This is a genomic window from Bacillus cereus group sp. BfR-BA-01347 (assembly GCF_022663835.1).
In the GTDB taxonomy this organism is placed as follows: domain Bacteria; phylum Bacillota; class Bacilli; order Bacillales; family Bacillaceae_G; genus Bacillus_A; species Bacillus_A thuringiensis_K.
This window is the reverse complement of record NZ_JAKUGG010000001.1, coordinates 519,044-576,714: the sequence shown is the minus strand read 5'-3', so window position 1 is coordinate 576,714 and position 57,671 is coordinate 519,044. Positions and strand designations below refer to the sequence as shown.

The window sequence follows — 57,671 nt, the reverse complement described above, 5'->3', positions numbered from 1 at the left end:
AACTCACTTAACAAGATTAAACGTGCTTCATCCATTAAATAGGCGTCATTACTTACAACATCATTTAACCAATTTGATATTACTGGTGCACTCACAACAGAGTATGGTTTCAGCGTACGAAGTGTTGAAGTGTTGAGTAAATTCATCGATAATTTAACGTACGGTTTCTTTGGACTAGTAATATTTCTTAACGTTCTCATTGACTGTTGCGCGCAATAATCGTCCTCTGATGTTCCTAAATAAATAATAAATTTACCCTGTATATGATCCGCATAATTTGAAATGATGAAATTCTCCCACTGCCATGGGTGAACAGGTATAAACACGTACTGTTTTGGATTACATCCCTTATTACGAATTCGTTCCATAAACTCTTCTAATTTACGATCGCCAATCTCCTCTTTTAAAAGGTTGTTATACATCACTTCATTCTCATAACCTACAGCCGCATAATTCTTATGCGCTGCAATCCATATGAGTTTTATTGGCTGCATAAATTCATAACCATATTGAAAATTGTCACGATATTGAAATCCAACACGTGCTTTATAACTAGGGTGATATGGATGGCCGTCTATTAATTGACTTTCAAACTCATCGTAAGATTTTTGAGTGTATTCTCTCTTATTATTTCTTTCATATTGTGCAATCGTGTCTTTAAATATTGTTTGTTCTAATTCGTGCATAAAAGAATCTAATTTAGCTTGTTCTACACTAGTAACCCGAAAAACTTCTTCTAGAAATTGCGAGACAGATTGTATTTCTTGCTGTTCATCTTGGACTCTTACTATTAATGAGTCTAACGAAATACGTCCAAATGTCATCCGTTCCCTGCCATAGCATTTGTACGTGACACTTTTGTCTTCTTCATCATGTCCTTGTATTATAAAAAGAATTTGTTCTTCTTTTTCTATGCGAACCGGTGTAATAATCCCCTCATAAATTAACGATTCTACTAATTGACGTAGCACTCTTCTTCGTACTGAAATGTAATCTTCTGATTCGAGCGCCTTCAATACTTTCGTATGATACATGTCCACTCTCATAAAACCCTCCACCTTATGACAAAATACCATTATTTGTATTACGTGAAATTTTAACTCTATTTATGAACGAACAGCCACTTCTCTAACGAGTGGATTATGTACTTGCACATAAATTGCTTGCTCTAATGGATTACTTAACTCATCGACATCGAAAAATCTCGTTAGTAAATTTGCTTTACATGCTAACTTATCTTCGTCCAATAATTCTCTTAAAAATGTAGAAGGTTCCCGGTTATATGGAAGGAATGATTCAAGTACAGACCTTAATTCCGAGAGAAGAATTTCCTCCTTAATTAATCCTGCTGTGCCAAAACCATTAATGAGGCCAAACATATGATTGAAAATTAAGTAGTAACGAAATCTCTCATCCACAATATAGTCGTCATATAAATTTCCAGTACGTTCTCCAATACCAGCTAATTCATTATTAAGCATCTCTTTCATTGAATTACAGAAATAAAATCCTTGATTATCACGGAAATAATATTTGACCGGATAACCATCTTTTAGCTGAACAACACTATTTTGCTGATGAGCTTCTAATGCAACACCATACTGTAAATACATCCATACCATTGGCTTTAAAGAAATATTCATATATCGTCTAAACCACTCTAAGCTTACTTCTTCACAGCTTTTACTTTCTAAATCTGCTAGACGATGAATAATATTCGATAACCGCGTACGCTCTCCAGGTATAGCGTCTTGAACTAGTCCAGCAATTAATGTTGCGTCATTTGCATGTTCACTATAAAAAGGGTTCTCGCGAATAATCACTTCAAATCCAGATTCTTGTGTTCCATAATTTAATGTAATAAAGGCTGGATCACAAATAAAATCAAATCCTGGAAATCTTTCTCGTACTTCACCAATAGCCGTATTTAACATTTCCTTCCCTTCAAGACCACTCTCAAGTTCTTTCAGTTTATTAATACGCATTGAATTCGTTACTTTCACCGGAAATGAAAACTTAAGCATATACTTCGAATCGGGATGATATAGCGTCCTTAGTGAGGATGTTGCCATATAATACTTACCTACAGGACCAATATACTCAAGCAATTCTTGAACTATCCAATCTTGTACGTAAGCTTGATGCAAGAGCCATTCTGCCTGAAGCGGATGAATTGGAATTAATGCATATTGATCTTCCTTACAGTACTTCGCTATAAATTCCTTACTAACCATCTCATCATTACTTAATTCTTTTTTTATAATCATTGTTGTAGAATCTGATAATAATGATTTTTCATTTACTATACTTTTATGTGCCCGAAAATAATGAAGCTGACATTCCCCTTTTAATTCTGGAGAATACATTGCACTTTTCCAATCCAATATCCCCTGTCTACTCTTTGGTGTAGGATGAGTTAAATGCCCAAATAATAAAGACTGCTCCGCTTCTATAAAAGTTGTATGGAAACCGTATAATGCGGATGTATCTTCTATTCTCTCTTTTGTAAATTCCTCAATATTTTGACAACTACGGATAACTCGAAGCATAAGTTCCGCAGGATTCGTTCCTTCTCCGTAGTTGATAGACATCTCTTTTATTAAAAACGTAATAACTGTAACGTAATCTGCTGTAATAACAGAATTACTATCTCCAATTTGATAATAAAATTGTTCTCCAAACAAATGGCGATCTGTTGATGATTTATATATAACTTCTCCATACAAAGTAACGTTCTGTGCCGATAGCCGACAACATAAATATGTGGGGACTGTATCTCTATTCAACGTATTACTGAAGATACTTTTCATTCTTTCATCCTCTGTAATCCATTCTCCACTCCCTGTTTCTCTTAAATAACAGTTTAAAAAGCTTTGTAATGTTGCATGTTCTGCGATTTGTTTCGCATGCTGCATGTTGGTCCTCCTCTTTATATTAACGCTATGAGAATTTCATATTACAATTGATAATTGAACATCGTTATCAATTATGATTCTAATTGATAATAATATTCAATTCAAGAGTATATTTCAGAATTTTTTTATGAAATTAAATTTTTCTTTTTTTCTTTCTTTTCTTTAATCTAGTTAAAAGTACACTAGAAAAATTCTTGCTTTCAAACTAATTACCTACTATTTTTTATTAATCCATTTTTTGATGGATTAATAAAAAGGTACACCAAATGAGGTATACCTTTCCCTACGATATATTTACATAATATTATTATATGTATCAATCTATATAGCTGTTTGTTTTTGTAACAAATTCAAATCTCTCCAACAATACGCTGTTTCTTCTCTCCTTACTCTCTCTAAAAATTTCGTATCAATTTTTTCAGGGTTAAATTTTTCATAAAACTTTTTAGAAGGATTATTCGTAACAATCCAAACTAAAAGTGATTGCATATTATTGTTTATACAATCCGATAATAAAGCTTGAAATAACTTTTGTCCTATTTTCATTCCTTGATACTCTTGTAAAAGGTAGATTGCATATAATTCTCCATCACAATTATATGTGCCAGTTCTTTCTACTCCCCCATCGATGAATCCAACTATTTCTCCACTTAAATTCTCTGCTACAAATCTAAATTGATGATTACCTTCTTTTTGAAAAATATCTTCCCATTGTTTTTCTCGTTTCTCATATGCTATATTATCTAGAATTTCGTCAGCAAATATACCTTTATAAGTTGTTTTCCAACTATCAACATGCACCTTTGCTATACCTGGTATATCATCCTTTATTGCTCTTCTAATATGTATTCCCATCATTTCTCCCCCTTGTTACTCATCATTATATCAATTTCATTCCTTAAAAATCCAAATAAAAAAGAGTGAATTCACTTCACTCTTTTTTATCACAATTATCTACTTTCCACTTCAACTGAAACTACTCGATCAATCTCTTTCAGGGAACTATATAACTCTGTTGTATATAAATCTTCTGGAGCTAAAATAACCATCTCTAGTTGCTGAAATGCTCCACTATCTATATCTTTAATTTTCACGCGTTTCACATGCATGCCTAAATTTTTAATTTGCTTAAATATACCATCTAACTCATGATGCTCTTTAACAGTAATTTTTATAGATAAATCCTTTTGTCTTAATGAATACGGTCCTGCAATTTTCACAAGTTGCGGAAGTACATTAATCGCTAAAATAATTAAAACCATAGCAACTGTCGCTTGTAAATAAAATCCCGCACCAATTGCGATTCCTAAAGCTGAAGCAGCCCACACCATAGAAGCTGTTGTTAATCCAGAAATAACGTCATTGCTTCTTCGTAAAATGACACCTGCGCCAAGAAAACCAATTCCACTAACAATTTGAGCAGCCAGTCGCATCGGATCCATATTTGTATGTCCTGGAACAGAATATACATGCACAGATTCAATTGAAACCATCGTAATTAAACAACTTGCTACAGAAATAACCATACTTGTTTTCACACCAAGTGGTTTATTCTTTAGCTGCCTATCTATCCCGATGAATAATCCTAAAAAGAGTGCTAAACCTAATTTGAGTAAAAATTCATATGACATATTTCCATTCTCCTTACTTTACAATGTTTCCCTTAGAATAACTCACTATAACTCTTTTATGATATCAATTCCAGTCTTTTCTATTCATTTAACGTAAAAAACCGAAAAAACATTTATAACGATGTTTCTCCGGCTTTTTATTACACTTTAGATTCTTCTTTATTTCTGATCTTTAATCTTAATTTCTGCACCTTTGTAGAATGCTAATTTACTGTCATTATACTCTTTTGTAAATTTGTTAAACTGCTCTTTCGACTTTTGTGTTTCCACATTTAATTCATTAACAGTTTTAACTCTTTCACCGATTTCTTTTAATTTCGTTTCTTTTACTTTTAATTTTTCATACAGTTCTTTTTCAGTCGCTAACACTTTCGTGTAATTTTCATTCATTTTTTGGAATGCATCATAACGATTCTTATACGACTCTTCTACTGCTTTTGCTTGTTTTTGTAACTTCTTATCTTCAATCTTCTCTATATTACTTTGAACAGATTTCGTTTCCTTCTGTGCTTTTTCTAGCATTTCTTTCTCACTTTTTAATACTTTTTCACGATCATCTACATTTGCAGTAGCTTGCTCTATTTTCTTCACAACTGCTTCATTATGATCTTTACCTTCTTGCAAAATTTGAGCATATAATTCTTGTCCTTGTTTCTCTAACTGCTCTAATTTTTTTGCTTCATCCACTAAAGATTTTTCTTGTGTTGCTGCTGTTTCAAAAGCTGTATATAGATTTTCTTCTGGCTTTTCACCGAAACAACCTGTTAAAAGTCCTACTGATAATGCTCCAACTACTGCTACTTTTCCATACTTCAACGTTCATTCCTCCATTACATACGGTTATCATGCCAAAAGTTCACTGGGAAGTGACTCTCTTCATGATAAGCTTCAAACTCATAACCTTTTTCTTTTAGTCCCTTTAAAATTGCTGGCACAGCAGCAACTGATTGCGGGTGAATATCATGCATTAAAATAACTTCTTGTGGTTTTGTTGCATTTGTTAATACGTTTTGAGCAATTTGTGCTGCAGCTGCATCAACTGACATTTTATTGTATTTCCAATCTAATGAATCAATTGTCCAATCCCATACTTTAAATCCGCCTTCTACCACTTTATTTCGAAGACCTTCATTCAATCCAGGCATCGAACCATACGGAGGACGTGTTAATTTAGGTGATTTCCCAATAATATTAGCGATTAAACCTTGATCTTCTTTCATCTCATTTACATACTCGCCATTTTTATATAACTTTGCGAAATTATGTGTCATACTATGCATGCCTACATAATGACCCTCAGCATTTTCACGTTTCACTAAATCAGGAAATTCTTTTACATTTGCTCCAATTAAAAAGAACGTTGCCTTCGCATCATGTTGTTTTAGCGTATTTAATAATTCGGCCGTATATTTCCCTGGCCCATCGTCAAATGTAAGATAAGCAACTTTTCTTTCTTTTCCATTAAAACGACTTGGTGCCGTTTTATTCATTTCAACTTTCGGCTGTTCACTTGCAAGCTGCACTACATTTTCTTGTTTCGCAACAGCTTTTGCTGGTGAAGTAATTGATTGAAACATGTAATACCCAATAGCTACTGCGGCAATCGCTATTAAAACGACTACTATTTGTTTAATTTTTAAAGCTTTTTCCATTCTATCGAATTCCTCTCCCTATTAATCTTATATATAAATCGCCCAATATAATTATACATCTATTTATTTTTATTTCACTATATAAATAGATTTTATTTGTATTATAATGGGAGTTTTATCAAAATTGTTGTTCCTATTCCTTCTTTGCTTGTAACACTAAACGCACCGCCATGAAGCTCTACCATTTTTTTAACGATAGCTAAACCAATACCTGCACCTGCAGCATGATTATTAATTTGGTAAAATGATTGCTCAATATATGGTAAATGTTCTTTAGCAATTCCAATCCCTTCGTCTCTTACCTTAATCACTGCTTGTCCTTCTATTTTAGTCGCTTCAATGTGTATTGTACTTTTTTTATGTGAATACTTAATTGCATTTTGAACAATATTCAAGAAAACTTGCTTTAGCCTATTTCGATCTCCCATCAATTCAATTCGGTCTATAGTAGTAATAAATTGAATTTCCTTCTCTTCCGATTTAGGAGTTAATTGCCAAATCGTCTCCTCTAGTATATCGTACAATTGAACCTTTTGTTTATATAAATTAAAATGATTTGATTGTAATCTTGAAAAATCTAGCAATTCTTCTACTAAATGAATCAATCTATCTGTCTCACCTGAAATAATGCCCATACCTTGCTTTATTTCTTCTTCTGTTAAATGATCTACTGTTTTTAACGTCTCACTCCAACCTTTAATTCCTGTTAAAGGCGTTCGTATTTCGTGCGAAATAGAAGCAATGAATTCATTTTTCATCTGCTCAGCCTTATCTATTTTATAGGCCATATAATTTAAACTATGTGCCAAGTCACCTAATTCTCCAGGATAATCTTCTTTAATTTTTTGCTTTAATGTGCCTTCTGCAATTTGTGAAGAGGCCTGAATAATAGATTCAATTGGCTCAACAAATGAATTTGCCAAACGTCTACTAATTAAGAAGACGACTCCCGAAATAACAATACCTACAGAAATAGTAAACGTAATAATTTCAATAATCTTTTTATTTACATTTGTTAAAACAGTCGTATATTTTAAAACACCAATAGTTTGTCCTTGATGTATAAGTGGACTTAGCACCTCTAGTTGTTTTTTATTACCTTTCATAGTAACTTGGTTATACATTTCACCTTCTAATAATGATTGCGGAATATTCACTTTACCTTCTACCTTTTCACCACTTGAAGATTGTATAACCGAGCCATGACGATCAATTAACTGTAATTCTGTTCCTTCTAATTGAAAGCTACTAATTATGTCACCACTATATTCTTGTAATCGAATAAAGTATAGTGAATTGTATTCTGAAAAAAAACGTGTACTCGTTTTTGCATGAGACTCTATATATTGCACAATACCATTATAATAGTATCGATAAATTGAGACTGAAAATACAACTTCAAATAATACAAGCATAAGTGTAATGACCGTCATAAAATATAAAGTCACTTTCCGTTTCATCTTATGCTTTCCTTCCACACATATCCTTTTCCCCACACCGTAAGAATAAATTCAGGTTCTGATGGATTACATTCTATCTTTTGACGTAACCGTCTCATATTTACATCTACTACTTTCGTCTCACCTACGTAATTGGTTCCCCAAATCATATTTAAAATTTCATCACGCGAAACTGGCTTTGAAGCCTGATTCATTAAATACTGTAATATCATATACTCTGTAGGTGTTAAATCGACTAATTGTCCATCTTTATACAATCTTTCTTCTATAATATTTAACGAAAATGGACCTGACGTAACAATATTCGTTTTTTCTTCATGTACTTCTATTCTTCTTAATAAAGACTGTATACGTGCAGTTAATACTACTGGACTAAACGGTTTTGCAATATAATCATCTGCACCTATTCCTAGTCCTTGCACCTTATCTTCATCTTGTACACGTGCGGTTAACATAATAATACCCATTTTTTTATTTTCTTTCCTGATAGCCTTACAAACTTCTAAACCATCAATCCCCGGTAACATTACATCCAGCAGTGCTATATCAACAGTTTGTTCACTCAAAATCTGTAACGCTTCTTCTCCAGTAGTAGCTTCTATTACATAAAATCCAGCACGTTTTAAATTTAAAACAATAAAGCTACGGATCGTTAATTCATCTTCTAAAACTAAAATTTTTGACATAATTCCCACCTCCTACTCTTGTTGATAATCCGCTAGCGGTTTTATATATGCTTTCACTTTTTCAAATTCCGATTGCTTCGGTACTGCATATACGTGAGAAGCCGTTTTAATTGCTGCGCTGTAGCCTTTTATATTGAACCATTCTTTCCGCTTAAAAATATGAACTTCAAGCCATATTTTATTTGTTCTTGTATCCAAAAACTTTTGAGAATTTGATTCTTTTTGCTGATCTGGTATTGTAATTTTCCCTATTAACTCTTTAGGAATTTTCACATAATACCCTTTTTCTATATCTATATATCGTTCTTCAATTGGTTTAATTCCAGATTCACTCCACTGTATGTAACGTTCAAAAAGCGGACTATCACCATGTGATTTATCCTCCCAACCTTTTGGACGTACAGTACGAACAAATTCAATAATGCCGTCTTCATTAACATCTTTACTTTCTACAACATATTCATTAAATAAATCTTCTTTCCCACCTATAGGTAATACTTCATAATGATCCTGATCAAATTTTGCTACATAAGTTATACCTGAATGAGCCCCTGTTCCCGCATCGATTACAACTGCCTTTAATGATTTAGAAATACGGCCCATTTGTATTCTTTGAATACTATTTATATACGGATCAAATGTAACCTCTGACAATACCTTAAACTTTTCAATGAACTGAACCTTCAACTGTTCATCTTTCATATACGAAACAAGGCTTATGTCTTTAAAACCATTTTTGTTTAAATCATCTATAAATAACTTTGTATACTTCTGTCTATAAAATTCCTTTATATCGTCACTCTCATTGGAAAAAACATACATTGTGTTTTCTAATAAATCACGATTGGTAGTTATTCCTATCAATAGTTCTCTTTTTCCACTCCCTGTGAAATCTCCTACCTCAACAATATCTACTTCTTCCCCATCAAATGTATAGGTTGACTTCATATTCCATCCATTATTTTTCTTCTCATATACGGCTAAATATATATGATAATCTTCATTAGGTATTTTATATACGATGACAGCTTCTTTTTTATTATCTCGTTCGAAATTCATTGACCATGTCGTCTGTTTATCTCTATTAGACATTGGAGTAAGTAAGCGATAATTAACAGGTAAATCTTTATCAATTTGTTCCTTTAATTCATTAATCCATTTTTCATTTGTAGGAGCTTCCATTAGACTTGTTGGAGCTTCAGACATTTTACATCCAGTCAATATAAAGATAATTCCCATCATGCTTAACCATTTCTGCATATGATATCTTTCCTTACCACAAATTTTGAATATGTCCTTTTACTTTTTTACCTATCCATTATACTCATACATATAAGTATAATTTTTCTAAACTAAAAAATCGTTACAGAAAAGTTACAAATACATTCCAAAAAAAAAGATTGGCAAAAGCCAATCTTTTTTTATTATTCGTTTCGGACTGATTTTGGCGTTACACCTAAATGATCATTTAATTTTTTTGAAATATCTTTTACATTTTTTTCATTTGGAATGTAATAATAAATACCACCGATACGTTTATCTGTACCTTCTATTTGCAATTTTTCCATTTCCAAATTAGATCCTGCCATATTTTTTGTAATGGCAAGCATATCGTCAAATGTTAAGTTCGTTTTCATATTTTTATCAACCGCATCTAGTAAAGAGCCCATTTTGCTAATTGATTGAACAGACATCGCTTTTTTGGCAATTGCTTCTATTACAAGTTGCTGTCTCTGTCCACGCATTGCGTCACTATCAATTTTACGCGTTCTTGCAAGTGCAAGAGCTTGTTCTCCATTTAAATGTTGGTAACCTTTTTCTAAATGGATCATACCAGCTTGGTCTTTACTATCTTGTTCAGTGAAAGTAACTGGTACATCAATATCAATACCACCAATTGAATCGACAATTTGTACGAATGATTCAAAGTTAAACTTCACATAATAATCAACAGGTACATTCAAAAATCTTTCCACCGTATCGCGTGTGCTTTCTACGCCACCAAATACGTGAGCATGAGTAATTTTATCTAATTTTTTTCTAGTTGGAATGTAAACACGTGAATCACGTGGAATACTTACTAGCTTAACAGACTTATCATCTTTATTAATTGTTGCTAATAAAAGTGCATCTGTTCGAACTGCTTCGCCATATTGGCTTTTTCTCATTTCACTTCCATCTACACCCATGATTAATATTGAAATATTATCCTTTAAAGGTTCGACTTCTTTATCACGCTTTGATGACTTATCAATTTTTGCATACGCATCATTTACAACAGCTTTTGCTTTATTATATATAAACGAACCATATCCTACTCCTCCAAAAATAAGTAGGAAAAATGGAATTAATATGAACCATTTTATTGACTTTCTTTTAGAACGCTTTTTATTACTTCTCGTATTTTGTTCTAATTCAGAGCTCATACCCATTCGCCTCTCTTTCTCTTTACCAAGTATAATGTAAGTCTATTTATCTTCATATTGAATTTCCTTTCACTAACCTTACAATTTTGTAAGGTTACTACTTAAACCCAATACGTATTCCATTTCACATTATACTCTCGTACTTATTTTTGGCAAGTCACTATTTACCAATTTCAAAAATTTAGCACTTCGCAACATATGAATTTACAAATTTATTAACTCTTTCATTTTAAATTAGGATGTCTTTTTCTTAACAAACGATATGAATAAAGAATCCAGCTAATTATAAAATCTCTATGAATACAGTATATTTGACGTTATTATTTCTCAAACGGCGTATACACGCTTTTCTTCCCCTGATTATCAATGTAAGCCGACTTTGCTTTTATTTTCGTTTTTTCTACTTCCATGTCTTCATTTGAGAAGTTCACAATGATTTTAATATCTTTTCCATAAGAAACAGATTGTACTAGCTTATCTTCTGACAAATACGCAAAATTCGTCATCTCTTCTTTTACTGCTTTTTCATGAACTTCATTCCAAACTTTTAGATGCTCTGTAATTTCTTTTTTATGCTTATTCCACTCTACTTCATCTAAATGGTACAACGGAGGAACATTATACAATAATTCAGACAGCATTCGATTTCCAACTTCATCTTTTACCTTTAAACTTCCCCATTCCCAATGATGCGTTGTAATAACGGAATCATTGTATACTAATTTATATAATGGTACCGAATATACTGGGTTTAAATATACTTGTTTATATTCTTCTTTCAATGGTACTTGTTTTGCATATTTTTCAGGCACATTTTGATTTGGTGACCAATATCCACCGACATAATACGGACTTGTTTTATTTTTCCGCATATCTTCATCGTCCCATTTAATAACAGGTGTTTCAATTCCATGTGCAAATGCAATCGTACTACTAGCAAAATCATTTCCGCCTTCAGAACCAACGACCATACCCTTTTCTTGCGCAATGTAGTCCATTCGTTTTAAACGTGCTTTTAAATCTTGCTCTTGCGTCGTTATATGTTTCGCTGAATAGTCATCGTAAATTTCACCTGTCGCATCACAATCAATAAACCATGAATTATATTTAGGACCATTTTGTAATATATCATTCATGCGTTCCTTTACACTAGGCAGCGATAAAGTCGGATTTAACTTGCGACCTCTTCCTAAAAAGCCTTGCACCTTTTCTCCGTTTTTCTTCGTTACAGTAGCCTCTTCATATAATGACGGGTCATTAAAGGATGCTGTGTTCCAATTTTTATCACTTTTTTCGTGAATGGAATGATACGAATCATACGGACCAACTAAATACCCCATTTCCTTAGCTTTTGTCACGAAATTAGGTTGCATAAATCCTTGTTCCCAGTTCGGCAGACCAATCCACGCTTTTTCTATTCCTGCCTCTTTCATTTCCTTTAATATATCCGTTCCATCTGCATTACCCCATTTACTTACCTCTTCAACCGCATCACCAAGTAGCGACTTTAATAAATGCTTATTTAAGCTATACAATTCTGTATTCGTTAAGTGACCTACACCTTTCTTTAATAGCACACTAGCTTCCTGATTAACGTTTTGAAAAATATCCTCTTTATAAAATTCCTTCATCGATAATACTTCGTTTATATAACGTAAAATAACATTTTTTTGATACTTATCAATGAAATCTTGTTTACTTACTTGATCCAATACATTCAGTTCCCCAGGCTCGGAACTATTCTTTTGAATAAGTTCTTTTATATGACTAAACAGCGGGCTATTTATTTGCTCCCTTAGTTTTGGCCAATTTATATTATTTTCTAATAAACCATTTTGATTCCAAAAATAAAAATGCGCCGCTCCATATAACTTTTCGATTTCTTTATTTTTTCTAGCCTTTTCTTGTAATGTTTTAAATTCACCTTTTCGAACAATATCATCCTTATACAGTTTAGCAATGCTTACCGCATCATTATTTGTCACATATAATTGAAATCCATATGTTTTATTTTTATTTATGCTCGGAAATTCATGTGTAAAATCAAATCCTATTTTCGGATCCGAATGAAATTTCAATTCATTATTAAACATATTCGTTGCAATATATACAATTGAATATTTCGAACCATTTAATGCGAAAAACTTCATAGAAAATGATTCAGCAAATGAATATGCATCATCCTTTAAAAACTTCTTCCAATTCTCATCATTGCTCGGAATTTGCTTACCCTCCCATAACGGAAGTGTATAATTTTCAGCTTCTACTTTCGGCCATGTAAAGCTTTCTGCACCAGTCGATTCCACTTCAATGTTTAAGTGGTCTTTTTTCTTTTCTAATTTTATTTTTACTTTTTGATCTGGATATTCCCACGATGTACGATCCTTTTCTTTTTTTACATTCGATACCTTCATTTTCGGTAGGGGTTGTGATGCCTGTTCCTTTACCCCCTCATGTTCTACAGTTAATGTGAATGTTTCTGGATTTACATCATAAGTAAAATCTTTATACGTCGCTTTCTTTATTTTAGACTCTTGTACAGCATTACTACCTTTTACGTCACAACCGACTAAAGTCGAAAACGACATAGTTGTAAGAAGACATATCGCTATCATTTTTTTCATCCTCTGCACCTCCACCAATGAATATACAGATGCTTTGTTACAGGAATGTGGCAAAAAATAATAGAGCTAGCATTTTGCTAGCTCTGTTTGGAGTATTAAAAGTTGATATGAACAACTATAATTCGCTTAGAAGATATGTAATACAGTAACTGCATTTTTTCTCAACAATTATGAAACTAAACAAATCAAAATTTTAACAAGCATTCTTCAACTGAAAAAATAAGTGTATACAATGTATCCTAAAAGTAGTACTAAAATGATTATTCCTGTACCTTTCCAATTCATACCGCCTGCTATATCAACTGGACTACCCGTTTCCGCCCTATTGAGTCCGTCACGTAAAGAACCCGTAGGATTACTTTTTAATTCACTTTGTCTCATACGCTCTCTTTTTTCTTCTGGTGACTCTTTATTCATTTAATCACCTCCAAAATGAATGCACTCTTTACTTACATTATTCAAAATCAACATTTGTTTTATATTTTTTCCGAAAAAACCTAATTTAAAATAGGTTTGCAACGTAAAGAAAGCTAGCCATGCCAGCTTTCTTTACGTTCCAATATGCTCTTCCTTATTTACAATAATACCTTTATGGTCGATTTCAAGCTCACATACTTTCATATCTGTAAATACTCTCGCTAATTGCTCAGCGATTTCTTGACGTTTCTCATATGGCGTTAATATAAAAATAGATGGCCCCGCACCGCTAAGTGCTGTGCCGTACGCACCAAATTCTTTTGCGCATTTACGAATAGATGGTAATAATGGTACGAGTTCTAAACGATATGGTTCGTGAAAATGGTCTCTCTCCATCATTTCACCTACAACTTCCCACCGCTTTTGACATAATGCAGCTACTAATACGTTACTTATCGCACTAGCTTTAACTGCCTCATGAAACGGAAACATCTTTGGTAATACAGATCGACTTTCATCTGTATTTAATTCTGCATTCGGAATGAGAGAAATTACACCCAATTCCTTGCTCTCAATTCTTACGACGGAAACATCCTTTCCATCAAGTGCTCCAATTACAGTTCCACCTAATATAGAAGCAGCAACATTATCAGGATGTCCTTCAAAATTTGTAGCAATTTGAACTTTTTGATCAGCAGTTAAGTTCAAATTGCCTAGTTGATTCGCAAGCTCTATCCCGGCTACAATTGCTGATGCACTACTTCCTAGCCCTCTCGTTAATGGGATATTACTAGTAACTTCTATTATATGGGGTGATATAGAAGGACATACTTTACATGCCGTGCTAACGATTAAATTTTTATCGTCTGTCGGAATTGATTCTTCAAAGGAATGGATTACTTGCCATTTATCAGCTTTTTCTTTAACCACCACATCTAAATACAATGACAAAGCTATTCCAACTGAATCAAATCCAGGACCAACATTCGCCGTACTAGCAGGGACACGAACGCTAAATGGTATCACGACATAATCACCCCTTTAATATGATCTTTAATTTGTTCTATATCATTTGACACACTTGCGATGTCTAGTTGATTTGAAGAAATAGCGATATCAGGATCCTTCAAACCATTTCCAGTTAATACTGCAACAACTGTTTCTCCCTTTTTGATTTTTCCAGATTCAACATGTTTAATTACGCCGGCTAATGAAGCATTTGATCCCGGTTCAGCGAAAACTCCTTCAGTTTTTGCCAATAACCTATACGCATGTAAAATTTCTTCATCTGATACCATATCTATTTCACCGTGAGACTGCTCAGCAGCCTCTACTGCGTATGACCAACTTGCCGGGTTACCGATTCGAATCGCTGTTGCAATTGTTTCAGGCTCTTCAATTACATGCCCTTTTACAATTGCAGCTGCTCCTTCCGCTTCAAAGCCATGAATTCTTGGCTTCTTATAACCTTTTTCTTTCTCATATTCACAGAAACCTTTCCAATATGCTGTAATATTTCCTGCGTTCCCAACAGGGATAGCTAGAACATCTGGTGCATTTTGCAATTGGTCACAAATTTCAAATGCTGCCGTTTTTTGCCCTTCAATTCGATAAGGATTTACTGAGTTTACTAACGTAATCGGCTCTTCTGCAGCAATATTTCTTACAGCCTTAAGTGCATCATCGAAATTCCCTTCTATTGAAATGATTTCAGCACCATAGGCAACTGCTTGTGCTAATTTTCCATGTGCAATCTTTCCTTCCGGTATTACGATAATGCATTTCATCCCAAGACGTGCCGCATATGCTGCAGCTGATGCTGATGTATTACCTGTTGATGCACAAATGATTGCTTCTGAACCTTCTTCTTTCGCCTTAGCAACTGCCATGACCATGCCACGATCTTTAAAAGAACCTGTCGGATTCGCTCCTTCGTACTTACCATATAGCTGAATCCCTAATTGTTTTGATATATTTAATAATGGAATAAGTGGTGTGTTTCCTTCCATTAAGCTGACATCAGGTGTATTTTCATTCACCGGTAAATAAGACGCATACTGTTTTAATAGTCCTTTATACATATTGTTTTTCCTCCTCAATAATGTAGTAACTGTTTATTTCACTTGCGACAGCTTCTATCGCTTCTAAAACTCGTTCGAATTGATACTTGGAAGTTCGATGTGTCACAACCACGACTTCTGCCAGTTCACGGTTTAAAGGTAATTGAATAACTTCTTTTAAACTTACAGAATAATTAACAAAACATTCTGTTATTTTCTGTAACATCCCAGGCTCATCTCGTAATGAAATACGTAAGAAATATTTCGAAACTACTTCTTCATCACCTTGTAATTCATAAGGAACTGGTTCTTTTAACGCACTTTTATTTTTCGGAACTTGATTCATATTTTTAACGATTGAAATAATATCACTTACTACAGCAGAACCAGTCGGTAACTTCCCAGCTCCGGGTCCATAAAACATTACTTCTCCTACCGCTTGGCCATGAACATACACCGCATTAAATTCATTATTCACATTTGATAATGGATGCTGGCTCGGTAAAAGCGTCGGTTCTACACTTAAATGAATGGCTGGTCCTTGTTTTTCAGCCTTACCAATTAACTTCATAGTAAATCCTAACTTTTCAGCCATTTGTAAATCTTCTTTTTCGACCTTTCGAATCCCTCTTACTTGCACATCATCTAATGAAACATTCATCGAAAAACCTAAGTTTGCAAGAATTGCTACTTTTCTCGCCGCATCTAGTCCATCTACATCTGCTGTCGGATCCGATTCTGCAAAGCCTAATTTTTGTGCTTCCTGTAAAGCCTCTTCATAAGACCATCCATTTTGACTCATTTTTGTTAACATATAATTTGTTGTACCATTTACAATTCCCATTATTTTTTCAATTTGATCTGAAGCTAACCCATCCGTTAATCCTCTTAACACTGGAATACCGCCCGCTACACTCGCTTCGTAACATAAATCACAATCATTATCGTTCGCCAGTTGAAGAAGCTCTGCACCATATACAGCCATTAAATCTTTATTTGCTGTTACGACATGTTTTTTATTTCGTAAAGCCTTAACAATATGCTGTTTTGCTTCTTCAATTCCGCCCATTACCTCTACTACAATATCAATATTTGAATCATTTAGAACTTCATCTGCATGACTTGTTACTGCAATTCCGTCAATACAAACATCGCGTTCTTTTTCCAAATCACGTACAACGACTGTTTTCACTTTCACTTCGTATCCTGTATCAAGAGCGATTTTTTTATAATGTTCTTTCAAAATATGGACAACACCACTTCCGACCGTACCTAAACCTAATACCCCAACATTTATAACGTTATTCATCTTCTAATCTCCTCCTACAATTTTATTATTTATCTCTATCAATCACCTTACTCTGCTTTTTAATCATGCAGGTGGTGGTTATTTCCGTACGTACAAATCGTTCCATGTTACTGCACCTCCTTTCAAAGTAAAAAAACACACCCATCCCTAGGAAAGGGACGAATGTGTTTTCGTGGTTCCACCCTTGTTCCAATCTAGACGTATTTCTCCCTAGATTGCTCAAGTTCAGATAACGGCTGATACCGCCAATAATTACTAGATTACTCGTTCACTATTGAAGTTCAAAGGTGGTAAAATCATTTCTCGTGTTAGGAAGCTCACACCCTTGGCTTCCCTCTCTGTAAACCGTAAAAATGATTTCGTGTCCTTATCGTTACTTTTTCGTTCATGTTTATTTGTTAACTCATTATACTCGCATAAAAAACAAAATCAATACTATTTTTAATTATTTTAAATTTTCAATCTCTTATACCATAAAAAAACACACTCATCCCTAGGAAAGGGACGAATGTGTTTTCGTGGTTCCACCCTTGTTCCAATCTAGACGTATTTCCTCCTAGATTGCTCAAGTTCAGATAACGGCTGATACCGCCAATAATTACTAGATTACTCGTTCACTATTGAAGTTCAAAGGTGGTAAAATCATTTCTCGTGTTAGGAAGCTCACACCCTTGGCTTCCCTCTCTGTAAACCGTAAAAATGATTTCGTGTCCTTATCATTACTTTTTCGTTCATGTCTATTTGTTAATTTATTATAGTTATCAAATTTTTAAAAAGCAAGCCTATTTTTACTAACTATTTTCAAAATAATTTTTTATTATATTTCACAATAGCATTATGCAACTGCCACTCAATTTACCTATTTTGTCATTTCTCCAGTTTATAAATCAACGGTTCATATATAAAGTGAAACTTTAATCAGTGGGGATTTTGTTCATCCCCACTGATTATTAGCCTTCACCAATCGGGCTTTTACCGGCAGTTGATCCCCACCTAACTTCTTTGCTTTCGCTGAATTTTGAGGTAGGGATGTTACTGCCCGTTAATGCGGGATAAATTCCCATTCTAAAACCCGTACATACTCACCTTACAAAATTATATCAATAAAATTTTCAATACAATCTTTTTGTATAACTTTCTACTAAAGAACGTGCAACATCTTCTTCTGAAGCATTCACTTTCGCATGCTCTAACAACATTTTTGCTGCTGAAGGTAACTCTTTTTTATGTAACCAAGATTCTGGATCCCACATCTTAGAACGAATAAACGCTTTTGCACAATGAATGTAACACTCTTCTATTTCAACAACAATTCCAAGCAACGGATTACGTCCATTCGCCTGCATTTCTTTCAAAATTTCTTCGTCGTTTGTAATATACGCTCGGCCATTTATTCTGAGTGTCTCCCCAAGACCTGGAATAAAAAAGATTAGTCCTACACGTGGATTTGAAATAATATTCAAAATGGAGTCTATACGACGATTTCCTGGTCTTTCTGGAATGATAATTTTATTATTATTGAGTACGTATACAAATCCAGGTGCGTCTCCTCTCGGCGAGGCGTCACACTCCCCCAACTTATTTGCAGTAGATAATACTAGAAAAGGAGATTTAGAAAGGAAATCTACACAATGGTGGTCTAATGATGAAATAACTTTTTTCAATGCTCGCTCACTTGGTTTCCCCAATATTTTCCGTAACTCTTCCTCTGTTGAAATAATCGATTTTATTTCCATACGCTCTATCTCCACTTATAATCTCCCCTTTTTCTTTATTTTCCCAAAATTCAATACGAATATTGTATAATAAAATTTGCAGAAAGGGGAATTAAAATGACAGAGTGGTTAACAATATTTGATTCTGAAAGAAATACACTTGGGAAGAAATTACGCGATGAAGTGCATCGTGACGGTGATTGGCACGAAACATTTCATTGTTGGTTTGTAGAAAAAGATGCTAAAGATATATTCTTATATTTCCAATTACGCTCTAAAAATAAAAAAGAAGCTCCAAACATTTGGGATATTACTTCAGCCGGACATATTATGCATGATGAAGATGTACAAAGTGGTGGTCTTCGTGAAATTGAAGAGGAATTAGGGCTTTCTTTCCAAACGACTGATTTAGCATACAAGGGCATTTTTAAAATAGATTATGAAATTTCAAATCTTACGGATCGCGAGTTTTGTCATATGTATTTCCACAATGTCATCAATCCACTTCCATTCGCACCAGGTGAAGAAGTAGACGATGTGATGAAAGTACATGCAACTTCTTTTCTACAACTATTAAATGGAGAAATTTCATCTTTTACAGCTATTTCTGTTTTAAACAATAAACCAATTACAATAACATTTGAAGATATTTACCCGTATGATCTTGCATACTATGAATTTGTTATAGAGAAAGGAAAAGAATTATTAAAAAATAATAGTTTATAAATAAAATAGGACTCTTAGCATAATATTGCGTAGAGTCCTTTTTTTTATTATTGTTCAAGTATCTTTAATTTATTCTCTACTTGTATAAATAAACGAATAATTAATAACAGCATAACCACCATAATCGCTATTATTGTATGTGGATATCTAAACAGTATACTAATAACACTTCCAATTAACATCATGATGAATCCATTTTGCTTCATCACTTCTGCACTATACCTGTTACCCGCACCCCATAATTCCTTATTTTTCATAGATCGTTTCGTACGATAACCATATGCCGCATTAATATCGGTCGGTGGATTTTTTTGAAGAATAATTGCCGCAAGTATAAAAATAATACTAATCAATATGCTTATTCCTATGTTTACTAGTGCATAAATCAATTATATCCCCCCTAACTTACACTTTCATTATACGACACAAACCTTATTTTCCCAATTTATAACACATTTACTTTCTTTCTTTTGATGTCTGGAACATACTTGGAAGTGTTACAAAACGTGCCCCTTTCGTTTTTAACTGCGGAATGATTTTGTCTAGTGCATCTACAGATCCTTGTAAATGCCCACCTGGTGTTGAATGTTGGAGGATGACACTTCCAGGAAATGAATTCCCTAACACATTATTTGTAATCGTATCAGCACTCACACCTTTCCAATCAACCGTATCAACACTCCACTGTACAATCATAAAATTTTGCTCTGTGGCCCATTTTAATTGATTTTCAAGTATTTCACCGTATGGCGGACGTATAAACTTCGGTGCATAACCAGCTAAACGATTTAATATTTCTTCCGTTTTTATAATTTGATTACGGTACTCATCCTCATTTACTTTCGCTAAGTTCGGATGACTATACGTATGATTACCAATTACATGCCCTTCATTCGCAATACGCTTTACTACGTTCGGAAATTTTTCTGCGTTTTCACCAAGTAAGAAAAAAGTAGCTTTTACATTATGTTGTTTTAACTTATCTAATATTTTTGGCGTGAATTCTGAATCTGGTCCATCATCAAATGTAAGAGCTACTTCCGCTTTATTATACGGTCCTGAAAATGCGTACGCATATTTTTCAACCCATGTAAATGGTGTCCACGATCCACGATCATCTGCTTTCATTTGTACTTCATAGCTTTGAGGGATATATGCGTATGGCAATGCGCTTATATAGTCTCCATAATAAAATGAGTTATATGGCATATAAGCATACGAAACATCTCGTTCTAGTCCCCATTGATATGGAGCAAACATTTCTGTCGAATAAAAATAATACATGATAAAAAACCTCCCTAAATTTTCATATGTGATTCATCTGCACTTTGTTAGAGAAATTGTTATTCATAAACAAAAATAAGACTGTCCTTAATTAGGACAGTCTTACTGCTTACTATTATTAATAAATCGATGTACTATCTTTTGGCAAAGCTTTCACATGTTTTAAATAGTTCGTCACTTTATCATCATCATCTTGCGGATATTGATATTCATACGTGTTAGCAATTTCGTTCGCCACTTCCCTAAATAAATCACCCATGACAAAGAATGAATCCCATATGTTTTCATATTCTGCATTAGAAAATGTTCTTTTAAATTGCTCCCACATATCTTCTTCAATATATTGCTCAAAATGCTTTCCAAACTTCCCTGTATTAACTGTAAAGTCTGTTTTCATACCAATATACCATTCTAGCATTACGATGAACATATCTCGCACTGGTCCTTCAAGCATTCCTTTTGCATAAGAAAGCTCCTCTCTCCATAACCCTTTTGCGATATTCGTACTACACCACCAAAATTCATTACAGCAATCTAAAAACTCTTTTTCTGTAGGCTTTTTTACTAAGTAATCTTTATCGCTTGCTGACGGGAATTCTTCCAGACAATTATCTTTATCAAGAAGCAGTTTACTTAAACTATCTTGTCCAACGAACTTTTGTATTAACTCAACTGGAACTAGCGTTAAATCAATCCGATTCCCATCCATGAACTGCATTAAATATGGAAACTTCCCGTCTTCATCTGGTGGAACTAACGACATTTCTTCTGGCATTTGTACAATCATTATTTCTCCAAATCTATGAATCCAATTATGATTAGACGTAAAAGATTGTATATCATTTACAACATACATAATATCATAGTCTTGAAAACAATCTCTTTTCACATTTGGATTTACACGCGATCCATTCATGATAACTGCTCGAATTCTTTCATCCTCTTTTGCTATATTTATAATTACGTCTAGCATTTCTTTTTCAGTTCTCATCTATTTATAGCCTCCAATTTTTTAATATACAATATAATGCTATGTATACTGGAGGTCCACGAGCTAATCTCGTTATACACGATACATGTTATAATTTTTGAAACTTCTTTTTCATCCCTTTTCCCTCCTTACATCACTCTTTTACAACTGCCATTCCTTTCAATTTACCAATGCTTTCTACCATTCACTTTTAATTATACAGAAAATTCTGTCTCGAATACAAAAAATAAAGAAGGGACACCTACCCCTTACAGAATAGATATCCCTTCTTTTAAAGTTAAATTTAATTCCTATGGATTAGTAGACCAAAGTCCAGCAGATTTAATAAATGTACGTTTATTTAATTTCAGCTGCGCTACGATAAATTCTGCAATATCTTCCGCTTGCATTACTTTATCAGGGTTTCCATCAGTTAATCCTAAATCTACAGCCATATCAGTTGCTACTGTACTTGGAGTTAAAGCTGTTACACGAATGTTATGTTTGCGAACTTCCATCGCTAACGATTCTGTTAAGCCAAGGACACCAAATTTAGAAGCACTATATGCACTTGTTACAGGTGCACCTTTTTGTCCTGCTGTAGATGAAATGTTAATGATATCACCAGATTGTTGTTCAATCATGCTCGGTAAAGCTGCACGAGTTGCATAGTATACACCCATTAAGTTTACTTGAATGATTTTTTCCCAATCAGCAACGTCTAGTTCTAAAAACTTACCGAATTTAGAAATACCAGCGTTATTAATTAAAATATCAATAGATCCTAAACCATTTTTTAACGTTTCAATCGCAGTTGTTACTTCTTCGTATGAAGAAACATCTGCAGTTGCAATAACAGCTTTTACGCCTTCTGCTTCTACTTCTTTCGCTACAGCTTTTAAGTTTTCTTCTGAGCGAGCTAAAAGTCCTACATTTACGCCTTCTTTCGCTAATGCAATCGCTACAGCGCGACCAATCCCTCTACCTGCTCCTGTAATTAAAGCATTTTTTCCTTGTAATAATTCTGCCAAGTATAACACTCCTTAATCATTTCAGTTATGTATTATATTAAAATTGTATCTATGTTTATGTAAAAAGGCAATGATGCACTTTCATGTGCGTAGGTTACTTATAGGTAACTATAGAAAATTACTATGCATTCATTGCACGTATTTATCATTATTCATGCAAAATAAAGACACCCTCCTCATAAAAGAGTGTCTGCGTATGAAATAAAAAATGGTTCTTTATCACTACACTATTTTTCTTCATAATTAGGAATACGTACAATAAATTCAGTACCTTTTCCTTCCTCACTCTCCACTTTTATCTCTCCTTGATGAAGGTCGAGTACTTTCTTTACAATAGCTAAACCTAAGCCACTTCCTCCATAGGCACGATTTCGTGAAGAATCCGCTTTATAAAAACGCTCAAAAATATGTTGTTTCTGTTCTTCTGATATACCAATTCCTGAATCACGGATAAGCACTTCCACTACTGTCTCATGTTCCTTTAACTGAATAGTAATTGTACCACCGCTTGGAGTAAATTTAATACTATTATGAATTAAATTAATCCACACTTGACTCATACTTTCTTGGTCAGCAATAACATGTACTTTTTCTAAATCTAGTTCTAACTCAATTTCTTTTTCAGCCCAGAGTGGTTCACTATTTAACACAATTTGCTTTAATTGTTGATCTAATCGATAGCTCACTCTTTCTGGTGTATACTCATCTGATTCTAAAAGAGTTAGCTTCAATAAGTTTTGACTTAGTTTAGATAATCTCGTTGTTTCAGTTTCAATAATGGTAAGATAATGCTTTCTTTTTTCCTCAGAAAGATTATCGTCTTGTAGTGCTCTAGCAAATCCTTTTATAGAAGTTAATGGTGACTGTATTTCATGAGAAACATTCGATACAAACTCTTGTCTCATTTTCTCCATCGTATTCAGTTCATCTGTCATATCATTTATACTTTTTACGAGCACGCCAATTTCACCATCATACTTTTCTTCATTTCTTATTTTTACGGAGAAGTCTCCTTTTGCAATTTTTTGTATCGGTTCAATAATAGTCCAAATCATCGCCTCTCGTTTTGGTCTCATTAATATTCCAATCAATGTCCAAATAAAAATAATAAATACAAAACCGACCATATCACTAATTAGAAAGGTAACAAACGGCGATACGTTTACGTCAAAAACATTCAATATACTAGTTGCTACATAAAATGCGATAGACCAAATGATAGTAAGAAAAGAAAAGAGCGCTAATACCGCTCCAAATACTTTCAGCATCTTCAACTTACTCAATCGTTTTCTTTTTCTCATTTACTTACCTCTAAGCGATACCCTAATCCTCTTATTGTTTTAATACTAAATTTCGACTGCTCTTCTTGAAACTTCTCACGTAACCGATTAATATGAACGTCTAGTGTACGTTCATTCCCTTCAAAATCATATCCCCATATTTCTTCAATTAATTGCTCTCTCGAACAAGTTCTTCCCGATTTAGACCCTAAAGTAAAGAGCAGCTCAAATTCTTTTAACGGTAACGTAACCGTTTGTTCTCCAGATGTAACTTCGAATGTTTTACGATTTAATAATACATTTCCAACTTGAATCGATTGGGAAACTGTAATTTGGTAACGTTTCAATAATGCCTTTACCCTCACTACTAGTTCTATAGGGTCAAATGGTTTTACAAGATAATCATCTGTCCCAAGGTGAAATCCTTTTACTTTTTGTGATGTTTCCCCTTTGGCCGTTAGCATCAGAACCGGGATATCATAGTATTTTCTTAATTCAAAACATACATCAAACCCATCCATATTTGGCATCATGATATCAAGAATAACCATATCAACTTTTACGTCATCCATTTTCTGAAGTGCATCTACTCCATCAATTGCCTCATATGTTTGAAAACCTTCTCGTTCTAAAAATACAGAAACGAGTTCTCTAATGTGTGGATCGTCGTCTACTATTAAAATTTTAGGTATCAAAGGAACCATTTCCTTTCTACTTAGCATCTAATATATTGTTTAAAAATGAATCATCAGTGGAGTAAAATCTCACTGATGATTCATTTTATAATGCACCCTCTTTAATTTTCAATTGCTGCGTTGCAAACTCACGATACATGTCATGTGTACGTAATAATTCATCATGTGTACCGCTTCCTGTAAGATTGCCTTTTTCAATAAAGATAATTTTATCTGCATCTACAACAGTAGAAAGTCTATGCGCAATAACTAACGTTGTTCTGCCTTTCATTAAGTTATTTAACGCTTTTTGAACGACAGATTCAGATTTACTATCTAAGCTTGAAGTCGCCTCATCTAACATAAGAATTTGCGGATTTCGAAGTAACGCTCGGGCAATGGCAATTCGCTGTCTTTGTCCCCCAGAAAGCTTCACACCACGTTCTCCAACTTCTGTTACATAACCGTTTGGTAAGTCATAAATAAATGCATCAACATATGCCATTGCTGCTACTTTTTCAATTTCTTCATCCGTTACTTCGCCCTCAACGCCATAACAAATATTATCACGAATCGTTCCATCAATTAACGGACTATCTTGTGATACGTAACCGATTTGACGTCGCCATGACTGTAATGAATAACTCGTAACTGATTCTTTTCCTAATTTAATGGCACCACTGGTTGGCTCATAAAAACGTTCCAATAATGAGAATAACGTTGTTTTCCCACTACCACTTGGTCCTACAATCGCTGTCACTTTTCCAGATTCAATTGTGAAATCAATATTTTTTAAAACTTGCTCTTCTTCGTTATACTCAAAATGTACATTTTCAAGAACGATCGGTTGCTTAGCATTTGTCACTTTCACACCAGTTTCATGATCTTCTACTTCATATTCTAAAATCGTACTAATTCTTTCCGTCGCACCAATTGCCTTTTGGAATTGTGTAAAGAACATAGATAATTGACTCATCGGCATTACAATTTGAACTAAATACAAAATAAACGCTACAAGTTCACCAGTTGTTAATGCACCGCTAGAAACTCGCATCCCGCCATATCCTACGATAATAACAAGTAGTGCCATTAAAACAAACGACATAACTGGCGAAATTAATGCTTGCACTTTTCCTTCTTTCAAACCAAATTGTAATAACTTTTGTATACCTGTATTACCCGTTTCATATTCTCTCTTTTCTGTATTTGAAGATTTCACTAAACGAATTTCTGATAACACTTGCGTTAACACACTTGTAAAAGATGCCGTTTCATCTTGAAGCGCTTTTGAAATCTTATACATTTTTCGTCCAAGTGGAACTAAAATTAACACAGACAACGGAATAACCGTTAAAAGTAACGCAGTCATTTTCCAATCTAAAACAAATAATACAATTAACGATCCAACAATTGAAATACCACCTGTTAATAAGTTTGACAAATGCTCAGAAATTAACGTTTTCACTACACCTGTATCATTCGTCATACGGCTAATTGTATCACCTGTTCTATTTTGATCGTAATAAGATACCGGCAAGATAAGTACCTTTTTCCACAAACGTTCTCTTAGTCCCGCTACAATCTTCTGCCCAATATAATTTAGTAAATATATAGACAACCCTGCCGCAATAGTTTGCATTACAAAGAAAGCAACTAATCCAACAATTTGTCCTGCACTAATTGAAGAAAGCGAAAAATTATCTACTAACCCTTTTGTAAGCATAGGAATAAATAAACTCGCTCCCGTAGAAAGCAAACTCATTAATAACGCAAAAACTAAAATTCCTTTCGGAGGATTTGTATCTTGAATAAGGCGTAAAAACTGCCTCCAACTCCCTTTTTTCTTCATTTCATTTCTAACTTCCATTCCTGTTCATCTCCTCGTGTTAAACCAAACTGTTCTTTCTAAAATTAGAATACGATACAAATGTAAACTGAATGTAAACACACTTTTTCTATTTTTACAAAATATACATAAAAACTCATCTTTACAACAGATATAAACATCTGATATTATTACCTGGTACTTAATATTATTCTATGTAAATTATAGATAAATAATTTAAAACACCATATAAATCTCCAGTTAGTGAAAGGAGTATCCTTTTTGCAAACAAATATACATTCTGAAAAGGAAACAATTATTTTTATTCATGGATTAGTTGGCAATCGTCGCGCCTTCAAAAAGGAGCAAAAACGATTTTCCGCCTCCTACAACATTATAACTTATGACTTATTAGGTCACGGTGATGATAAAGGTGAAGCAATCGACTTTTCATTACAGCGCCTCGTAGATCAATTATTAAACTTATACGAACAAGAAGGTATTAAAAAAGCTCATATTTGTGCGCTAAGTTACGGCTGTTACATCTCTACAATTTTTGCGCAAATGCATCCAGAAAAAGTATTAAGTATTTGTCATATTGGAGGACATTACAATAACCCTTCTCGTTTATATAATGTATTTCAAAATTTTTGGGAGAAGCGAGGAGATGAATACTCTAAATGGCTCTCTCAATACGCAAATACTATTTTTCCAAGTGGTATACTAAAAGCAAATCCGTTCGCAGTCATTTCAAGAAATATTTACTACCGTTTCGGATTACAATTACATTCATCCATAATTGCCCAGTCATTACGACATCGATTAGAATTCGATTTAAAATCCAAATTAAAATCACTTCCTCACCCTATACTATGGGTAATGGGAGAGCATGATCATCTCTATAAATCTTGTCTATTTGATTTGAAATCTATTTTGCCTAACGTTCTATATAAGGAAATACCTTTAGCGGGACATGCAGCGAACCTATTTCGTCCTAACTATTTCCATGACTTATATGATCGATTTTTAAATGGAAAGTTAAAATAAAAACTATTAAACTTCCAATTCATTCAACTATAAAAAGGCTTCCCAAGTTTCCTTGGAAAGCCTTTTCTCTATACAAAAAGTATATAAAACTACTTTTTCTTAGTATGCTTTTGTGTAACCTAAAAGGTGCTTGCTCCAGTAAGAGTTGCTTACTGAACTAATACGTACGCCAGTATCAGTTGTTTCAGCACTAATGAACTGTCCGTTTCCTAAGTAAACACCCATGTGAGAAGGTCCTGGTTTATAAGTGTTTTGGAAGTATACTAAATCACCTGGTTGTGGATTGTTAGTCTTTGTTTTAGAACTCCAATATCCAGCAACTGTTTGACGAGCGCCTTTATGACCCGTTTGATTTAATACATAGTGAATAAATCCACTGCAGTCAAAACCATCAGGTGTTGTACCAGAAGGTCTGTATGGCGAACCATTTAATGATCTAGCGAATCCAGCGATTGAAGATGTATCTCCACCTGTTGTTGGTTGTTGAACGTTATTTGTAACGTTGTTTACTCCGCCTTTTACAAACTTAACGAAGTCTGCACTTACATAACCTGTGCGGCCGTTATGGTTAATTTTGTACCAACCATTTTCAGCGCCAGTAACGTTTAATACTTTACCATTTGTTACTCCACCGATTACAGCGTTGTATGTAGCTGGGCCTGTACGTACTTTTAAAGCACCAGTGTTAACAACATAAGAACCACCAGTTTGAACTGTTGTAGTATTGTTGTTTGTAGTTGGTTGTTGTGTTTCGTTAGATACAGCAGAACCACCTTTTGTTACGAAGTCTTTGCTTACGTATCCAGTTCCACCATTGAAGTTGATTTTAAACCAATCTTGTACTTCACCTACAACTTGTACTGTTTTACCTTTGTTTACAGAACCTAATACTGTATGAGATGTACTTGGGCCTGTACGTACGTTAAGTGAAGAAACGTTTACTGTGTAAGTACCTGTTCCTTGTTGAACAGTCGTTCCTGTTTTGCCACCAGTCGTTACGAAGTCACCACTTACATAACCTGTTTGACCATTTACGTTTACTTTGAACCAACCGTTTTCTTGTCCAACTACTTGTAGCACTTGACCTGATTTCACTTTAGAAATAACGTTATGTCCTGTACCAGCACCTGAACGAACATTTAATACATCAGCAGTTACTGTGTATTTTAATTCAGAAGTTGTTTCTACAGTTTTTGTTTCAGTTACAGTCGTTTGAGTTTGAGTTTGAGTTTGTCCATTAATTTCTTTTAGCGCTTCATTTGAAACTTGTGCATGAGCAGAATCCATTCCTGGAACTGCAACGCCAGCTACAGAAGCTGCTGCTAAACCTGCAATTACTTTTTTCATAAGTTGTCTTTACTTCCTTTCCCTACTATCCTCTTAAAAAAAACTTAAAACTTTAATACTTTACAATATTATCAAAGTAAAATATTCATCCAGTTCCATTTTTTAGCAAGAGTTTTATTTTTCACACAGAGTTCATTTTAAATGAACGAAGTGAAATCCGTGTGAACTTCATGTGAACTTTATCATTAAACACAGTGTTTTTGCAATGATTTTTTCAAATTTCTCATATATCGCATGAAAATTCGACATTTCATTTAATATCTCAATATAAAACATCCCTTTTCTATCTTCTATAAAAAATTCTATTAACCTAATACAAACTCAAGTATGTATTTCCTTATAAAGCTCCTTACATGAAGTATACTTTCATCATGACAAAAATCACTCTATTTATCAATAGTATAATATTTTTAGAAAACTAAATTTCTATACTATCTACATTTTTGAAATAATTTGACGAATTGTAAGATTTATTTCAAAAAAGCCATTTCTCCTTTAAAGAAAACACACACTATATCAACTGTTCTCTTTTTCCCATAATGGAATTTATAGGATTTTTATAGTATTATATACATATCTTAATAAAAAAGAATTTTAGCGAATTGATTAAAGTTTCATTCCCTTATAAAATGAAACTTTAATCAGTAAGGGTTTTATACATCCTCCGCTAATTATTAACCCTCACCACTCGGGCTGCCCATTAATACGGAGTTTTATTGGAATAAAAAGAGGAGGCATATTTGTGAGAAATATAATAGATGATCCAATACAAAAAAACATAGAGCTATACTATGCTTTTATTCAATTCGTTTCAATGATAACATTACAAAAAGTATCAGCTATTGAAACACGTAAAAATGAATTAAAAAATCAGATGAAAAATGCCGGACAAAAAAACCCTTATTACGTATAAAAAAAGGTGAACAGGTTATATTCCTGTTCACCTTTTTTCAAATTATTTATAAATTTTCACACGGTCCTCTAGCGGTTGGAATTCTTTTTCACCAGCCTGTACTACCGGTTTACCAAATGGCATTTGTGCAATAAGTTTCCAATTCTCTGGAACATCCCACTCTTTTCTCACTTCTTCATCAATTAGCGGATTGTAATGCTGTAACGTAGCACCAAACCCTTCAATTTCTAAGGCTGTCCAAATTGCAAATTGTAACATTCCTGATGATTGCTGAGACCAAGTTGGGAAATTATCTTTATATAATGCAAAGTTAGCTTGAAGGCTTTCCACTACTTCACTGTCTTCAAAATATAAAACCGTTCCATAACCACTTTTAAATGCATTCATTTTTTCTTCAGTAGGTGCAAAGTTATTTTCAGGTACAATTTTTCGTAACGTTTCTTTCGTAATATCCCATAATTTATCGTGTTGTTCTCCTAATAAAACAACAACGCGAGCACTTTGAGAATTAAAAGCTGAAGGTGTATGTTTTACAGCATGATAAATCACTTCTTGAATTTTCTCATCAGAAACTACTTGCTCTTTACTAATTGCATAAATAGATCTTCTGTCTTCAATTGCTGAGTAAAAATCTTTTGCCATCATAATTCCCTCCAATTTTCAATTGAGGCTATTTCATATGTATATATCATATTACGCCCCTCAAACTTATTATTAATAAGCTTATAACTTTATAATATCACAGCAACAAACAAACTCAAATAATAACACTTATATTTAGAAGCTTTTTCCTTTTTAAAATAAAAAAAAAAAGACTGTTTGTTGTTATCTAAAATTAGTAACAACAAACAGTCTTACTTATGTAGCGATTTAGATTCGTATTTTACTTACTTAATTAACTAATCCAAATGCATACGACATTAACTTATTTGTCTCTGTAAAACGTTTTGTTTTATTTGATGTCCCCATGACCACTGTGATAATTCGATTATCACCTTGCTTTGCAGTCCCAGTAAAACAGTATCCTGCACTATCTGTAAATCCAGTCTTTAGTCCGTCCATTCCTTCTATATATAAACTTTTATTATTTCTATTTAACATGTCGTTTGTGCTTATAACATTAATATTATTAAATGCTAGCTGACTTTGGCGTAAGTGAGTCACTTCTAATATTTCCGGATAATCTTTTATAAGATGATACGCCAATTGCGCTACATCAGCAGCCGTCATTTTTGTTTCACTTCCATCTGGCTCTTGTAATCCAGACGCATTTGCAAATTTAGCATGTTCCGACATTTTTAACTGTTTCGCTTTTGCATCCATAAGCTGAACGAAATCTTTCTCCGATTTTGCCATATGTTCTGCTAAAGCCACAGCTGAATTATTAGCTGACTCAATCATTAATGCATGATATAAATCTTTAACAGTTAATGTGTCATTAACTTGTACTGGGATTCTCGCTCCCTCTGTTTGTGCCGCCTTCGCACTCATTTTCACTGGATCTTCCCAGCGAACTTTCCCGTTATGTATACTCTCTAGTAGAAGATACGCTGTCATCATCTTAGACATACTAGCCGGTGCAAAAGCTTCATTTTCATTATATTGATAAATAATATCTCCATCACTCGCATCGATAATCATAGCTGCTTTTGCGTTAATTTCTGGTGGGATGTACTTTGGCGGGACTACTTTTTCAGTAAATCCTGCTTTAGGTAGTTCTGCCACTTGCAAAGGTTGTCCTTCTATATTCGCTACGCTTTTTTGATTTCCTTGGAATAAGAACCAACATATCCCTAAAATAATGACTAATAGGACTGTCATCCTTCCCCATTTTAACCGATTCATTTCAAAACTCCTTTAGCAAACCTTTTATACACTCACATTTAACCTTAACAACAATTCCTTTATATAGTCAAGGTAAAAGGTATATTTATTCATATACAGCAATGATTATTTTAATTTATTTATGTTAAACTTACAATGTTGAAACGTAAGAATATTCAATAATAAAATCTCGTAAATAAAGCGAAACTTTAATCAGCCCCCCAATCGGGCTACCCGTCAAATAGCGAGATAAACTATTTAATAGAAGGGATTCATACAAATGCTACTTCCAAAATCATTAAAATACGGAGACACAATTGGGATCTACTCCCCTTCTTCACCAGTAACCTACACTTCACCAAAGAGATTTGAACGAGCAAAATCTTACTTACAACAGAAAGGGTTTCATATATTAGAAGGTTCATTAACAGGTCGATATGATTTTTATCGTTCTGGTAGTATACAAGAGCGTGCTGAGGAGCTAAATGTCTTAATAAGAAATCCTAATATTTCTTGTATTATGTCAACAATTGGTGGGATGAATTCAAATTCAATATTACCTTATATTGATTATGATGCTTTTCTAAAAAACCCTAAAATAATGATTGGGTATTCAGATGCAACTGCTTTATTACTAGCAATTTACGCCAAAACAGGAATCCCTACATTTTATGGACCATCTCTCGTCCCTTCCTTTGGCGAATTTGAACCTTTTGTTGATTGCACATACAAATATTTCGCTGAAACTTTACTACATGATCATTCTCTTCCTTATCATATAAAACAACCATTATTTTGGTCAGATGAATTTATTAATTGGGAAGAAAAGACAAAGGAGAAAGAACTTCGACCAAACGATTGGATTTCAGTAATTGATGGAAAAGCTACCGGGCGTATTATTGGCGGGAATTTAAACACGATACAAGGAATTTGGGGTAGCCCCTATATGCCACATATTCAAGAAGGTGACATTCTCTTTATTGAGGACAGTTCAAAAGATGCAGCTACTATTGAAAGAAGCTTTTCATTACTTAAAATTAACGGTGTATTCGATAAAATTTCAGGTATCATTCTTGGAAAACATGAGCAATTTGATGATTGTGGTACAAATCGAAAACCTTTTGAAATACTATTAGAAGTACTTCAAAATCAAAGAATTCCTTTTCTAGCTGACTTCGATTGTTGTCATACACATCCAATGATTACCATGCCTATCGGTGTTCAAGTAGAGTTGGATGCAACAAATAAAACGATACATATTGTAGAACCTTGGAAAAAATGAATGCATGGCTTCTATTGTCTTACAATAAAAGCCATGATACTATATACTTTGGAATGTGAAAGATTAAACAAAATACGTTCCAATATCTATTATTAGGAAAAGATAGATATAAATATATATTTATATGTAAAAGAGAGTGAATAAATGAAACCAACTATTAAAAATTACGTATTTTTACATGTAGCTTTTTTGATATATTCTATCATTATGGTTTACATGAAATGGGCAGCTAAATTCCCCATTGCTTCCATCTCATTTTTTGTTGCTTATTTCGGATTAGTTATACTTTTATTCGGATATGCAATTTTATGGCAACAAGTAATTAAACATTTCGAAATTTCAAAAGCATATTCACATCGCGGGATTATTATACTGTGGTCAATGCTTTGGTCAGTATTTCTATTTGGAGATACGATTCAGTGGAATCATCTACTTGGTGCAGCTATTATTATCGTCGGAATTGTGGTGGTGACAAAAGATGAATAGTTATATGTTATTATTTATTTTCGGGATAATTTTAGCTAATTACTCACAAATATTATTAAAAAAAGCTACTTTGCAACAATACGATTCTAGAATAAAAGAATATGTGAATCCTTATGTTATTATCGGCTACTCTTTATTTGTAATTAACGCCGGATTAAATGTTATCGCCATGAAGGGCATGGCATTAAAACAAGCATCAGCATTAGAATCCTTAAGTTATATCATCATATTAATTTTTGGTTGGTATTTCCTAGGAGAAAAAATAACGAAACGTAAACTCATCGGCAACATGATTATTATCGTTGGTGTAATCGTTTATTGTATCCAATAGTAAAAAGCTCCGTTTATCACAAACGGAGCTTTTTACTATTGACCTAAATTTTGCACTTTATCTTTCAAATCTCGAACTTGATCTACCGTCTGCATAAGCTCAGAGTTTTTAAATTGCTCTACATCCACTTTCCCTTCTTCTATCTTTGTCATCGCCGTATCAATTAACGTATTTAACTTTTCGTTATATCCGACGATTTGTTGATGAAGATCCTTTGCTACATCAGGTGGCGTTAATTCATTGAATGCGGGTATATCTTGTTTAATTTCACTAAGCTTCGTTTCTAATTCTTTTCGAGCCTCACTATCATTGACGGCCTTTTCTGCTAATGCTGGTGCATCATTTGCAAATGCACTTATTTTATTTACATAGTCTGTCGCCTTTTGAGCATAATCTATGGAGTTCTTTCCTTCTTCCACTATTGAACATCCCATTAAACCAATTGAAACTATAAATACTAATAAAATTGATTTTATTTTCATTTTAGACTCCCTTCGTCTTTATCATTGTCTGTAATTTTCTCTATACATAACTTCTAGCTAAATTGTTTATAACCTTTTTCAAATAGCTATTTATCCTCTTACATGCCCTATTATCGTTACAACATCTATTTCTATATGTACGCTTATAATATCTTCAATTATATCCATATATCCTTGTCCTATAGCTGTTCCATAGTGTAATGTAAGCCCTTTCTTTTCATACACTGACTTTGGCACTGAAAAAATAAATCTCCTCAAGTTTCTTTCATCAGCTGGTTCCATAATTAAAACAATCCCATCCTCATCAAACATATACGCTCGCCCTCCAACTTTACATTCACTATGGCTCAGTATTGCCTTGGTCAGCAAAATTTAAAACATAATAAGTTAAGATACTCTCTGCTCCATCATAAAGTGAAACTTTAATTAGCCCTCACCAATCGTTTTTTACTGGCAACAAGGCCCCAACCTAACTTCATTCCTTTCACTCAATTTTGAGATGGGGTTTTACTGCTCGGCAAATAGCGGGATAAAAATAAAAAGCATTCATTCTTTTTTGTTAAGAATGAATGCTTTTTAAAAAATCAATTTCTAACTCTAGCATCTTTTTTTGACGAGGCTTTACTTTTCTTACGGGAACTCCAGCATAAATATACCAATCATCTAAACTCTCTTTTACCATACTCATCGCGCCGACTGCCGTACCTTCTCCTACAGTTACATTTGGAAAAATAATAGAATTAGCACCAATAATCACATGTTTTTTTAAAATAACTTTTTCTGCTTTCACATTCCTATATTGATTTGGGACGGTTGGCCCCATTAATGTATTTCCACTGAAATCATCAAGTACTGCATATACGATTGTTTTAGCTGAGATATTTGCAAAATCATGCATTTCAATCCCAACTTCCCCTCCATATAACGCTGTATACGCTGATATGTGCGAATAACTTCCAATTGTGATCTTACCACTTAAAATGCAAAAATCATCAATTCTTACATGATTACCTACTGATATAGCACTCGGATTATATATACTTGCTTTTTTACTAACCAATACATTTTTCCCAACAGATAAAAATCCAATTTTCTTTAGTTCTTCTTGGCTATAAAAACTATTCATCTGCCCAAACCACCTTCTGCCCTAAACAGCTTACAATTTGTTCTACTATTTCTTCCGTCATTCCTTCCCATAAAGGTAAACTTACGATTCGTTTTGCTATTTTATTCGTTTTTGTTAAATCTGTAGACTTATAGTTTCTAAAAAGAACTTGTTGGTGGCAAGATGGTGAAAAGTATAATCTAGCTTCTATTTTCTGTTTTTTCAGTTCTTCTATTACTTGTATGTTGCGAACTTCTTCTGGACAAATGATAGGCATAAATTGGTGAATAACTGCTTCTGTCTTTTGGACTTTCCACCCTTTTTTCATTAACCCAGTATTTTGTAACAACTGTTTATACCATTCAGAAATAAGGGTGCGTTCTTTTAATTTTTGATCCCACTTTTTTATAGTCGCAATCCCAATAGCTGCTGCGTATTCAGACATTTTACAATTAAACCCCATCATCGTACATTCACGATTTTTATCAAATCCGAAATTCCCCATTCTTTTAATACGTTGTATATCTTCTTCGTTTTTACTATATATGAGCCCTCCTTCACCAATTCCGAACGGTTTTGTTGCATGAAAGCTATATACGATCATTCCACTAAAATCTTGACCGTAATGCATTCCTCCATTCATTAAACCAAATCCCGGCGCCGCATCTACGACAACCGGAATCCCCTTCTTCTCTAATTCTTCATATTCTTCTAAGTTCATCCATGATCCAAAAGTGGCGTACGGGACAACAATCGCAACCTCTTCTTTTAATTCTTCTATCTTATGCAAAAGTACGGTTTTATCCATATACCAATCATCTATTGAAATATCAATAAAGTAAGGTTCCAATCCACACCAAATAGCGGCTAAGGCAGTCGCAGGGAATGTAAAGCTAGGCATGAGAGCATACTTTCCCTTTCTTCTTTTCTTTAGTTGAATAGCCGCCATTAACCCTAACGTTGCGTTTGCTACTGTTGTAACAGCTCCCCTTTTTTGAAAAAATGACGACATAATTGTTTCCTCAAAACGTTGATTTATAGGTCCATAATTCGTATATATGTGAGATGTATCAATTTCCTTCAATTCGTCCAAATACTCACTTACAGGTACAGTTGAAGCACGTAAAAAAGGAATATTCTCCATATCTATCTATTCCTTCCTATCATTTTCGGACAATATAGAGCATATCTGTTTCAGATAATCCAAATTTCCTAGCGCTTTTCATTCCTTGTTTTTCCGCTATGTTATATAATTCTACCTTAAATCCTGCATTCATTAATCGTTGAATAAATCCTGATTGATTATAAATTCTCACATGATCTTCTTGACCAAAAGCTAATTTCCTTAATTGTGGAGTTACAATTAATTCATTCTCTATAATAGAATCCACATTCATTACGATTGGTACTTGAATAATTCCCCATCCACCTGGCTTTAGAACCCTATATAACTCTCGCATTGCTTTATCATCAGCAGGAACGTGTTCTAACACATGGCTACATAATATTACATCAAAAGTATTACTATCATATGTAATTCTTGTAACATCAATTTCCTTCATTAATGGATCCTTCAGTTCTAAGTCACCACATACATACGTAATATTTTTATACTCGTTAAACCAATCTCTTAATTTCGCTTCAGGTGCAATATGAAGCATAGTATAGTTTCTACTTAACAAGTCCGTTTCCGTTTCAATGTACACCCGATACAATCTTTCACGATCCATCGAACTACAAATTGGACATATACCTGTATCTTTATTCCACATCTCAAATTTATATTTCGGAAAATCATAATGTGCTGGCCAAGGGGAAAATTTTTCAAATTGTTGATTGCAATATTGACAATAACAACATTCTTTCTCGAATATATGAGCAACTAACTTGTTTAACCCTTTTTTTATCTTTTCATTATAAATTTGATCTAGCTCCCCATTTCTTACTGCATCCTTAACTATAAATCCCGCATTTTCTAAACAATAAGATAAACTCTCTTTATAATCTCTTTCAGAACTTAAAAATCCACTATTATACGCATCAATAATCAATTCAATCCACTCTTCAATTGTCATTAAAATAAAATGCATTTGTTTTTGATTTTGTCCACTATGTTGTCTAAAATAACTAAGAGGTTCTTGTATATAAACTACTTTTCCTTTCCTCATCATATCTAGCCAAGTTGCGATGTCATTAATAGCAGAATAAGCCTTTCCTTTAAAATATCCAAACTTCCCGTCAAACAAATCCCGATTAAACAAAACTGTTGTCGGCTCACCAACTACATTTTTCAAGTTTTTTAACATATAATTTCCTAATTCTTTTCCTTCAAAAAGTGTAGTTTCTTTCGCGATTTTCATATTTAATGTTGAAGGTGGTAATACCTCTCCATCCCCATCAATCAGTTCACGATATGACGTCACAAATGAAATATTTTCTAACGTCAAAAAGTATTTCATCATTTTCTCGATCTTTTCATGATGAAATAAATCATCATCTAATAAAAAGTTTATATAGTCCCCATTCGCAAGTTCTACACACTTATTAAAGTTTTCGGCAACTAACGGCGTTTCATTTTTAACATATGTAATACACTCATATTCACGTAAATACGGTTGAATCATAGCATTGACTTCATTATTTGTACTGTCGTCAGAAATAACAATTTCAATATTCTCATATGTTTGATTTAGAGCGCTGTTGAGTGCCAATTCCAAGTAATAAGGTCTATTGTACGCAGGAATAAGTATGCTTACTTTCGGTAAAGGCGAATTATTATTTATATGTTGTTTTTTCTTTTCTATGTTTATTTTCTTTTCTTTAATTTTTTGATAATAGTCTAATGTATATAATATCGATGATGGAACTATCCTTCTTGCGTAATCTAGAAAATTAGTCATCGCTTTGTCTAACTCTTTTTCGGTGGATAAGAAACCATATTTTTCTCCTGCTAGAATACTATGTGAAAAATCTTCTAATCCATCCATCATTTTATTAGATTCATTTAACTGTTGATCTGGATGTAATCGAAAGTAACTAAGTGTCTCTGCTATATATACTGCTTTTCCTTTACTTAATAAAGATAACCATGAAGCTATATCTACGTTACATAGATACCTCCTCTTATCAAAAATCCCAAACGGTTCTTGTAAATCATTTTTACGAAATAAAACTGTTGTCGGTTCTCCGATATAATTTTTTTGATCCACAATTACCTTATTTCCTAATTCTGTTCCCTCTATAATCGTATCTTCCTCAAATAAACGGACAGTTGAATAAATATGTCGCAGTTCTTTCCCTTTATCATCAATTACTTGACGATGAGATGTTACAAGCTTAATTTCATTATCTAAATCATTGAAAAAATACTTCATCATCTTTTCAATTTTATTTACATGTAATACATCATCATCCATTAAAAAATTTATATACTCACCGTTCGCTTCATTAAATAACATTAACGCATTTTCAAATTGTCCAAGAGTTGACTTATTCTTTATATAAATAATATTTGAATGGTCACATAAGTATTTTTGTAACACTTTTTCTGTTTCATCATTCGTGCTATCATCTCCAACTATAATTTCTATATTAGGGTATGTTTGTTCTAATACACTACATAACGCCTTTTCAAAGTAACGAGGACGATTATACGTAGGAATTAACACACTTACCAACGGAAGTTGCTCTACCACCTCTTCAGTTCTTTCAATACGAGTTCTCATTTTAACTCTCTCACCTCTTCGCATATTATTTATATACGCGACACAAAAATCACATTACTTTAACTGTATGGAGCCTATATACTTTTATGCAAACATGAAACAAATTATCATACTTTTCGTTCCTCAATAAACATATTTAATAATGCGGACATTTTATTTGCACCTTTTTTATTCATATGATCACTATCATAAAAATCATCATCATAAAATAATGGCGAATCAAATAGATCTATAATTTGAAAAGAATATTGAGTTTGAAAATCATTTATAACTTTATAAAAATCTTCTTTTAATTTCTTACTACTACAATTAAAATAATGTGAAGTAACAGGGAATACAACAATTAATGGCTTTATATCATTTTTTAACAGTAATTCTAAATATTTTTTTAAAATTATTTTATTTTCAACTAAAGTATGAGGATACACCAATTTAGCATGTGAAGCTGCTCTTATTTTCCCGTGTTCTTCAAAAGGAATATGAAGAGAAGTAGTATTCCATTCAGCATTTATCCAAGGCAGTATCAATGATTCATCTTTTAGTTCGTCTAATAAAATATATTCAAAATGCAAATTAAAAATAGAAAGAAGTGGTTTCGGAGTATTTAGATGTGAGAATCCATCAGTGGGTAGAGGAGAGTGAACTACAGTATGATGACCATCTTGAAACAATGGATAATATACTTTGTGAATTCTATATGATTCAGATGATAACGACATATCAAAGTAAAACGAAAAATAGGCTATTCCTATTAAACAATATTGAAATGAATGATTGTTTGATAAAAGTTGTGACGCTATTAAATAATCATAGTATAGATCTTGCGATGGAAGTGTTAATTTTATTGACTTTTTTGAGAGAAGCTCCGTACTTATGCCACAATGTGGATAAGACAAACCGGTAGCAAACAATTCATACGTCGGATCACTCTTTGCTTTTTTCATAGAAATGTATAAAGACATAAGATCCGGATTTATTTGATAGATAGAAATTAATTTATCCTTCCATTCATACATGTATTTTGTTAAATTAATAATTTTTGAACTTTGCACGCCCCTATTTATCAAATCATTTGTAAGTTTTTCTGCGTCCCCTCTCCAAATGACTATATATTGAAAAGAACTTTCTATACGAACAACATCTGAAACGTCCACAACATGAACTATTGTTTTACATTTATTTTTGTCTAACGTATTTCGAATCCTATCCCCTGATAATTCATCACTTAAAACAATGATTTTATATTGTTCCTTCATGTACATCCCCTCCATTATATGTATAATATGAAATTCATTTTTAATTCGTAACAATCATATACACCTGCAATCTAACAAAAAAAATAGCTCCACCATTAGGTGTAGCTATTTTTACAATTATTGCTTATTCAAATCATATTCCTTTATCTAACTCATAAAGTTTACGATACTTTTCATTTTCTTTCAGAAGTTGTTTATGACTACCTTGCATGACAATTTGGCCTCGATCAAGGAATATAACTTCGTCTACATGTTCTATTCCTACAAGATGGTGCGTAATCCAAATAACCGTCTTTTCTTCCGTTGCAGAAAACATTGTTTCAATTAAAGACAATTCTGTTTTTGGATCTAAACCGATAGTCGGTTCATCAAGTACAATAATTGGTGTTTCTTGCATAAGAGTTCTAGCAAAAGCAACCCTTTGTCTTTCCCCACCAGAAAACCGCTTTCCCATTTCATGCATTTTTGTTTGTAATCCGTCTGGAAGAGAAGTAACATGTGAAGCTAATTGTGCTTTCTCTAAAGCTTTCCATATCTCTTCATCCGTCGCCTCTGGTTTGCCAATTCGTACATTATTTCCAATTGTCGTATCAAACAAATGCGGCTTTTGATTTAATACAGAAATATATTTAGATAAAAGATTCGTATTAGCTCGTTCACCATTTAGTACAACTTGGCCATTTACTGGGCTTAACGCCCCTGTTAACAATTTTAGTAAAGTAGATTTCCCTGTCCCACTTCTCCCTAAAATAGCAATTTTCTTCCCTGCTTTTATTTGTAATGATACATCTTTTAATACAATCTCATTACTATCTGGATAACTATACGATACGTGATTCAGTTCAATATCTACATGTTTTGGTTCAATATAATCTTTCTCTCCATGCAAATCCGTTTCATCATGTAAAACACTATCACTTTCTACGCCATTAAGACGATGGGTAGATTCTACATACGACGGTATTCGATCGATGGCATCTGCAATAGGAAGAAGCGCGTTCGTTACAGATAAAGTCATTAATACGAAAGCTGCGATAACTGTAGGAGCAATTTGTTCACTTGCCGCTTCATTTCCAGTCCATATAATCATCGAAATAACTACAATACCTACTACTAATTGAATGATACTGTCCCGAATATGATACCAGCGTTTCACTCTCTTTTCGATTTTTAACAACTGATCATTTTGTTTTACATACTCATTAATAAATTCACCTTTACGACCACTTGCCTGCCAATCAGATAATCCAAAAACAGCATCCGTCAGTTGTTGATACAAACGACTTCTGCCTTGCTTTAAAGTAACATGATGTTTCTTCATCAAAAGTAATGATACAAACGGAAGAAGAAAAACGATAATAGCTAACATACAACCTACAATAAGTGCAAAAACAAAATCAAATGCACCGATAACAAGTACAAAGATACTATAAACAACTAGCGCTAATATGCTAGGAAATATTGTACGTAAATATAGGTTTTGCAAATGCTCTATATCTTCGGATAACACTCCTAACATATCACCCGTTTGAAATCGAGAACGGAAAAATAACGCCTGTGGTTCTACTATTCTATATAGCCTCGTTCTCATTTTTTCTAATATACGTAGTACGACATCATGTCCGACTAAGCGCTCTATATAATGAAATACAGCTTGCCCTATACTAAACGCTCTTGTTGCAACAATAGGAACATATACAGCCATTACATTTTCTGGTCTAAGGGCAGATTTTGAGATTAAATAACCTGAAATAAAAAGTAACATCGCTCCTGAACTAACTCCAAGAAGACCAAGGAAAATAGTTAAAGTCATTCTACCTTTATTTTGTTTTATATAAGGTTTAACCCAGTTACTCATTTCTCTCCCCTCTCTTCCCTATGAAAATGTAATGTCTCATTCTCTAAAAGTTCTTCATACGTCCCACTTTCTTTCATTTCCCCTTTATTTAAAATAAGGATATGGTCCATTTGTTTCATCCAATGTAGACGGTGGGTTGCTAAAAATACTAACTTTCCATTAAATAGACGTAACATCGCTTGCTTTATTTCAAATTCGGTTTCAATATCAAGATGTGCCGTAGGCTCATCTAATAAAATGATTGGTTTTTTACTTAAAAGTGCACGCGCCATAGCAACACGCTGTTCTTGTCCGCCACTTAGCATACGTCCACCTTCCCCAATTCTTTCGTGCATCCCATTTGGAAGTGATGTAACGAGTGAACGAAGGCCGACTTCATTAATAACTCTTTCAACTTCTTCATCTGTTGCATTTGTTTCATAAAAACGAATGTTATCCTTTAATGAAAGCGGAAAAATATAAGGTTGCTGCGGAATATAAGCGATATTTTTTTGCCAATCTTCACGAGTAGATCCATCAACTTCTACACCATTTACTAACATCTTTCCACTCGAAGGAGATAAAAAACCTGCTAATACGTCGATTAACGTCGATTTGCCTGCACCACTTTCACCAATAACACCAATAGCACCGTTACCTTCCCAAGTAAAATTAATTCCTTCTAATATAGCCTTTTCAGATTCAGTATTATTAACTTTGATGTCTTGTAATTTCAAGCTACTAGAGGCATTCCATACTATATCTTCATTTAAATCTTTCTTTTGTATTCTTTTTTGTTGTTGCAAAATCTCTTCTATTTGCTCCATCGCAATTTGTCCATCTAATGTTGCATGATAATTTGCTCCCACTTGTTTAATCGGCAGAAAATATTCCGGAGCTAAAATCAAAATTGTTAGGGCTGGTAATAGTATAATCGTTCCATCTATTAAACGTATCCCTAATCCAACTGCCACAAACGCGATTGATAAACTCGTAAAGAAATCTAATGCAAAAGAAGAAAGAAAAGCAACTCGCAAAGTACGCATCGTTGCTTTTCTATACCTTTTACTTACTTTTTCAATCTTTCCTTCGTGCTGTTCACTTTTCCCTAAATACTTTAATGTTTCTAAACCTTTTAACGTATCTACAAAATGGTTCGAAAGTACACGATATATCTCGTACTGACTATCTGCCATTTTTTGCGCTGCTAATCCGAGAAGAATCATAAATATGATCACGATAGGAATCGTTACAACTAAAATGATTCCAGACTCAATATCTAGCGTAAAAACGTATAGTACAATTAGACCTGGAACGATGCTACTTCTAATCATTTTAGGAATCGTTAATTCAATATATGTTTTAAATTTCTCAATCCCTTCAATTGATAAGGTAACCAGATGACCAGTTCCGACAGTTTGAACATACCTTGGACCTAATGTGAAATATGCCTCTATTAGTTGTTTTCTTAGTAACGACCCTGTTTTTTCAGCAAAACGTTCCACTAATATTTGTGATGTTCGAACTACTATGTGTCGCGCTGCAAACGCGATACCAAAATAAACAATTTCACTTAATATTGTTTGTACTGTCTCTCCATGAAATAAAAACGTAATAGCTCGTGCTAAAAAGATTGTTTGCGCAATAATACTAAAAGCTTCTAAAATACTAATAATCGTTAACGCTACATATAAAATACGGCTACCGGGATAAGACGGAAGTCCTCTTTTTCTTTTCATTAGTACTCCAAATCGTTGTCTGACTTAACAGGTTGTCTAAATACATAATAACTCCATATTTGACTTCCGATAACGAAAGGCAAAATAGCAATCGCAAAGTAAGTCATAAGTTTTAATGCATAAGCTCCTGATGCTGCGTTGTAAATTGTCAAATCATTCATTGCTCCTAAAGAGCTAATCATAACACGTGGGAACATACCGATAAATACACTCGCACTTAGTAAAATGATTGTTAAACTCGTCATAAAGAAAGCCCAACCATCTCTTCTTCTTTTATTTAATAAAGTGGACACTAATAGTGCTACAAAAGCTCCGATTGGTACCATAATCCATTCTGTTCCATGAGCAGTGAAAATGTCGGTTTTCCATAACCCCACACCAGCAAAAACAAGAAGTGTAATTAATGAAAATGGTGCAATTTTTATTGCAGCAATTCGTGCACGTTCTCTCAATTTACCAGTTGTACGTATCGTAAGAAATTGTAATCCGTGAACAATACATAGTAGGAGAAACATTACTCCCCCAAGTAACGCAAATGGATGAAGTAATTGCAGGAATCCACCTACAACATTTTTACTCTCATCAATAGGTACACCTACCATAAAGTTTGCAATCGCAACTCCCCAAAGGATAGGAGGTAACATACTTCCAATAAACATCCCCCAATCCCACGCACTCTTCCATTTATGATTATCTATTTTCGCACGAAATTTAAAGGAAACACCTCTTAAAATTAAAGCAAGGAGCATAAATACAAACGGAATATAAAAACCACTAAATAAAGTTGCATACCAGTGCGGAAATGCCGCAAACATCGCTCCGCCAGCACAAACAAGCCATACTTCATTCGCGTGCCAGAACGGTCCTATTGTATTTAAGTAAACTCGTTTTTCAAAATCATTCTTTCCTAAAAACCTCGAAACCATTCCTACCCCAAAGTCGAAACCTTCCAGTACGAAGAATCCAATAAATAAGATTGCAATAACTAAAAACCATAACTCATTAAGAGATAACATACTCTTCCTCCTTATCAAATGGATCATGGCTTTGATAATCCTTTTTCGTTTTCTTATTCTTGTGGCCCTTAATGGTACGAACAAATAAGTACACACAAATTCCACCCATAATTAAATACATTGATGTGAATGAAATAAGTGAGAATAATACTTCACCGAATGTTACATTTGGTGATACAGCATCTTCTGTTTTCATTACACCAAATACAACCCAAGGTTGACGACCCATTTCAGTCATAATCCACCCTACTGTATTACCGATGAATGGAAGAGAAATTGCATACACCATTAATTTTAAATACCACGTTTTTTCAGCTAAACGATCTTTTCTTGATAAGAACCATCCGTAAGCTCCTAGAAGAAGCATGAATGTTCCACTCATTACCATCGCTCTAAAACTCCAAAACATTGTATGCACTGGAGGAATATAATCTCCAGGACCATATTTTTCTTCATATTGTTTTTGAATTTGATTCATCCCTTCAACTTGACCGCTAAACTTATCATACGATAATAGACTTAGCATATAAGGGATTTGAATTTCAAACGAATTTTCTTTCTTCTCTGTATCAATTTTCGAAAATACTGTAAATGGTGCTGGATCCTCACTTGTATTCCATAGCGCTTCAGCTGCCGCCATCTTCATTGGATGTGTCTTAATTAATTGTTGCGCTTGTGCATGACCGAAGAATAATACAAGCGCCGTTGTAATTGTTCCAACAATGATAGAAATTCGGAAAGATTTTTTAAATACTACAGTTTCTTGTCCTTTTGTAATTTTCCATGCACTTACACCAGCAATAAAGAATGCACCTGTTGCAATTGCCGCTGTAATTGTATGCGGGAATTGTACCCATAGTTGTGGGTTTTGAATAATGGCTAAGAAATCATTCATTTGCGCACGACCATCCGCTGCCATTTCATACCCGACAGGTGACTGCATAAATGCACTTGCAGTTAAAATCCAGAATGCTGATAACATCGTTCCAATGGAAAGGAGCCAAATACACATTAAGTGAATTCGCTTCGGTAATTTATCCTCACCGAATACCCATAAACCTAGGAATGTAGACTCAATGAAAAATGCCAGCAATCCTTCAATTGCAAGCGAGGGACCAAATACATCACCTACAAAACGTGAATACGTTGACCAGTTCATACCAAACTGAAATTCTTGTAAAATACCTGTTACTACACCTACTGCAAAGTTAATAAGGAATAATTGCGTCCAAAACTTTGCCATCTTCTTATATACTTCTTGCCCTTTTACCACATACAACGTTTGCATGATCGCAATAATAAAAGCTAAACCAATTGACAGCGGAACAAAAAAGTAATGGAAAATCGTTGTTGATGCGAACTGTATTCGTGCCAATTCGAGCGTTTCCATACTAAAATCACTTCCTTCATAGTTTTTATAATAAAAGTTAATTGAGCAATCTTATCAAACTCAATTATTAAGAAATACGAAAAGACAAAAACATTTTGTATGTATTGTCGAAAAATATGAAATTTCAGTTTTTCAAACTATTGTAATGCTATTTTTTACCTTTTCACTATTTCTGTAGTGTTTTATTCGTTAATCGAATTGTATAATATACCTGCATAGTAAATTCAGGTTATTTTTGACGTATTATTGACATCATTTTGTCTGAAATATGTCTTTTGTCATTTTTTTGAATCAGATTTTTCTCATTAGCAAAATGTATTTTTTCAATATACGGCTTACTTTTATATCTATAAAACAATCGTTTTTTTCTTCATACACTTGACTTTCACCCGAAAAAATGTCCTCGAAACCACCCTCGATAAATGCTTGTTTTTTGTCAAGAGAAAAATGTATTTTCAAAATTCAAACTCAAAATAATGTTATTCAAAAATAGAAAATAACTTCCCTCTTCCTCGACTAAAAGTTCATTTTTTTGTCATTTTTCCAGAACAAATAAAAAAACTGAGAATCGATTAGACTCTCAGTTTTTTTATTTATTTTGCTGTATGTTTTCTAACGGCTGGTAAAATTTCAGTAGCAATTAATTCAATATTTTTCTCAATTTTATCAAATGGTACACCGCCAAAATCAATTTGTGCCATAAAGCGTTGTTGGCCAAACAATTCATATTGGTAAAGCATTTTCTCAATGATTTGTTGTGGGCTACCAACCATTAAAGCATCACGGTAATCTATTGCATTTGTAAATTGCTGTTTCGGATACCCACCACCGCGCAGTGTGAGCATACCAGCATTAATGTGAGGGTAATATTCACTAAGTGCATCTTGTGAATTTTTTGCCGTATAAAATAAACTCGTTGTCGCAACTGGTAAACTAGCTGGATCAAATCCGCTTTGTACAGCAGCCTCACGATAAGCATCTACTGATCCTTTAAAGTTAATAGCTGGACCACCTAGTGTTGTTATCATCATTGGCACACCCGCACGCCCTGCTTTAATCGCACTAGCTGGTGGGCCACCAACTGCACGCCAAATTGGTAAATTATTATTTTTCGCTCTTGGAATAACCGATGCGTATGCAAGTGGTGCTCTGAACTGTCCATTCCAAGTTACATGTTCCTCGTTATTAATTTTTAATAAAAGATCCATCTTCTCTTCAAATAATTCTTCATAATCATTCACGTCATAACCAAGTAAACTATATCCCCCAATACGAGATCCACGACCAACCACGATTTCTGCACGTCCATTAGAAATTAAGTCAATTGTAGCAAAATCCTCATATACTCGTACCGGATCAGATGTACTTACTATCGTTGCTGAACTTGCAATTTTTATATTTTTCGTAGCTTGTGCAATAGCTCCTAAAATAACTGTATGAGCTTGTGTTGTAAAATGCGTTTGATGACTTTCACCGACAGCAAATACATCAAGTCCAGCTTCATCCGCTAACTTAGCTGTATCAATTAGTTCGTGAATTCTTTGTTCTGCACTAATTTTCTCTCCGTTATGCGGATTTAAAACGTGATCACCAATTGAATATAATCCAAACTCCATCCCTTTATTTGTATCCATACGGTATTTTTCCATCATTACTCTCTCCTTTAATGGAGTGTTATTAGTTTCTCTTTTAAAAATGTTTGTAAGTCAAATGTATTTTCCTATTGCCTACAACTTCACTTGATTAGTCAATTGATGTTGTAAAAAAAATTACTCTTTCGGTAATTCTTTTTTTTCACTATGCTTATGAACTTTCGTCATTAGCTCGTATAATATTTTCTGTTCTTCTTCATTTAATACATCATCAAAAAAAGATGATTGAAATGCAAGTTGCTCTGGCAATGCTCTCTCTAAAGCTGCTTCTCCTTGCTCTGTAAGACTAATTGTTTTCGTTTTCCAATCTTGTTTTCGTACAATATATCCTTCTTTTTCAAGACGAGTTAACATTCGAGAAATGCCACCTTGTGTAACAGTTACCTTTTCAGCTAACTCCATTTGTGTTAGTGGTTGATACGTACGTATTTGCAAAAGCACATCAAATTGAGCTGTCGTTAAATCAAAACGTTTTAAAAACTCATTTGACATTTGATTACTTTGGTTCGTAAATCGTATTAAACGTAACCATATTAATGATCCTATCGTATTATCACGCATGTTTTGTCACTTCCTAGCGTTAATCTTACTATCACTTTACCACTCAAGTGATAGTAATGCAAGAAATAATTTCATTTTATATATAACTCACCTTACTTGTACTTAACTAAAGGCATCACTCGTGTAGTATTAGGTCTACTTGCCATTCTCTACACCTCCATAAAAAAAAGGATTAAGCTCCAACGCCAATCCTTATCATGCATTTATTTTTTGTTTTCAAAACAATATGTTTGAAATTCACATCGTCTTCTAATCTATTATTTTCTTTTATCGTACCGTAAATTCATTTGAGCATACCGTCTTCATGTAAAAGTTGTATAAGTTTGCATAAAAGGCCCTTGTTTACACCAATCGGGCTCTTACGGGATAAATCATTTAAGTTCTACTTTTACTTCCTCTTTAGACATAACATCAGGTCTATAAATTAATTCAAGATTAGAATCACCTTTTTTCGCTTCAAATGTTATGGCTCCTGTTAACTTACCGTTTGGATCTACATCTTTAATTTTAAAAATATTTTTATTACTAGTTGAAAATGTATGGTCCACGATACTTCCATCTCCTCTTTCAAGGTAAAAATCTAATGGATTAATTCTAACTTTTTGATTACCAATATTCTCTACTGTAACATGAACAATAACAAACTCATTACCTTTTTCCAGCTTGTCATATTCTGCCACTTGTGCTATTTGTACTTTATGGACTGTTAATTTTTGATTTCTAATTTGAGTAGTTTTTTCAACATTATATTCTCTTGTATCTTCATTCTTCGTATTTTCTTTTTTAGCACTACTTTGCTCTTCCTTCGTATTATTTGATACAGTTTTAGCTACTTCTTTCTTCTCATCACATGCCGATAAACTGAAAGCTAACGTCCCTGCTAAAGTGACTGTCGCGATTTTTTTAAACATAAATTCCCTTCCCCCAATGTGAAAATGATAAAAATCCCCAAAAACTATATATTATACTAACAGATAAATGAACAGTATATTGTCGCTATGTGTCGAATGTAATAAGGCTATGTATAAGTATGAAGTCTTACTTCGCATCATCTCTCAACTGTTCGATATATGATAAAATTTTAACAATAAGATATCCACCTTACTTACGAACTCTTTCTTCCCATAACTATGAGTATTATAAAATTTTAAATAAGAAAAAATTCAAATAAAATGATAAAATTAAACAAAGTACTAATATAAAGGTGGGCAGAACATGCATATTTCTAAACAATTTATAAAACCATTTCCTGAATATGAAGACATATTTTATGATGATTTGGAACAACATAAAAAGCACTTTTTACCCATTTGTTCTATAAACTTACAATGTATTAAACCGGAATTGGACGAATGGTTACATATTGTGTCAGCAAAAGAAATCCATGATGGTTGCGTGGGTGATTTCACCAAACCATTTCACACAAATTTTACGAAAGTAGATACATTAGGATTCGATGTCATTAATGGAAAATATAAATTTGAAGCGGATTGGAATTATTTCGAAATCGAACAAAATAATTCTGACATAATAGAACAAGCCTACGAGAGTAATGAAAGAAATTATCAAATCCGTAAAGAATATTTTCAACGTAATCAAAAAATTTATCCTTATTCTAGCTTTGGAAAAGAAATAACATCTGTAGAAGTATTAGAACGAGAGTTTGCTGAAAAACAAACAAATGGCTGGGGATTAAATTATCCCATGATAAATGGTATCCTAGATGATGTTCGTTTTATGACAGAAGAAGGTGAAGAATTATTAGAAAACTGCGATAACGAAGACGAAATTTTTGATTTTACGAATCTTCTATATGTACCAAAAGATGAATACGGACATCCCTTTACATATGTTGGATTTGTTACAGGTTATTATTTTCAAGCTTATGGTGCCGATCGTATTTACTTATTCTTTAATAAAGAATTAAGAAAAGCAGTCATTTGTTTTGAATATACATAAGATAATTAAGAAAAGTCCATTTTGAAAATTATTACTTGAATCAAAATGGATTTTTTATAAATAATTTATTTATATTTCAATTCCGCATCTACTGTGAAATGTGTAAAATCTCATATATTGTAATATCCTCTATCTCTTCAGTCTCAGGCTTTACTTCATAAAATTCAAACTGACTATATCCCCACCTATCTGGGTTATACACTATTACATTCCCTTTACAATTTTCTGTATTCTGGACATTCTTATTAAAAATGTTAAATTGAGTTTCAATCAATGAATTCTTTTGAGAAATACTCCCCACGTATTCAACAACATACTTACAATTCTTAAAATCACCACTTAGATTAACAACTAATGGAACACCTATATGTATTTTTTGCCAACCAAACGATTGTAAAATATTATCGTAATACCCTTCAAAGATAAATTTATTCATCCCTTCATGACCATTCCAAATATATAAAGGTGCATAGCAGTTATAAAAATTCCCGTCTTTCTCCGTTTCCGTAATTAAATAAGCTTTAAAATTTAGTTCTTGGAAACCATCAGTTTTATAGCCATTATCCTTTACCCTTTTCTTAATAATTTCCATGTCATAATCCTTTGGAAGAATGACCTTATATTGCATTCCAATCATGTTTATCACTCGCTTTCAATCTTATATACATTATGATAAATCGATAAGTGGCTAACGTAAAATAGGTATAAATTATGTTTGGTATCATTTATAATGATAGTGCATAAGGGGCTGAGATACATGGAAATAAATGATCTTATTATATTCAAAACTGTAGCCAGTGAGGGTTCTATTAGTAAAGCTGCTAAAGAGTTAGGATATGTTCAACCGAACGTAACTGAGCGAATCAAAAAATTAGAACAAGAATTAGAAACGCCTTTACTACATAGAGATAACAAAGGCGTTTCCTTGTTACCTGCTGGTGACATTTTATTAGATTACACGAATAAAATATTAACTCTATTAGAAGAAGTAAAAGATGAAATTAAAACGAGTGGTTCTTCTTATATAATAGCGACGTCACAATCTATTTTGACAAATTATTTAAGTAAGCGTATTGAAGAAAACTTCAGAAATTATCAAATATATGTAGAAAGTAGTAGTCATTTGCAAAAATTACTTCAGCAACAAAAAGTTGATATGGTCATAACTTATGAGGGTTATCCTGACGCATCGTTTAAAAAAGTGTTCACGACCTCAATTTCTGTAGGCTTATTAAAAGCGAAAGAAAAATGTACCATTGATTATTCAAAAGAAATTTTCTTCGTTAGCAATGACAAAAAGTGCCCTTTTAGGAATAAGACAATACAATTTCTAAAAGAAAACAATCTATCTCAGCAACAACTTCAACAGTTGGATTCTTATTCGCTTATGGAAGAGTTTATTGATGATGGAAAAGGAATAGCTTTTTTACCGATTAAAAATGATAAATTGGTACCAATTGAAGATGTTCCAGTTGAGAAATTAGCTGTTCATTTTTTTACAAATCAAAACTCTTTTAAACAAATCCCTGATGAACTATTTGGTTAATAAAAAATCCCTCCTTTATGAATCTAAAAGAGGGATTTTCATATTCTATACAATTGATTTTTCACACATTTTGCTCCACTTCTGCACTTTTCCCCTTCTTATTCCGTTTCATATTCTTCAGTCCCTTAACCGTGCCAACTAATCCTTTCGGGAAAACTAGCAATACGATAATGTACAATAAACCAAGAATAATCGTCCATCTTTCAAAAATCGGATACTCTGTAGCTAGTTCTGATAAATAATATTTCAGAGATTCAATAATTCCAGCTCCTGCAATTGCTCCAATTAACGTTCCGACGCCTCCAATCATTGTCATCAATAATGCATTTAATGTCATTTCAATTGAAAATACAGTCGTATTAACAAAGCGTAAAGTGATAACAAATAAACCACCGCTAATCGCAGCTACTACTCCTGCAACAATGCTAGCAATAATTTTATAATGAAGCACTTTATATCCTAGTGCTTCAACACGTTGCTCATTTTGTGAAATTGCCTTTAATACTTTTCCAATAGAAGATTTGGTGAAAAGACGTAACAGAACAAAAATGATAAGTAAACATATAAGTGTTACATAATAAAACGTAAAACGATCACGGAATACGTCTGGTACACCAAATGTAAAACCATCCCCTCCGTGAGTGAGCCCACGCCATTTTTCAGCAAGGACGAAAAACAACTGTGAAATAGCAAGTGTTAACATCGCATAAAAATGACTTTTCAGCCGTAAAGAAAGTAAACCAATTATATAACTAACGATTGCTGAAATGATAATTGCAGCTACTATTCCAATTAAAAAGTTCGTTATTGATACGCCTTGTCGATCAAATAAAAGCGCTACCCCATATGCTCCTATCCCAAAGAACATACAATGACCGAACGATACAATTCCTGTATACCCAAGCAATACATCAAAACTCATTGCAAAAATAGCAAAGATGAAGATTTGAGTGAACAAAATTAACAGGCTCCGTGAATCATTTACGAACGGAAATACACTTAAACAAATGAGCATACATACTCCGAAGTATACTTTAATTCGGTCCGATGTGCTGTTCACCATTTCACCCCTTTTCACCAACAAGTCCAGTTGGCTTCACTATTAAGAAAAATAGTAACATTAACATATTAATTGCAAGTGATAAATCTGGTATAAAATACGCTGTAAAAGCACCAGCTAATCCAACAATTAAAGAAGCAATAGCTGAACCTTGTACGCTTCCTAATCCACCGATAATTACTACTATAAAAGCTAAAATTGCATACTGCATGCCCATCTCGGCGAAAATAACGCCCGAATACGGTGCTAATAAGAATCCTCCCAAAGCTGCCATCCCTGCTCCTAATAAAAAGACGAAAGAAAATATCGCTTTTACATTAATACCAAGCGCTTGAACCATTTCTTTATCCATTACACCTGCACGGATCATAAGACCTATCTTCGTCTTTTTGAGTAATAGTAGTAGTGCAATGTAAATAATTATCCCAATAAAAATAACAAATAGACGATATTTAATTAATATAATACCTCCGAATGTAAAACTTCCTTGTAACCATAACGGTAATTTTGCACTAATAGGGTTTGGCCCCCAAAATATTTTAATACACTCACTAAGAACGAGCATTCCTCCAAGCGTAACGAGCAGCTGTCGAACATGATTTCCATATACCGGTCTAATAAGAAACCTTTCTAAAATAAATCCTAGGAACATTCCCATGGCTACTGCTCCAACTAAAGCTAATATATAACTTCCTGTCATATTAAATAACCAAACACCTGTAAATGCTCCCCATGCAAATAAACCACCGTGTGCAAAGTTTAAAACACTCATTAGACCGAAAATAAGTGAAAGACCTGATGCTAACAAAAAAATGAGCATCCCTGTTGAAATCCCATTTACAAATAAATTGATTAACACATCCACCCTTTTCACCTCGGATTCATGTTAAGAGATTCCTAAATATTTATGACACATTTCCTTATCCTTTTTTAATTCATTCATAAAACCGTTATGAACAATTCGTCCGTTATCCATAATGTAAAAATAATCGCCAATTTGACTGGCCATCATAAAATTTTGCTCAACAAGTAAAACTGTTGTTTTCTCTTTCATCTTCAAAATAGCTACCATTAATTTCTCCACCATTATCGGGGATAGCCCTTTGCTCGGTTCATCAATAAGTAATAATCCATCACTATTAATAAACGCTCTTGAAATAGCCAACATTTGCTTTTGCCCTCCGCTCAAGAGCCCACTTTTCTTATTCCAAAACTGCTTTAAATCCGGAAATAGTTCCAGCATCCACTCTATTTTCCCTTCTACTTCCTCACCTTTTCCCCTAGCAAGAGCGAATGTTTCTTCTACTGTCAAATCATGAAAAATACCTTGATTTTCTGGTACATACCCTATTCCTTTCCTTGAAATTAAATGTGTAGGTAATCCACTTACTTTTGCACTATCATAATAAATTTCACCATCTGCAATGCGGTGAAACCCCATAACTGAACGTAATGTCGTTGTTTTCCCTGCCCCGTTTCTACCAAACAGTACAGTAATTGTCCCTTTCTCAACAGCAAGAGATACTCCTTGCAAAATATGAAACTGATCTAAATACGTTTCTATATTATTCACTTGTAATAGTGCCACTATATAATCCCCCTAAATAAGCACTTTGTACACGCTCATCTTTCATAATTTCTTCTGGCAATCCTTCAGCCAATAACTCTCCATGAAATAAAACGATAAGATGATCTGACAAACCTAGTATCATATCCATTTTGTGTTCGATAAGTACAATTGTGCTCTCTGGATGTTTCTTAATATTTTCAATCACTTGTAATATAGCAGGGACCTCCTCAACCGAAATACCTGCCGTCGGCTCATCAAGTAATAACACATCCGTTTTTAAAGCCAATAACATCGCAAGTTCTAGCTTTCTTTTCTCTCCATGTGCCAAATCTTTCGCTAATACGTTCTCTTTCTCGTGAAGTAATACTGTTTTTAAGAAACGTCTCGCCTCTCCAACTTGTTGCTTTAATTTTGCTGGACTCGGGAAAAAACTATAGTAATCTTGTACGAATGATTGAACACTTAAACGGACATTTTCAAGTACCGTTAATTCTGGGAATATGTTTGTAAGCTGAAAAGAGCGACCGATTCCTAAGCGTGTTCGATCTGAAATCGATAGTTTTGTAATATCTTGCCCTTTAAAATACACTTCACCTGTTGTGGGTGAAATCTGTCCACTTAGTAAATTAAATAATGTTGTCTTCCCCGCACCATTTGGCCCGATAATAGAAATGAGCTTTCCTTTTTGGACAGTTAAATTTACATCTTTAATAACATGATGTTCACCAAAAGATACGCTAAGATTTTTCGTCTCTAGCAAATGTGTCACGAAATCCCTCCCTTTAAAGCCGTGAGTATGAAAGAAATATGTATAAAGAGGGTCCCCCCTCTTTATACAAAAACAACAGAAAATTCAGTCTATTTATTTTGAACTGGTGGTTCTGTCTCTTTCATCGTTAATTCTCGCTCTAATACTGGCACCGGATAATCAACACCATCTTGCTTTTTCAATGTGACAGAATACAGCGTCTGCATCGCTTGGTGGTCCTTCTCTCTAAACTTCATCTTTCCTTTCGGTGTATCAAATTCCATTCCTTCCATTTTCTTAATCAATGTATCTACATCTGTATCACCTTTTGTTTTCTTTAAGGCTTCTACAATAGAAATTGCTGCTGACATTCCTCCCGCTGTAAACAAATCTGGCACTGCACCATTAAAACGTTTTTTATGCTCTTCAACTAGCCAATCATTCACTTTATTTTTTGGAAGTGTGTGATAATATACAGAAAAACCTTGCATACCTACTAATGCATCCATTGTTTTTAATGCTGGTATATCTGGCGCACCTGTAGAAATTTTAATACCTTGCGCTTCCACATTCATATCTTTCAACTGTTTCCAAGGTGAATTTGCCCCTGCCCAAACGATAAATAAGTAATCTGGTTTTGAACTAATGATATTTTGAATATTCGCTGTAAAATCTGTTGAATTTGTATCCGCGTATTGCTCATTCACAATGTTCGCACCTAATTTTTTCGCACCCGCTTTAAATGCAGCAATCCCTTCACGACCAAAAGCGTTATCTGGGGCAAATGTCGCAATCTTTACATCTTTTTTCGCAATTGCTGCTGCTCCTGCAATCGCATCTTGTGAGGAACTTCTTCCAGTTCTAAAAATATATTTATTCCAGTTCTTCCCGGTAATACTATCCGCAACTGCCGGTTCTACAACCATAATCTTTTCATATTCCCCGGCCAGTGGTAAAACCGCTAACGTATCACTTGAACTAGACGATCCAACTAAAAAATCAACTTTCTCTTCTTCTAATAACTTCGTAGCTTTTTTAACTGCTACATCCGCTTTCGTTTCTGTATCTTCTACAACAAACTTAATCTTTTTCCCATCTACTTTCCCAGTTCCACCAGTTGCATAATCTAACCCTAATTCAAATCCGTTCACTGTTTGTTTTCCATACGATTCTAGCGGTCCTGTTAAAGAAGCAAGGACTCCTACCTTAATCGTTTTTTCATCCTCTGTACTTGTTTTCTTTCCTGAACAAGCTGCCGTTATTAATAACGAACCTAAAACACAACCAGTAAACATTGTCTTTAGCCACTTACGTTTTTTCATCGACATTGTGATCCTCCCCATACTTTACTTTCTGATAGAATCAAACACGCCAAAATCCCCTGTCCGTAATCATGACTAACTAATTCGATAGATAATGGAAAACTCTTGTAGTACCCTCTACATTCGGCACAAATATATAATCACCTTCCTATGTAATGGAAACGGACATACAATCAATATATATTCTGCAATCCAATTGAAAATACTGTTTCATTTCAGTAATGACCATACAAAAAGACTAACTTATTTTTTAAGTTAGTCTTTTCACCTTAATTAGAGTTAAGTTCTACTTTCTCTAACCCTTCAGCCAATTGTTTCTTATCTAGTCCTTCTCCTATTACTACTAAGTTTGTCGGGAAACCGAAGTCTTGTTCTAATAAAGTTGGTACTCCGAACGAATATTGGAATAGGTGAGGGTATTTATCTCCATGGAATTTCACAAAACCTTTCACTCGATAAATACTATCTGGTAAATTCGAAAGCCATTCATATAATTTGTCTTGATCAATCGGTTTCGAAAATTGATACGTCATCGTTTGTATATGTAAATGCTGTTTGACATGTAGTGTCTCATGTTCCTCATCATTTGGAAATTCTGCTTTCTCTATATCTTTTAAAGATATATTACAATACTTTGTCTCATACATTTTCGCATGATCATTTATTGCCTTTACTTCTTCAAATACTGTGTTCTTATCTTCATCTGTTAGTAAATCTGCTTTATTAACAAGAATGTGACTACCAAATTTCAGTTGCTCATGCAATAGCTGTTGTACATTTGCACTTAA

General features: G+C 33.6%; 54 protein-coding genes and 2 other annotated features (2 of these 56 running past the window's edge). Of the genes, 8 read left to right on the top strand and 46 right to left on the bottom strand.

The genetic code is table 11. The annotated features are described in order from the left end of the window. The 16 genes from MR143_RS02850 to MR143_RS02775 all read right to left on the bottom strand — a co-directional run. Window positions 1–1,046, bottom strand: the 5' portion of a protein-coding gene (locus tag MR143_RS02850) for an IucA/IucC family protein (protein ID WP_001261815.1). 793 nt of this gene lie to the left of the window's left edge; only the first 1,046 of its 1,839 coding nucleotides appear in the window; its start codon is at window positions 1,044–1,046; the stop codon falls past the left edge of the window. A gap of 60 nt (window positions 1,047–1,106) precedes the next feature. Continuing rightward, entirely contained in the window at window positions 1,107–2,915 is a 1,809-nt protein-coding gene (locus tag MR143_RS02845; protein WP_001163355.1) for an IucA/IucC family protein, read from the bottom strand. A gap of 321 nt (window positions 2,916–3,236) precedes the next feature. Then, window positions 3,237–3,773, bottom strand: a complete 537-nt coding sequence (locus MR143_RS02840) for a GNAT family N-acetyltransferase (protein ID WP_003300898.1) — start codon at window positions 3,771–3,773, stop codon at window positions 3,237–3,239. A gap of 92 nt (window positions 3,774–3,865) precedes the next feature. Beyond that, window positions 3,866–4,546: an MgtC/SapB family protein gene (locus MR143_RS02835; protein ID WP_000119510.1), complete on the bottom strand. Its 681-nt coding sequence runs from the start codon at window positions 4,544–4,546 to the stop codon at window positions 3,866–3,868. Window positions 4,547–4,705: 159 nt separating this feature from the next. Continuing rightward, window positions 4,706–5,362, bottom strand: coding sequence for a YkyA family protein (locus MR143_RS02830; protein WP_000873567.1), 657 nt, complete (start codon window positions 5,360–5,362; stop codon window positions 4,706–4,708). Between the two features lie 14 nt (window positions 5,363–5,376). Continuing rightward, window positions 5,377–6,198: a peptidoglycan-N-acetylglucosamine deacetylase gene (locus tag MR143_RS02825; protein ID WP_000409483.1), complete on the bottom strand. Its 822-nt coding sequence runs from the start codon at window positions 6,196–6,198 to the stop codon at window positions 5,377–5,379. A gap of 101 nt (window positions 6,199–6,299) precedes the next feature. After that, window positions 6,300–7,658 carry a sensor histidine kinase gene (locus MR143_RS02820; protein ID WP_002181652.1) on the bottom strand — a complete coding sequence of 453 codons (1,359 nt, stop codon included), beginning with the start codon at window positions 7,656–7,658 and terminating at the stop codon, window positions 6,300–6,302. Further along, window positions 7,655–8,344 (bottom strand): response regulator transcription factor, encoded by a 690-nt coding sequence (locus MR143_RS02815; protein WP_000036070.1) that lies wholly within the window; start codon window positions 8,342–8,344, stop codon window positions 7,655–7,657. Before MR143_RS02815 ends, MR143_RS02820 begins: the two co-directional genes overlap by 4 nt. A gap of 12 nt (window positions 8,345–8,356) precedes the next feature. Beyond that, a complete protein-coding gene (locus tag MR143_RS02810; RefSeq protein ID WP_001174877.1) occupies window positions 8,357–9,604 on the bottom strand; it encodes a hypothetical protein in 1,248 nt (415 codons plus the stop codon). Between the two features lie 164 nt (window positions 9,605–9,768). Beyond that, on the bottom strand, window positions 9,769–10,770 hold the full coding sequence (locus MR143_RS02805; protein ID WP_002163948.1) for an LCP family protein: 1,002 nt from the start codon (window positions 10,768–10,770) through the stop codon (window positions 9,769–9,771). A 320-nt stretch (window positions 10,771–11,090) separates the two neighbouring features. Then, window positions 11,091–13,394: a glycoside hydrolase gene (locus MR143_RS02800; RefSeq protein WP_000738156.1), complete on the bottom strand. Its 2,304-nt coding sequence runs from the start codon at window positions 13,392–13,394 to the stop codon at window positions 11,091–11,093. A 207-nt stretch (window positions 13,395–13,601) separates the two neighbouring features. Next, on the bottom strand, window positions 13,602–13,811 hold the full coding sequence (locus MR143_RS02795; protein WP_001031483.1) for a DUF6366 family protein: 210 nt from the start codon (window positions 13,809–13,811) through the stop codon (window positions 13,602–13,604). A 132-nt stretch (window positions 13,812–13,943) separates the two neighbouring features. Then, the gene (gene thrB, locus MR143_RS02790) at window positions 13,944–14,837 is read right to left on the bottom strand and encodes a homoserine kinase (RefSeq protein ID WP_000612100.1); all 894 of its coding nucleotides are present in this window, start codon (window positions 14,835–14,837) and stop codon (window positions 13,944–13,946) included. Then, window positions 14,834–15,892: a threonine synthase gene (gene thrC / locus MR143_RS02785; protein WP_000276435.1), complete on the bottom strand. Its 1,059-nt coding sequence runs from the start codon at window positions 15,890–15,892 to the stop codon at window positions 14,834–14,836. Before thrC ends, thrB begins: the two co-directional genes overlap by 4 nt. Beyond that, entirely contained in the window at window positions 15,885–17,180 is a 1,296-nt protein-coding gene (locus tag MR143_RS02780) for a homoserine dehydrogenase (protein ID WP_001066901.1), read from the bottom strand. Before MR143_RS02780 ends, thrC begins: the two co-directional genes overlap by 8 nt. Before the next feature lie 151 nt (window positions 17,181–17,331). Next, window positions 17,332–17,563: a binding site (T-box leader), on the bottom strand. 114 nt (window positions 17,564–17,677) lie between these two features. Continuing rightward, window positions 17,678–17,909, bottom strand: a binding site (T-box leader). 383 nt (window positions 17,910–18,292) lie between these two features. Further along, window positions 18,293–18,931: a pyridoxamine 5'-phosphate oxidase family protein gene (locus tag MR143_RS02775; protein WP_242280610.1), complete on the bottom strand. Its 639-nt coding sequence runs from the start codon at window positions 18,929–18,931 to the stop codon at window positions 18,293–18,295. A gap of 81 nt (window positions 18,932–19,012) precedes the next feature. On the opposite strand from MR143_RS02775, the gene MR143_RS02770 reads away from it, so the two are divergent. Next, window positions 19,013–19,621, top strand: a complete 609-nt coding sequence (locus tag MR143_RS02770) for an NUDIX hydrolase (RefSeq protein WP_000141385.1) — start codon at window positions 19,013–19,015, stop codon at window positions 19,619–19,621. 47 nt (window positions 19,622–19,668) lie between these two features. Here the strand turns inward: MR143_RS02770 and MR143_RS02765 are convergent, their stop codons facing one another. From MR143_RS02765 to MR143_RS02735, 7 genes are all read right to left on the bottom strand, one after another. Then, window positions 19,669–20,010: an SdpI family protein gene (locus MR143_RS02765; protein ID WP_000638563.1), complete on the bottom strand. Its 342-nt coding sequence runs from the start codon at window positions 20,008–20,010 to the stop codon at window positions 19,669–19,671. A gap of 67 nt (window positions 20,011–20,077) precedes the next feature. Further along, window positions 20,078–20,905, bottom strand: a complete 828-nt coding sequence (locus MR143_RS02760) for a peptidoglycan-N-acetylglucosamine deacetylase (protein WP_000291233.1) — start codon at window positions 20,903–20,905, stop codon at window positions 20,078–20,080. 118 nt (window positions 20,906–21,023) lie between these two features. Further along, window positions 21,024–21,896: an aminoglycoside 6-adenylyltransferase gene (locus MR143_RS02755; RefSeq protein WP_001258535.1), complete on the bottom strand. Its 873-nt coding sequence runs from the start codon at window positions 21,894–21,896 to the stop codon at window positions 21,024–21,026. A 290-nt stretch (window positions 21,897–22,186) separates the two neighbouring features. Beyond that, window positions 22,187–22,906 (bottom strand): 3-ketoacyl-ACP reductase, encoded by a 720-nt coding sequence (locus tag MR143_RS02750; protein ID WP_000818985.1) that lies wholly within the window; start codon window positions 22,904–22,906, stop codon window positions 22,187–22,189. A gap of 227 nt (window positions 22,907–23,133) precedes the next feature. Beyond that, a complete protein-coding gene (hitS, locus tag MR143_RS02745) occupies window positions 23,134–24,207 on the bottom strand; it encodes an envelope stress sensor histidine kinase HitS (RefSeq protein ID WP_001231607.1) in 1,074 nt (357 codons plus the stop codon). Then, on the bottom strand, window positions 24,204–24,881 hold the full coding sequence (hitR, locus tag MR143_RS02740; protein WP_000612414.1) for an envelope stress response regulator transcription factor HitR: 678 nt from the start codon (window positions 24,879–24,881) through the stop codon (window positions 24,204–24,206). The genes hitS and hitR overlap by 4 nt, the downstream gene beginning before the upstream one ends. Window positions 24,882–24,966: 85 nt before the next feature. Beyond that, complete coding sequence (locus tag MR143_RS02735; RefSeq protein WP_000453890.1) at window positions 24,967–26,727, bottom strand: ABC transporter ATP-binding protein; 1,761 nt, start codon at window positions 26,725–26,727, stop codon at window positions 24,967–24,969. 240 nt (window positions 26,728–26,967) lie between these two features. Between MR143_RS02735 and MR143_RS02730 the strand changes: the two genes are divergently transcribed. Next, on the top strand, window positions 26,968–27,732 hold the full coding sequence (locus MR143_RS02730; protein WP_001194306.1) for an alpha/beta fold hydrolase: 765 nt from the start codon (window positions 26,968–26,970) through the stop codon (window positions 27,730–27,732). A gap of 99 nt (window positions 27,733–27,831) precedes the next feature. Here the strand turns inward: MR143_RS02730 and entFM are convergent, their stop codons facing one another. After that, on the bottom strand, window positions 27,832–29,079 hold the full coding sequence (gene entFM, locus MR143_RS02725; protein WP_000755515.1) for an enterotoxin EntFM: 1,248 nt from the start codon (window positions 29,077–29,079) through the stop codon (window positions 27,832–27,834). A 742-nt stretch (window positions 29,080–29,821) separates the two neighbouring features. Between entFM and MR143_RS02720 the strand changes: the two genes are divergently transcribed. Further along, complete coding sequence (locus MR143_RS02720; RefSeq protein ID WP_001244279.1) at window positions 29,822–29,992, top strand: hypothetical protein; 171 nt, start codon at window positions 29,822–29,824, stop codon at window positions 29,990–29,992. Window positions 29,993–30,034: 42 nt separating this feature from the next. Here the strand turns inward: MR143_RS02720 and MR143_RS02715 are convergent, their stop codons facing one another. Both MR143_RS02715 and MR143_RS02710 read right to left on the bottom strand, forming a co-directional pair. Continuing rightward, window positions 30,035–30,637, bottom strand: a complete 603-nt coding sequence (locus MR143_RS02715; RefSeq protein WP_002163947.1) for a nitroreductase family protein — start codon at window positions 30,635–30,637, stop codon at window positions 30,035–30,037. Between the two features lie 246 nt (window positions 30,638–30,883). Next, window positions 30,884–31,837: a D-alanyl-D-alanine carboxypeptidase family protein gene (locus MR143_RS02710; RefSeq protein WP_001080875.1), complete on the bottom strand. Its 954-nt coding sequence runs from the start codon at window positions 31,835–31,837 to the stop codon at window positions 30,884–30,886. A gap of 259 nt (window positions 31,838–32,096) precedes the next feature. Here MR143_RS02710 and MR143_RS02705 point away from each other — a divergent pair, with 259 nt between their 5' ends. The 3 genes from MR143_RS02705 to MR143_RS02695 all read left to right on the top strand — a co-directional run bounded on the left by MR143_RS02705 (window position 32,097) and on the right by MR143_RS02695 (window position 33,915). After that, a complete protein-coding gene (locus MR143_RS02705; protein WP_000926319.1) occupies window positions 32,097–33,098 on the top strand; it encodes a S66 family peptidase in 1,002 nt (333 codons plus the stop codon). A gap of 144 nt (window positions 33,099–33,242) precedes the next feature. Then, window positions 33,243–33,584: an EamA family transporter gene (locus MR143_RS02700; RefSeq protein ID WP_000805125.1), complete on the top strand. Its 342-nt coding sequence runs from the start codon at window positions 33,243–33,245 to the stop codon at window positions 33,582–33,584. Further along, a complete protein-coding gene (locus MR143_RS02695; RefSeq protein WP_001089868.1) occupies window positions 33,577–33,915 on the top strand; it encodes an EamA family transporter in 339 nt (112 codons plus the stop codon). Before MR143_RS02700 ends, MR143_RS02695 begins: the two co-directional genes overlap by 8 nt. Before the next feature lie 35 nt (window positions 33,916–33,950). Here the strand turns inward: MR143_RS02695 and MR143_RS02690 are convergent, their stop codons facing one another. The 13 genes from MR143_RS02690 to MR143_RS02630 form a co-directional block, all read right to left on the bottom strand. After that, the gene (locus tag MR143_RS02690; RefSeq protein WP_046945384.1) at window positions 33,951–34,397 is read right to left on the bottom strand and encodes a DUF6376 family protein; all 447 of its coding nucleotides are present in this window, start codon (window positions 34,395–34,397) and stop codon (window positions 33,951–33,953) included. 90 nt (window positions 34,398–34,487) lie between these two features. Next, window positions 34,488–34,709, bottom strand: coding sequence for a hypothetical protein (locus MR143_RS02685; RefSeq protein WP_000459099.1), 222 nt, complete (start codon window positions 34,707–34,709; stop codon window positions 34,488–34,490). A gap of 247 nt (window positions 34,710–34,956) precedes the next feature. Continuing rightward, window positions 34,957–35,523, bottom strand: a complete 567-nt coding sequence (locus MR143_RS02680; RefSeq protein WP_001084185.1) for an acyltransferase — start codon at window positions 35,521–35,523, stop codon at window positions 34,957–34,959. Beyond that, the gene (locus MR143_RS02675) at window positions 35,516–36,646 is read right to left on the bottom strand and encodes a DegT/DnrJ/EryC1/StrS aminotransferase family protein (protein WP_000427962.1); all 1,131 of its coding nucleotides are present in this window, start codon (window positions 36,644–36,646) and stop codon (window positions 35,516–35,518) included. Before MR143_RS02675 ends, MR143_RS02680 begins: the two co-directional genes overlap by 8 nt. Window positions 36,647–36,665: 19 nt before the next feature. Next, window positions 36,666–39,227, bottom strand: a complete 2,562-nt coding sequence (locus MR143_RS02670) for a glycosyltransferase (protein WP_001260421.1) — start codon at window positions 39,225–39,227, stop codon at window positions 36,666–36,668. A 107-nt stretch (window positions 39,228–39,334) separates the two neighbouring features. Next, window positions 39,335–40,483 carry a hypothetical protein gene (locus MR143_RS02665; protein WP_000664250.1) on the bottom strand — a complete coding sequence of 383 codons (1,149 nt, stop codon included), beginning with the start codon at window positions 40,481–40,483 and terminating at the stop codon, window positions 39,335–39,337. Window positions 40,484–40,616: 133 nt separating this feature from the next. Then, a complete protein-coding gene (gene cydC, locus MR143_RS02660) occupies window positions 40,617–42,341 on the bottom strand; it encodes a thiol reductant ABC exporter subunit CydC (RefSeq protein WP_000073652.1) in 1,725 nt (574 codons plus the stop codon). Next, complete coding sequence (gene cydD, locus MR143_RS02655) at window positions 42,338–44,059, bottom strand: thiol reductant ABC exporter subunit CydD (protein ID WP_000824022.1); 1,722 nt, start codon at window positions 44,057–44,059, stop codon at window positions 42,338–42,340. Before cydD ends, cydC begins: the two co-directional genes overlap by 4 nt. After that, complete coding sequence (cydB, locus tag MR143_RS02650) at window positions 44,059–45,075, bottom strand: cytochrome d ubiquinol oxidase subunit II (protein ID WP_000950080.1); 1,017 nt, start codon at window positions 45,073–45,075, stop codon at window positions 44,059–44,061. The genes cydD and cydB overlap by 1 nt, the downstream gene beginning before the upstream one ends. Next, the gene (gene cydA, locus MR143_RS02645) at window positions 45,062–46,465 is read right to left on the bottom strand and encodes a cytochrome ubiquinol oxidase subunit I (protein ID WP_000448869.1); all 1,404 of its coding nucleotides are present in this window, start codon (window positions 46,463–46,465) and stop codon (window positions 45,062–45,064) included. The genes cydB and cydA overlap by 14 nt, the downstream gene beginning before the upstream one ends. Window positions 46,466–47,058: 593 nt before the next feature. Beyond that, complete coding sequence (locus MR143_RS02640) at window positions 47,059–48,114, bottom strand: LLM class flavin-dependent oxidoreductase (protein ID WP_000417562.1); 1,056 nt, start codon at window positions 48,112–48,114, stop codon at window positions 47,059–47,061. A 120-nt stretch (window positions 48,115–48,234) separates the two neighbouring features. Next, window positions 48,235–48,678 carry a MarR family winged helix-turn-helix transcriptional regulator gene (locus tag MR143_RS02635; protein ID WP_001205522.1) on the bottom strand — a complete coding sequence of 148 codons (444 nt, stop codon included), beginning with the start codon at window positions 48,676–48,678 and terminating at the stop codon, window positions 48,235–48,237. A 371-nt stretch (window positions 48,679–49,049) separates the two neighbouring features. Further along, on the bottom strand, window positions 49,050–49,589 hold the full coding sequence (locus MR143_RS02630) for a DUF4352 domain-containing protein (RefSeq protein WP_000473158.1): 540 nt from the start codon (window positions 49,587–49,589) through the stop codon (window positions 49,050–49,052). A gap of 304 nt (window positions 49,590–49,893) precedes the next feature. Between MR143_RS02630 and MR143_RS02625 the strand changes: the two genes are divergently transcribed. Next, a complete protein-coding gene (locus MR143_RS02625) occupies window positions 49,894–50,637 on the top strand; it encodes a siderophore biosynthesis protein (RefSeq protein WP_242280609.1) in 744 nt (247 codons plus the stop codon). Window positions 50,638–50,725: 88 nt separating this feature from the next. Here MR143_RS02625 and MR143_RS02620 read toward each other — a convergent pair whose 3' ends face one another. Further along, a complete protein-coding gene (locus MR143_RS02620) occupies window positions 50,726–51,274 on the bottom strand; it encodes a DUF4865 family protein (protein WP_000579905.1) in 549 nt (182 codons plus the stop codon). 120 nt (window positions 51,275–51,394) lie between these two features. Between MR143_RS02620 and MR143_RS02615 the strand changes: the two genes are divergently transcribed. Then, the gene (locus tag MR143_RS02615; RefSeq protein ID WP_000404992.1) at window positions 51,395–52,183 is read left to right on the top strand and encodes a LysR family transcriptional regulator; all 789 of its coding nucleotides are present in this window, start codon (window positions 51,395–51,397) and stop codon (window positions 52,181–52,183) included. 61 nt (window positions 52,184–52,244) lie between these two features. On the opposite strand, the gene MR143_RS02610 is transcribed toward MR143_RS02615, so the two are convergent. The 6 genes from MR143_RS02610 to MR143_RS02585 all read right to left on the bottom strand — a co-directional run. Beyond that, a complete protein-coding gene (locus MR143_RS02610; protein ID WP_002163942.1) occupies window positions 52,245–53,198 on the bottom strand; it encodes a branched-chain amino acid ABC transporter permease in 954 nt (317 codons plus the stop codon). 49 nt (window positions 53,199–53,247) lie between these two features. Beyond that, window positions 53,248–54,108 carry a branched-chain amino acid ABC transporter permease gene (locus MR143_RS02605; RefSeq protein ID WP_242280608.1) on the bottom strand — a complete coding sequence of 287 codons (861 nt, stop codon included), beginning with the start codon at window positions 54,106–54,108 and terminating at the stop codon, window positions 53,248–53,250. A gap of 21 nt (window positions 54,109–54,129) precedes the next feature. Beyond that, window positions 54,130–54,831: an ABC transporter ATP-binding protein gene (locus MR143_RS02600; RefSeq protein WP_001196696.1), complete on the bottom strand. Its 702-nt coding sequence runs from the start codon at window positions 54,829–54,831 to the stop codon at window positions 54,130–54,132. After that, the gene (locus MR143_RS02595; RefSeq protein ID WP_000149324.1) at window positions 54,809–55,582 is read right to left on the bottom strand and encodes an ABC transporter ATP-binding protein; all 774 of its coding nucleotides are present in this window, start codon (window positions 55,580–55,582) and stop codon (window positions 54,809–54,811) included. The genes MR143_RS02600 and MR143_RS02595 overlap by 23 nt, the downstream gene beginning before the upstream one ends. Before the next feature lie 89 nt (window positions 55,583–55,671). Next, window positions 55,672–56,889 carry a substrate-binding domain-containing protein gene (locus tag MR143_RS02590; protein ID WP_000062001.1) on the bottom strand — a complete coding sequence of 406 codons (1,218 nt, stop codon included), beginning with the start codon at window positions 56,887–56,889 and terminating at the stop codon, window positions 55,672–55,674. 263 nt (window positions 56,890–57,152) lie between these two features. Then, window positions 57,153–57,671: the 3' portion of a CobW family GTP-binding protein gene (locus tag MR143_RS02585; protein WP_001044945.1), read on the bottom strand. 405 nt of this gene lie beyond the right edge of the window; 519 of the gene's 924 nt are visible here — the last part of the coding sequence; its start codon lies beyond the right edge, outside the window; its stop codon occupies window positions 57,153–57,155.

Coding starts and splice junctions, on each gene's coding strand:
- MR143_RS02845 (WP_001163355.1), bottom strand. CDS start 2,915: ATGCAGCATGCGAAACAAATCGCAGAACATGCAACATTACAAAGCTTT.
- MR143_RS02840 (WP_003300898.1), bottom strand. CDS start 3,773: ATGATGGGAATACATATTAGAAGAGCAATAAAGGATGATATACCAGGT.
- MR143_RS02835 (WP_000119510.1), bottom strand. CDS start 4,546: ATGTCATATGAATTTTTACTCAAATTAGGTTTAGCACTCTTTTTAGGA.
- MR143_RS02825 (WP_000409483.1), bottom strand. CDS start 6,198: ATGGAAAAAGCTTTAAAAATTAAACAAATAGTAGTCGTTTTAATAGCG.
- MR143_RS02820 (WP_002181652.1), bottom strand. CDS start 7,658: ATGAAACGGAAAGTGACTTTATATTTTATGACGGTCATTACACTTATG.
- MR143_RS02815 (WP_000036070.1), bottom strand. CDS start 8,344: ATGTCAAAAATTTTAGTTTTAGAAGATGAATTAACGATCCGTAGCTTT.
- MR143_RS02810 (WP_001174877.1), bottom strand. CDS start 9,604: ATGCAGAAATGGTTAAGCATGATGGGAATTATCTTTATATTGACTGGA.
- MR143_RS02805 (WP_002163948.1), bottom strand. CDS start 10,770: ATGAGCTCTGAATTAGAACAAAATACGAGAAGTAATAAAAAGCGTTCT.
- MR143_RS02800 (WP_000738156.1), bottom strand. CDS start 13,394: ATGAAAAAAATGATAGCGATATGTCTTCTTACAACTATGTCGTTTTCG.
- MR143_RS02795 (WP_001031483.1), bottom strand. CDS start 13,811: ATGAATAAAGAGTCACCAGAAGAAAAAAGAGAGCGTATGAGACAAAGT.
- thrC (WP_000276435.1), bottom strand. CDS start 15,892: ATGTATAAAGGACTATTAAAACAGTATGCGTCTTATTTACCGGTGAAT.
- MR143_RS02780 (WP_001066901.1), bottom strand. CDS start 17,180: ATGAATAACGTTATAAATGTTGGGGTATTAGGTTTAGGTACGGTCGGA.
- MR143_RS02770 (WP_000141385.1), top strand. CDS start 19,013: ATGACAGAGTGGTTAACAATATTTGATTCTGAAAGAAATACACTTGGG.
- MR143_RS02760 (WP_000291233.1), bottom strand. CDS start 20,905: ATGTATTATTTTTATTCGACAGAAATGTTTGCTCCATATCAATGGGGA.
- MR143_RS02755 (WP_001258535.1), bottom strand. CDS start 21,896: ATGAGAACTGAAAAAGAAATGCTAGACGTAATTATAAATATAGCAAAA.
- hitS (WP_001231607.1), bottom strand. CDS start 24,207: ATGAGAAAAAGAAAACGATTGAGTAAGTTGAAGATGCTGAAAGTATTT.
- MR143_RS02735 (WP_000453890.1), bottom strand. CDS start 26,727: ATGGAAGTTAGAAATGAAATGAAGAAAAAAGGGAGTTGGAGGCAGTTT.
- entFM (WP_000755515.1), bottom strand. CDS start 29,079: ATGAAAAAAGTAATTGCAGGTTTAGCAGCAGCTTCTGTAGCTGGCGTT.
- MR143_RS02715 (WP_002163947.1), bottom strand. CDS start 30,637: ATGATGGCAAAAGATTTTTACTCAGCAATTGAAGACAGAAGATCTATT.
- MR143_RS02710 (WP_001080875.1), bottom strand. CDS start 31,837: ATGAATCGGTTAAAATGGGGAAGGATGACAGTCCTATTAGTCATTATT.
- MR143_RS02705 (WP_000926319.1), top strand. CDS start 32,097: ATGCTACTTCCAAAATCATTAAAATACGGAGACACAATTGGGATCTAC.
- MR143_RS02700 (WP_000805125.1), top strand. CDS start 33,243: ATGAAACCAACTATTAAAAATTACGTATTTTTACATGTAGCTTTTTTG.
- MR143_RS02695 (WP_001089868.1), top strand. CDS start 33,577: ATGAATAGTTATATGTTATTATTTATTTTCGGGATAATTTTAGCTAAT.
- MR143_RS02690 (WP_046945384.1), bottom strand. CDS start 34,397: ATGAAAATAAAATCAATTTTATTAGTATTTATAGTTTCAATTGGTTTA.
- MR143_RS02685 (WP_000459099.1), bottom strand. CDS start 34,709: ATGTTTGATGAGGATGGGATTGTTTTAATTATGGAACCAGCTGATGAA.
- MR143_RS02680 (WP_001084185.1), bottom strand. CDS start 35,523: ATGAATAGTTTTTATAGCCAAGAAGAACTAAAGAAAATTGGATTTTTA.
- MR143_RS02675 (WP_000427962.1), bottom strand. CDS start 36,646: ATGGAGAATATTCCTTTTTTACGTGCTTCAACTGTACCTGTAAGTGAG.
- MR143_RS02670 (WP_001260421.1), bottom strand. CDS start 39,227: ATGAGAACTCGTATTGAAAGAACTGAAGAGGTGGTAGAGCAACTTCCG.
- MR143_RS02665 (WP_000664250.1), bottom strand. CDS start 40,483: ATGAAGGAACAATATAAAATCATTGTTTTAAGTGATGAATTATCAGGG.
- cydC (WP_000073652.1), bottom strand. CDS start 42,341: ATGAGTAACTGGGTTAAACCTTATATAAAACAAAATAAAGGTAGAATG.
- cydD (WP_000824022.1), bottom strand. CDS start 44,059: ATGAAAAGAAAAAGAGGACTTCCGTCTTATCCCGGTAGCCGTATTTTA.
- cydB (WP_000950080.1), bottom strand. CDS start 45,075: ATGTTATCTCTTAATGAGTTATGGTTTTTAGTTATTGCAATCTTATTT.
- cydA (WP_000448869.1), bottom strand. CDS start 46,465: ATGGAAACGCTCGAATTGGCACGAATACAGTTCGCATCAACAACGATT.
- MR143_RS02640 (WP_000417562.1), bottom strand. CDS start 48,114: ATGGAAAAATACCGTATGGATACAAATAAAGGGATGGAGTTTGGATTA.
- MR143_RS02635 (WP_001205522.1), bottom strand. CDS start 48,678: ATGCGTGATAATACGATAGGATCATTAATATGGTTACGTTTAATACGA.
- MR143_RS02630 (WP_000473158.1), bottom strand. CDS start 49,589: ATGTTTAAAAAAATCGCGACAGTCACTTTAGCAGGGACGTTAGCTTTC.
- MR143_RS02625 (WP_242280609.1), top strand. CDS start 49,894: ATGCATATTTCTAAACAATTTATAAAACCATTTCCTGAATATGAAGAC.
- MR143_RS02620 (WP_000579905.1), bottom strand. CDS start 51,274: ATGATTGGAATGCAATATAAGGTCATTCTTCCAAAGGATTATGACATG.
- MR143_RS02615 (WP_000404992.1), top strand. CDS start 51,395: ATGGAAATAAATGATCTTATTATATTCAAAACTGTAGCCAGTGAGGGT.
- MR143_RS02610 (WP_002163942.1), bottom strand. CDS start 53,198: ATGCTCATTTGTTTAAGTGTATTTCCGTTCGTAAATGATTCACGGAGC.
- MR143_RS02590 (WP_000062001.1), bottom strand. CDS start 56,889: ATGTCGATGAAAAAACGTAAGTGGCTAAAGACAATGTTTACTGGTTGT.